The sequence below is a fragment of the Dechloromonas sp. ZY10 genome, from assembly GCF_041378895.1.
Classification (GTDB): Bacteria; Pseudomonadota; Gammaproteobacteria; order Burkholderiales; family Rhodocyclaceae; genus Azonexus; species Azonexus aquae.
Window position 1 is genome coordinate 842,336 of record NZ_CP144212.1, and the last position, 57,671, is coordinate 900,006.

Below are 57,671 nucleotides of genomic sequence, written 5' to 3' on the forward strand. Positions count from 1 at the left end.
GTTCCTCAACGATGTCCATCGGCGCGGCGAGCGAACCGGCACGCAGCAGCAGCGCGGTGTCGTTGGCTTCGCTGGTGGTCATGCGGCCAGAAATCTGGACCCGGCCGCCACCGATTTCGGTACGGATCACCGGCGCGGTGACGACTTCGCCCTTACCCTTCTCGATCAGCAGGATGGCCATCCGCTTGCCGACGTTTTCACGGGTGATGTCCTTGAAAATGCGGGCGCCGGCGGAGTCCAGCGTCAAATGCACGGCCGGCTCGTGGGTCTGGCTGTCGAAGCCGGGTTGCGCGTCGGTCAGGCGGTCGCCGGTCAGCACCACCTGCTTCTTGACCAGCAGCGGCTGGCCGCCGCGTTCGTTATAGACCTCGGTGCCGAACGGCGCGTTGCCGGCCAGCGCGGCGTCGAGGCCGCCGGGTGCATCGTCGACCATGCGGATTTCAAGCGTTGCGGTACGGCCGAGGATGTCCTTGGCCTTGGCCGTGTCCTGTACGCCCGGCAGTTGAACGACGATGCGGTCGGCGCCTTGCTGCTGGATCACCGGCTCGGCAACGCCGAGTTCGTTGATCCGGTTGTGCAGGGTGGTGATGTTCTGCTTGAGCGCGAATTCGCCGATTTTTTTCTGTGCTTCCGGCTTCAGCGTCCCAACCAGTTTGAGGTCGCTGCCTTCGCCCTGCTCGCCCAGTTGCAGGTCGGGTTGCGCATCGGCAATGGCGTTCCTGGCTTTGTCGCGGGTTTCCGCATCGCGGAAGCGGACAACCAGGCGCTCGCCTTCGCGCGACAGGCCGGCGTGGCGGATGTTCTTGTCGCGCAGCGCGGTGCGCAGGTCGCCGGCGGTGGCGTCGAGGCGCTTGGTCAGCGCACCTTTCATGTCCACTTGCAGCAGGAAGTGTACCCCCCCGCGCAGGTCGAGGCCGAGATACATCGGTAGCGCGTGCAGACCGGTCAGCCATTGCGGCGAGGCCGACAGCAGGTTCAGCGCAACGACGTACTGCGGGTCCGTCGTGTCTGGATTGAAGGTCTTTTCCAGCAAGTCTTTGGCCTTCAACTGGGTGTCGGTGTCCTTGAAGCGGGCCTTGACGCCGACGCCGTCGAGAACGATGCCGTCGTGGCCGATGCCGGCGCCCTTGAGCGTTTCTTCAACGCGGGCGCGCGCCTTGTCGTCGACCTTGATCGTGGCCTTGGCGCTCGAAACCTGCACGGCCGGCGATTCGCCAAAGAAATTGGGCAGGGTGTAGATGAAGCCCAGCACCAGCGCAATGGCAACGGTGAGGTACTTCCACAGGGGGTAGCGATTCATGGTGGCTCTAAAGCGACAAAGGCGGCCGGGGCCGCCTTCTGGGGAAGAAATTACAGGCTCTTCAGCGTGCCCTTGGGCAGGACCAGGCCAACGGCCGGTTTTTGTACGACCACTTCGGTGCCTTCGGCGATCTCGACGGTGACGTAGGATTCACCGACCTTGACGATCTTGCCGACCAGGCCGCCCTGGGTCACGATTTCGTCACCCTTGGCCAGGGCTTCGAGCAAAGCCTTGTGTTCCTTGGCTTTTTTCATTTGCGGACGAATCATCAGGAACCACAGCACGACGAACATCAGGATCATCGGCAGCATCTGCATCAGGCCGCCGGTCGGGTCGGCAGCAGCGCCTGCGGTCTGGGCGTGGGCGAGACTAATCATTGTTATGACTCCAGGGGATGTAAAAGCAAACGCAGGATTCTATCACTCGCTTTTCGCCTTGGTGTCGGCCAAGCGGATTGTCCGACCTGTCCAGCGTTCAGCGCTTGTGGCCGGTATAGCCCAGGGCTTGTGAAACGGCGTCGGCGGTACGGCGGACCTGTGCCGCCCAGTCGGGGTCGTGCCGGTCGGCCGGGGCCGATACCGAGAGGGCGGCGACGATGTGGCCTTCGTCGTCGTGGATCGGCGCGGCGACGCACTTGAGGCCGAGTTCGGCTTCCTCGTCGTCGTAGGCGATGCCGTGCCGGCGGACTTTGTCGAGTTCCTTTTCCAGCGCTTCGAGCGAGGTCAGCGAATGCGGCGTCTTGCCGGGCAGGCCGGTGCGTTTGGCGTAGTCGCGCACTTTCTGCGGGCCTTCGGCAGCGAGGAACAGCTTGCCCAGCGAGGTCAGGTGCAGCGGTGCGCGGCCGCCGACCAGATAGACGACGCGAACCAGCGAGCGGCCCGACGAGGTCCGCTCCAGATAAACGATATCGTCGTCGTGGCGGGTGCCGAGGTTGATCGCTTCGCCGATCACTTCATGCAGTTGCTGCATGTAGGGCAGGGCGACTTCACGCAGGTTGATCCGCGATTTGACGATGTTGCCCAGTTCGAGCAGACGAATGCCCAGGCGATAAGCGCCAGAATCCTGGCGCTCGACAAAGCGCGCCTGAGTCATCGCCGCGAGGATGCGGTGCGCAGTCGAGGGGTGCAGTTCGGTGTCGGTCGCCAGTTGCTTCAGCGTTGCCGGCTCGGGCGAAGTGGCGAGCGCATCGAGCAGCGACATCATGCGCTCGATGACCTGGATGGAGCCGGGGGCCTTGGCCTGCTCGCTGTTCCCGGCAGGCGATTGGCGTTCTGTTTGCGACAACTGGATTCCTTTATTGGTGCGCTTTGGGTAGGATTGCCCGTTTATATTCTTGTGCGGCGCAATATTAACATGCGAGTGGCCCTCTATGTGACCTGCCTCGTGGACCTGATGCGGCCCGAAGTCGGCTTTGCTGCGCTGCAGTTGCTGGAGCGCGTCGGCTGCACGGTGGTGGTCCCGGACGGCCAGACCTGCTGCGGCCAGCCGGCAGCAAGTGCTGGCCAGCGGGCGATCGCGGTCGCGTTGGCGAAGAAGGCCGTCGCCGAGCTGGAAGGCTACGAGCGCGTGGTGGTGCCGTCCGGCTCCTGTGCCGAACACATCTGCAACGGCTATCCGCAACTGCTTGCCGACGAGCCGGCCTGGGCAATGCGGGCGCAGGCGGTGGCCGGGGCAACCCGCGAGTTGAGCCAGTTTCTGGCTGAACATGCGCCCGATTTTTCGCCCGCAGGCGATTTTTCCGGCAGCGTCACTTACCACGACTCGTGCAAGGGGCTGCGCGGTCTCGGGATCAAGCAGCAGCCGCGCGAACTGCTCGCCCGCCTGCCCGGATTGAAGCTGGAAGAGATGCCTGAATGCGAAGAGTGCTGCGGGTTCGGCGGCGCCTTTTCGGTCAAGTACGGTGAAGTGTCGACGCGCATCGTCGACCGCAAGTGCGAATCGATTGCCAGCGTCGGTGCTGACGTAGTGGCTGGCGGCGATCTCGGCTGCCTGCTCAATATCGAGGGGCGCTTGCGGCGGCGTGGCGACGAAACCACCCGGGTGTTGCACTTTGCCGAGATTCTGGCGGGCGAGGTAGCCAAGTGAGCGCCCGCCAACCTGGCGCTGCGAAGCATTCGCAGGCGATGTTTTTCCAGCAGCGCGCCGGCGACAAGGTGCGCAACCCGGTGCTGCAACAGGCCTTGCAAAAGGCACGGCCGCTGTTCGTCGGCAAGCGCGCCAAGGGCGTCGCGGCGCTGGCTGAGGATGGCCTCGACGGCGAGCGCCTGCGCGATGCCTGCGCCGAGATCCGCAACCGCGCACTCGCTGACCTCGACGTCTGGCTGAGCCTGTTCGAGGAGCGGGCGCTGGCTAGCGGCGCCGAGGTGCTGTGGGCGCGTGACGGCGAAGAGGCGGCGGCGCTGGTGGTGGCGCTGGCCCGGCAGCACGGCGTGCGCAAGGTGGTCAAGTCGAAGTCGATGCTGTCCGAGGAAATGCACCTCAACGCGGCGCTTGCAGCCGCCGGCATCCAGCCGGTGGAGACCGACCTCGGCGAATACATCGTGCAACTGGCCGGGGAAACCCCGTCGCACATCATCGCGCCGGCGGTGCACAAAACGCTCGGTGAAGTCGAGGCGCTTTTTGCCGAAAATCACGGTCGACCGCAAAAAACGCGCAATTCCGCCGACATCCCGGAGATGACGCGCGAGGCGCGCGGCGTGCTGCGCGAACATTTTCTCAGTGCCGAGATGGGGGTCAGCGGTGCCAATTTCCTGATCGCCGAAAGCGGCACTGCCGCGCTGGTGACCAACGAAGGCAATGGCCGGATGGTGACCACGCTGCCGCCCTTGCATGTGGTGGTCACCGGGATCGAGAAGGTGATCCCGACGCTGGAGGATTTCGCCACCCTCATGCGGATGTTGCCGCGCTCGGCAACTGGCCAGAGCATCTCCAACTACGTCTCGCTGCTGACCGGCACCCGCCGCAGCGGCGAACACGACGGGCCGCAAAAGACGGTCTTCATCCTGGTCGACAACGGCCGCGCCGACCTGCTCGGCTCCGACTACCAGGACATGCTGCGCTGCATTCGCTGCGGCGCCTGCATGAACCATTGCCCGGTATATTTTTCGCTCGGCGGCCACGCCTACGGCTGGGTCTACCCGGGGCCGATGGGCTCGGTGCTGACGCCGCTGTACACCGGTATCGAAAACGCCGTCGACCTGCCGCAGGCAACGACTGGCTGCAACCAGTGCGGTAGCGTCTGCCCGGTGCGCATTCCGCTGCCCAAGCTGATGCACCGGTTGCGCGAAACCCAGGTCGAGCGCGGTTTGCGCCCGCTCGGCGAACGCCTCACCTTCAAAGCCTGGGGCTGGCTGGCGCGGCAGCCGCGCTTGTATCGACTGTTTTCCCGGATCGCCGCGCGTTATCTTGGCTGGCTGGCCGACCCGGCTCCAGACGGGAGTCGCGGCGGCCGCCGCATCCGCATTTTCGGCCTGGCGCCGGGGTGGACCGTGGGTCGCGACCTGCCGGTACCGCCGGGCCCGACTTTTCACGAACGCTACGCAGCAAGAAAGAGAGTTTGAGCATGGATTTCGCTCCCGAAGGCCCGATGGCCATTCCGATGTGGGTCAACGGCCGCGCCTACCTGAGCGTCGGCGACCGCTTCTTCAATGTGGTCAATCCGGTCAGTGGCGAGGCCGTGCGCCGGGTGCCGCTGTGCGGCGCCGCCGAGGCCGCCGAGGCGGTGACCGCCGCGCAGGCCGCGCAGCCGCAATGGGCGGCGATGGGCATGCCGGCCCGCCGGGTCTGCATTCAGGCGCTGGCCGACGGCCTGGAGCGTTATCGCGGGCATTTCGCCAAGCTCCTGCAGCAGGACCTGGGTCTGGCCGATGAAGCGGCAACCGCCGAAGTCGACGCCGCCGTTGCCGCCTTGCGCAGCGACCTGGTCGGCCAGGCCGGCTTCGTCAGCGGCGTGTTCGGGTTGGTGGTCGGCGCGGAGCGCCCCTTGTCGCGCTTTGCCGCAGCGATTGCGCCCTTGCTGCTGGCCGGCGGCACGCTGACCGTCAAGCCCAGCCCGCAGGCGCCGTCGGCCGTTTTTGCCCTGTGCGAACTGAGCTCGCGTTGTGACTGGCCGGGCGGCGTGCTGAATCTGGTCCAGGGCGACAAGGACGCGATTGACGGCCTCTGCCGGGCCGGCATTGAACGCCTGTTGTTCACCGGCGAAGCCGGGCTTGGCGCCCAGGTCGTGGCGCTCGCCGACGCGGCCGGAATCGCCTGCGACCTGCTCGGCTGAGGGCCGCCGACGATGTGGCGGATTGTTGATCTTGATGCCGCCGGCTTGCGTGCCGAGTTGCGCGCACCGGGCTTTGCTCACCAGTGGGTGTCCCACGCTGCAACGTCTGCTGACGAAGTGGTCGCTCGCTTGCAGGGAGTGCAGATCGCGGTCACCAACAAGGTGCCGCTGAGCGCCGCCACGGTCGACGCGCTGCCCGAGCTGAAAATGATCGCCATTGCCGCGACCGGCGCCAACCACATCGACCTCGCCGCCTGCCGGGCGCGCGGCATCGTCGTCAGCAATATCCGTGGCTACGCCGAGCACACCGTGCCCGAGCACGTGCTGTCGCTGATTCTCGCCTTGCTGCGCAATCTCGCCGCCTGGCGGCAGACGCTGCAGGCCGGCGCCTGGTCGCAGGCCAGCCAGTTCTGTCTGTTCGACCACCCGATCCGCGACCTGCACGGTTCGACCCTGGCCTTGGTCGGCAATGGCAGCCTGGGGCAGGGCGTGGCGCGGCTGGCCAGCGCTTTCGGCATGCGCGTGTTGCAGGTCGAGCGCAAGGGCGTGGCGACGCCGCGTCCTGGTTACGTGTCGTTTGATCAGGCCTTGGCCGAGGCCGACGTGCTCAGCCTGCATTGCCCGCTGACGCCGGAAACCCGCCACCTGATCGGTGAGGCCGAGTTGCGTGCGATGCGCTCCGATGCCTTGCTGATCAACACCGCGCGCGGCGGCATCGTTGATGAGTTAGCGCTCGCTCGCGCGCTACGCGAGGGCTGGATTGGCGGTGCCGGTTTTGATGTGCTGAGCAGCGAACCGCCGCCGGCGGCTCATCCCTTGCTGGCGCCCGACCTGCTGGCGCTGCCCAACTTCATCCTGACGCCGCACGTTGCCTGGTCGAGCCGTCCGGCGATGCAGGCGCTCGCCGATCAACTGATCGACAATATCGAAGCCTTTGTTGCCGGAACGCCGAGGAATTGCCTGTGAACGCCCGTGAGAAGCGCCCCGTGAATCCGCCGACGACCGAGGATGCCCGGCTGCTTGCTGCCGCCGGCACGGCGCGCAGCGAAATCCGGCAGCGGATCCGTGCCGGGGTCCAGGCTGCCGGTGCCGCCCAGCGCGGCGATTTTGCCAGTCGCCGCGCTGCCGCCGAAGCCTATCTGGCGGCCCGACCGCTCGGCCCGCAGCCGCAGTTTTCGGCCGCTGCCGAGGCTCTGATCGAGCGTTTTGTCGCCAAGGCCGAAAGCCTGGCCAGCAGCGTCGCCCGCATCGCCCAGCGGGCGTCGGCGCCGCAGGCGGTAGCGGCCTGGCTGCAGGTGCAGGGCCTGCCTTTGCAGGCGGTGATCAGCGGCGAACTGGCCGACCTCGACTGGGCCGGCGCCGGCCTGAGCGTGGCCGCGCGGGCGGCGGAAGACGCCGATCCGGTCGGAATTACCGGTGCTTTCTGCGCCGTGGCCGAAACCGGCACCCTGCTGCTGACTTCGTCGCCGCAAACTCCGGCCAGCGTCAGCCTGCTGCCGGAAACCCATATTGCGCTGCTGCCGGTGTCGCGTTTGCTGGCGACCATGGAGCAGGCCTTTGCCCGCGTTCGTGCCAGCGGCGACGGCAGCCTGCCGCGCGCGCTCAATTTCATTTCCGGGCCATCGCGTACCGGCGACATCGAGCAGACCATCGTGCTCGGTGCGCACGGCCCGTGCCGCGTCCACATCATCCTGTTGGGAGACTCCTGATGAGTATCGAATTTGCCGTGCGCGGCGACCACATCCAGCTTGACCAGTTGCTCAAGGCCACCGGCCTCTGCGAATCGGGCGGCGCCGCGCATACCGCCATTGCCGAGGGCATGGTCAGTGTCGATGGCACGGTCGACACCCGCAAACGGGCAAAATTGCGCCCCGGCCAGGTGATCCGCTTTGCCGGCGAGGAAGTGCGGCTGATCAGCGAAACCGCCTGAAGCAGGCCGAGCGATGAGCGCTGCCGATCCGGTACAGACGCTGCTGGCCCTGATCAACGGCGGCCAGCCGGCGCAGGCGATTCCCGAACTGCAGGCGCGGCTGCGCGAACAGCCCGGGCACCCGGCGCTGCTGACCCTGCTCGCCGAGGCTTACCGGGTGGCCGGTCGGCCGGTCGAGGCGATTCCTGCTTATCAACAGGCCGGTGCGGCCGGCGGCGGCAGCCGCAATTGGCTGGCGGCCGGCATCCTGCTTGCCGACGCCCGCCAGAGCGACGAGGCGCTCGCCTGCCTGGCGCGGGCACGGCAGGAAAGCCCAGACAGCGACGAAATTCTCGATGCGCTGATCACCACGCACTTCAACATCGGGCGCTTTGCACCGGCGATCGAACTGGCCCGGCGGCAACTCGGCCTGAGCCGCAACCCGGCCTACCTCAAACATGCGGCGCTACTCTTGCAGAGCAACGAGTTGTACGAGGAATCGGCGGCTGCCTTCCGCAAGATTCTCGCGCTGGCTGGCGACGATCCGGCGCTGATCGGCGCCGCGCTGGTGCCGGCGCGATTTACCTGCGACTGGACGTGGACCGAGGAATTGCAGCGCAAGATGCTGGCCTGTTACGCCGCCGGCGATTACGCCGCGCCGGCCGAGTACCCGCTGACCCACGTCACCTGGTGTGCCGACGAGCGGATCAACCACGAGGTGACGCGCGCCTACCGCGAGCGCATCGTCGGCGCGATCCATCCCTTGCCGCGTCCGGCCGGGCCGCGTCCGCCCGGGCGCCTGCGCATCGGCTACCTCTCCTGCGATTTTCGCAACCACGCGACGCTGCACCTGATGATCGGCGTCTTCGAGCAGCACGACCGCGAGCGTTTCGAGGTCTTTGCCTACGACTACACCACGCCCGATGCGTCCGAATACCGTCAGCGCTTCCTCGGCGCCGTCGAGCACCACGTCGACCTGCGCAGCTTGAGCGACTGCGAGGCCGCCGAGCGCATCGCCGCCGACCGCCTCGATCTGCTGTTTGACCTCAAGGGCTACACTGGCGGTGCCCGCGCCGGCATCCTCGCCTATCGCCCGGCGCCGCTGCAGGTCGCCTACCTCGGCTACCCCGGCAGCTGCGCCAGCCCTGATCTCGACTTCATCGTCAGCGACCGTTGGGTGACGCCGGACAGCAGCCTGGCCCACTACAGCGAACGCTTCTGCCGGCTGCCGCACAGTTACCAGTGCAACGACGGCCAGCGCGCCATCGCGCCGCTGCAGGGCGGGCGCAGCGAGCACGGCCTGCAGCCGACGGCGGTGGTGTACGCCAGCTTCAACCAGTCGTACAAGATCGACCGCGCCACCTTTGCCTTGTGGCTGCGGGTGCTGCAACAGGTCCCGGACAGCGTCCTCTGGCTGCTCGGCCAGTGCGCTGCGGCGCAGAACGAACTGGGGCGCCAGGCTGCTGCCGCCGGGGTCGCTGCCGAGCGCCTGATCTTTGCACCCTTCGCCTTGCCGCAGGCGCATCTGGCGCGGCTGCAACTGGCCGATGTGATTCTCGATACCTTGATCTGCAACGGCCACACCACCACCTCGGATGCGCTGTGGGCCGGCGTGCCGGTGGTCACGGCGCTGGGGCGCCACTTCTCGTCGCGGGTCAGCGCCAGCCTGCTGCACGCCATCGGCCTGCCCGAGCTGGTCGGCGCCGATAGCGAAGCGATGCTGGCGATTGCGGTCCGGCTCGGGCTCGATGCCGACTACCGGCAACAAATCCGTGCCCGGCTGGCCGAGCAGCGGCAGCAGGCGCCACTGTTCGACGCCGCCCGCTTCACTCGGCATTTCGAGCAGGGCATTCTGGCCATGCTCGCCGCGACCCCGGAGCAGCGTTGTCTCGATATTCCTGAGCAGTTGTCGGTGCTGCCGGCGATGCTCTTGAGCCCAGCGCCGGCACCGTTGCGCGAGCCGGTGCCGGCCTGCCCGCTATGCGGCGGCAGCGGCGAAGCGCTCGGCGAATACGACTGCCGGGCGCACCCCTTGTGGCACGACGAGTTGCCGCCGACGCTGGCCTGGCAGCGTTGCCGCGCCTGTGCCCATGTGTTTACCGCGCAGGTCTGGTCGGCGGCCGGGCTGGCCGCGCTCTTCCGCCACGCCAATCCGGCCCAGCTGGCGTCGCTGGCGGCGCAGCACGACAGCCTGCGGGCGCAGTGGGCGCCGGTGGTCGAGCGTGCCACCCGTTGCCTCGGCGGCTATCCCGCAGTCCTCGGCGGCAGCCTTGCCCCTTGCTGGGTCGATGTCGGCTGCGGCGATGGCGCCTTGCTGATGACCGCCGCCGATTTCGGCTATCGCGTGCATGGCCTCGACGCCCGCAGCGAAACCGCGCGGCGGGTCAGCGAACTCGGCTATCCGGTCGAGGCCGGCGACTTTCTCGCCTGGACGCCGCCGGCTGCGGCCGGCGAACTGCGCGTGCTGTCGCTGATGGACGTCCTCGAACACCTGCCCGACCCGCGTGCCGCGCTACGCCACGCGCATACCCTGTTGGCCGCCGATGGCCTGCTGGTACTCAGCCTGCCCGATGCCGGCGCGTCGAGCTGGCAACTGCTCGACCGCAGCGGCCAGAACCCGTACTGGATCGAGATCGAGCACTACCACAACTTCAGCCGCGCCAGCCTGACCCGGCTGCTGCAAGAATGCGGTTTCACCGTCGTCGACTTCGCCATCCCGCACCGCTACCGCGCGCAAATGGAGATCTACGCCCGCCGCTTGGGCTGAGGTGGGGTGGTGGTTTTTGCCCCGGGGCGCGGTCGACCGTGATTTTCGCAAAAAATGACCCTGGCCCCTTTGTCCCGCCTGGGGCGCAGCCAACTGTTTGCGGTGCCCGCGTTCAAAGCGTTCAAGAAGGCGATGCGGGCAACTAAGGCTTAGCGCACTGATCGCTGGCTAACAGCTCCGGGCGGCATGTGGGCCGGCGTGGTTTGGTGTTTTTTGGGGCGGTGATCAGATAGCCGTTTTTGCTCGAAACCACGGTCGACCGTGGCTTTGGGAAAAAGCCGAGCCAGACCTCTTTGTCTGCCGCAACGTGCGCCCAATCATCTCTCACTCATTCAGGCGCTGAAAGAGTGGCAGAAGAAAAACCTGAATTGTTTAAAAATATTTTTTATAGCCAACCGGGACTTGATGCCCTGTATTGATATTAAAGGCAATTAATGTTTAAAAGAATTAGATAAGGCATCTCGATCAGACTTGGTGTCTTCTTTTGATAACTGAGCATCAAAATCAATCGATTGCAAAACATCTTGGAGTTCCTGACTAAATATCACTTTTTCTCTCTCAGAGTTTTCTATGAAATCAAGTGATTTTAGAATTTTTATAATCTGATTGGCAGCTGATGCACGACGTGAGAAAGTATTTCTCCACTCGTCCATACTTTTCTCCTCATCTGCTTCTGCCTTTGCTTTGTCGGACAACGGTGCAGCAAAGTGTTTAAGCACAAGATCATCTTCGCTATACTGCTTGCCAATACTTAACTTTAAGCAATACGAGAAAAAAATTGTGTCGTATGATGAATATATTATCTTTAGAATGGTGCGGCTCGGCGATGGGATTGCATCTGACTCTATTGCCGTGGGAATAGGTTGAACTTCTTTTTCCTTTAGCAGGATGCTCAAAAACCCTGACTAACCGATGCTGATGAGATAATTGGCGGGTTGTCAGGACGAGATTGAAGCAGATGAGGACGGCGGATACGACACAGCATGCGATGTTTAGCTATCGGAGTCTGGAGGAGCGGATCCCGGCAGGGCATCCGTTGCGCAAACTGCGCGTGCTAGTCGATGGCATTCTCGCTTCGATGAATGGCACGTTTGCCAAGTTGTACTCGCACACGGGACGCCCGGGCATTCCGGCGGAACGACTGCTGCGTGCGAGCTTGATTCAGGTGTTGTTCTCCATCCGCTCGGAACGGCAACTGGTCCAGCACATTGAGTACAACCTGTTGTACCGGTGGTTTGTTGGCCTGTCGATGGATGAAGGCATCTGGGCGGCGACCACCTTTACCGAGAACCGGGATCGGCTCTTTACCGAGGACATCATGCGTGAGTTCTTTGGCAAGGTCGTTGCCCTGGCACAGTGGAAGCGACTGACCTCGCATGAGCATTTCACCGTGGATGGGACGCTGATTGAAGCCTGGGCCTCGATGAAGAGCTTTGTGTCCAAGGATGGTTCGGGGAAGCCACCCGAAGGTGGTGGCAAGAACCCGACGGTGGACTTCAAGGGCGAGAAGCGTAGCAATGAGACGCACGCCTCCACCACCGATGATCAGGCTCGACTCTTCAAGAAGAGTGCGGGCGACAAATCTCGCCTGTGCTACATGGGGCACGCCCTGATGGAGAACCGTAACGGTCTGGTGGTGGATGTTGAAGCGACCCAAGCGACCGGCAAGGCAGAACGCGAAGCAGCGCTGAGGATGACGGCCCGGACGATGAAGGCGGGCAGTACGCTGGGGGCGGACAAAGGCTACGACACCGCCGACTTCGTGCAATCACTGCGCGAGATGAAGGTGACCCCGCATGTGGCGGCAAAGCAATCTGGCTCGGCGATTGATGGCCGCACAACCCGGCATGCGGGCTATGCGGTCAGCCTGAAGAAGCGGAAGTTGGTGGAAGAGATTTTTGGGTGGAGCAAGACCATCGGAGGTCTGCGCAAAACCCGTTTGATTGGCTTGGCGAAAGTGAAGGCTCAAACCGTCTTCACTTTCGCTTGTTACAACCTGACCCGGATGGCAACGCTGTTCGGCTGGCGATTGTCTGCGACATAGGGCGAAGTCTGCCTGCTGATCGCCGAAAGGCGGGCAGCAAACCCCAAAGAGGCAAAGAAACCGCCTGAAACCCGGTTTCGACGTGCCACAAAGGGAATGTCGGAGAAGTTTGAACATCGTCAGCAACGAATAGCCGAAGGCATCGCGGCGTTTTTGAGCATCCTGTTAGATTTGCGATTTGAAAAGCAAGGTTTAGCATCTCGGCATGCATTGATGACAGAGTTGTTTTGGATTCGCCAACATGCAAATCCAATGCATCCAGCTTTTTGGCGATTTCGCTCATGCGATTAAGTTCGTCAGAAAACTTTAGTTTTGACAAATCAATATCTTTTACCACATCTCGAAGAGAAACTATTTGAGTGGCAATTTCAGTGCTGCTACGATTTTGGGACTCTGCCTGAATAAAACTATAAAAGATGGCTACGACAGCCAAGATAATCCCGACAATCGTTCCAGCAAATGAAATATGGTCCGTTATGTTCTTATCAGCACTGAATCGGTACGTCCAATCAAAAACAAGGTACTCGATCAGCATGATGATCGCGATGCTAAAAAAACATTCTCGTTTAGACACTTAGGCTCTCCCACTCCCCCCGTCCAAGGAGAACAAAAGGGGGGGCAAAAGGGGGCGGGTTCAATTTCCCGGAAGCGGCCAATCCCTAAAACCCAGATCAAAAAAGACCCAGCCCCCGTTGGCCTATATTCCTCTAGGTGGGGGTAGGACAAAGGTCTTATTTTAGCTTCTTGGCATGACTGTTTTTTTGATCTTTCCCACGGTCGACCGTATCCGCAAGCAAAAAACTGTCGCTTGTGCCATTTTTACGACAGGGGGAAGGGCAGGCTGCCCTTGGGGTCTGTCGGCATAGCCATGGTGGTCATGTTTATTGCCAATCTTCAGGAGCCTACTGTCCTGACCTCAGCCGAGTGGGCCATTTTTTGCCATTCCCACGGTCGACCGTGAAAATCGGCAAAAATCCTCGTTCTGCCGATGTTTTGGCGCGGCAAAGACAGGGACAGGGCTACCGGAGTCTTCCGCGTTTAAACGTTGAGATGCGGCACTTGGGTGGTCGAGATCGCGACGACCGGGGCGGTGGCCAGCGCGGCGACCTGGGTGTAGCTGAGGGCGGCGATCTGGGCGGTGCTGAAGTGGGCGATCTGGGCGGTGGTGATCGCGCCGATCTGGCGGGTGTTGAGAACGCCGAGGTCGATGCTGTCGAGCTGGTCGAGCTGGTCGGTGCGTAGCGCGGCGACGCCGCTGGTGCTGAGGCCGGCCAGTTGGGTCGAACTCAGTAGCGCGACCTGCAGGCTGCTCAGGGCGTCGATCTGGGTGCCGCTGAGGGCGCCGATCTGGGCGCTGCTCAGGGCGTTGAGGTGGGCGCTGCTGAGTTGCTGCAGCTGGGTGGTGGTCAATGCCGCGATCTGGACGGTCTTTAGCGCAGCAATTTCGCCGGTGCTGAATTCTCCGAGTTGATTGCTGGCCAGGGCGGCAATCGCGGCCGTGCTCAGGGCGCTGACTTGCGTGGTGGTCAGCGCGGCGATTTGCGGTGTGCCGAGGCCGGCGACCTGGGTGCTTTTGAGGGCGGCGATTTGCGTGCTGCTCAGGGCGGCGATTCCGACCGTGCCGAACTGGCCGATCTGGGTCGTGGCCAAGGCAGCGATGGCGAGCGTATTCAGGCTGCTCAGCTGGGCGGTACTCAGCGCGGCCAGCTGCGGATCGCTCAAACCAGTGGCCTGGATGCTGCTCAGCGCGGCGATCTGGCTTGGGCTCAGGGTGTTGAGTTGTGCGGTGCTCAGGCTTTGCAACTGCGGCGTGCCCAATGCGGCGATCTGGCTGGTTTTCAGGATGGCGATTTCGCTGGTGCTGATCACTGCGATTTGGGGCGTACTCAGCGCGGCAATGGCGGCGGTGCTGAGATAGGGAAGCTGGCTGGTGGTCAGCGCGTCGAACTGGGTGGTGGCGATACCGGCGATCTGGGCGCTACTCAGTGCCCCGATTTGCGTTGCCTTCAGCGCCGCGATGCCGACCGTGCCGAACTGTGCCAGCTGCGTGGTGCTCAGCGCGGCGATGGCGGCTGTGCTGAGGCTGCCTAGCTGGAGCGTGGACAGGGCTGCCAGTTGGGCATTGCTCAGGTTGCTGACTTGGGCGCTGCTGAGCGCTGCAACTTGCAGGCAGGTCAGTGCATTGAGTTGGGCAGTGGCGAGATTCTGCAACTGGCTGCTGCTCAATACGGCGATCTGGGTGGTTTTCAGGGTGGCGATTTCGCCAGTGCTGAAGAGGTTGAGCTGGGCGGTCGATAGCGCGCTGATCGCAGCGGTGCTCAGCGATGGGGTCTGGGCACTGGTTAGCGCATCCAGCTGGGTATTGTCGAGATTGGCGACCTGGCTGCTGCTCAGCGCGGCGATCTGGGCTGCGGTCAGCGCGGCTATCCCGACCGTTCCGAACAGGCCGATCTGGGCGGTGGTCAGTGCCGCGATGCTGCTGGTGCCCAGTGCGGCAATCTGCAGGGTACTCAGCGTGGTCAGTTGGGAGGTGGTCAGGTTGCTGCTCTGGGTGCTGCTCAAGACCGCGATCTGTGCGGTGCTCAAGGCGGCGATCTGCGACGTCGCCAGGCTTTGCAGCTGGGCGGTGGTCAGCACCGCGATCTGGGTGGTGCGCAAGGCGGCGAACTCGCTGGTGCCGAGCAGGGCCAGTTGGGTGGTGCTGAGCACCGGAACAGCACTGGTGTTGAGCGAGGCGACCTGGGTGGTGTTCAGCGCGTCGAACTGGGTCGTGCTCAGATTGCTGATCTGGGTGCTGGTCAGGACCGTCACCTGCGTCGTCTTCAAGGCGGCGATCCCGCTGCTGCTGAACTGCGCCAGCTGGGTTGTGCTCAGCGCGGCGACGGCAGTCGGGGTCAGGCTGCTGATCTGGGTGGTACTCAGGGCGGCGAGTTGGGGATCGAGCAATCCGGTGACCTGGCCGGGACTGAGGGTGGCGACCTGCAGCGTGCTCAGGGCGTTGAGCTGGGCCGTGCTCAGGTTCTGCAACTGGGTGGTGGTGAGAACGGCGACCTGCTTGGTTTTCAGTGCGGCGATGCCGATGCTGCCGAATTGGCTCAGTTGCGCGGTGCTGAAGGCGGCAATGCTGGTGGTTCCCAGGTTACTGATCTGAGTGGTGCTCAGTGCCGCCAGCTGGGCGTCGGCCAGGCCGGTGGCCTGGGTGCTGCTGAGCGCTGCGATCTGGGTGCCGGTCAGGGCGGCCAGTTGGGTAGTACTCAGGTTTTGCAGCAGGGTGGTCGTCAAAGCGCCAATCTGGGTCGCCTTGAGGACCGGAATTTCGCTGGTGCCGAGCAGCGACAGTTGGGTCGTGTTCAGGTTGGCGATGACCGTGGTGGTGAGCGCCGGTACCTGGCTGCTGGTCAGCGCGTCAAACTGGGCAGTGGCCAGCGCGGCGACCTGGGTGCTGCTCAAGCTGGCGACCTGAGCGCTGCTCAGTGCCGCGAATTCAGCCGTGGCGAACTGGTTCAGCTGGGCGCCGCTGAGTGCCGCGATGGCCGCCAGCGATAGCGAAGGCACCTGGATTGAAGTCAGTGCGTCAAGCTGGGTAGGGTCCAGGGCGACGACCTGGGGGCTGGTGAGTGCGGCGACTTGGCTGGTTTTGAGGACGGCGATGCCGGTGGTGCCGAACTGGGCGAGCTGGGTGGTCGAGAAAGCAGCGATGGCGCTGGCGCTGAGGCTGGTCAGCTGGGTGGTGGACAGGGCGGCGAGTTGGGCATCGAGCAGGCTGGAGGCCTGCAGGGAGGACAGGGCGGCGACCTGGAGGGTGGTCAGGGTATTGAGTTGGGCGGTACTGAGGTTTTGCAGCAGGGTGGCGGAAAGGGCCGCGACCTGGGTGGTTTTGAGGGCGGCGATTTCGGGCGTGGTGAGCAGGCCCAGCTGGGTGGTGGACAGGGCGGCAATGGCCGCCGTGCTCAGCGAAGGCAGCTGGGTCGAAGTCAGCGCATCGAACTGGGCCGTGGCGAGATTGCCGACCTGGGCCGAAGAGAGCACCGCGATCTGGGTAGTTTTGAGTGCGGCAATGGTGGTGGTGGCGAACTGGCCGAGTTGAGTGGTGCTCAGTGCCGCGATGGCGGCCGGGCTGAGGCTGGTGACCTGAGCGGTAGTGAGGGCCGCGATTTGTGGGTCGGTGAAGCTGGTGACCTGGGTGGTGGAGAGAACGGCGACCTGGGTAGTGGATAAGGTGTTGAGTTGGGCGGTGCTGAGGTTCTGCAACTGGCTGGCGGAGAGGACGACGACCTGCGAAGTCTTGAGGGCGGCGATCTCCGGAGTGGTGAACAGTGCCAGCTGGGTGGTACTGAGCGCGGCCACGGCGGCGGTGACCAGGGAAGGAATCTGGCTGGTCGAGAGCGCGTCGATCTGCGGCGTCCCGAGGGCGGCGACCTGGGCGCTGGTGAGGGCGGCGACCTGGGAGGTTTTGAAGGCGGCGATGCCGACGGTGCCGAATTGGGCCAGCTGAGCCACGGAGAAGGCGCCAATGGCGCCCGCGCTGAGATTGCTCAACTGGGCGGTGGTCAGGGCGGCCAATTGGGGATCGGCGAGGCCGGTGGCCTGGGTGGTGGTCAGCGCAGCGATCTGGCTGGTGGTCAGCGCATTGAGTTGTGCGGTTGCGAGATTCTGCAGCTGGGTGGTGCTGAGTGCTGCGATCTGGCTGGTTTTGAGTGCGGCAACGGTGGTGCTGGTGAACTGGGCGAATTGGGCAGTAGCCAGAGCGCCGATGGCGATGGCGGAGATGGCGCCGGCCTGGGCGGTGGAGAGGGCAGCGAGTTGCGGGTCGAGCAGGCTGGTGACCTGGCCGGAAGAGAGTGCGGCGACCTGGGTGGTGGAAAGCGCGGCGAGTTGTGCGGTGCTGAGGTTCTGGAGCTGGCTGGCGGTGAGCGCGGCGACCTGGGTGGCCTTGAGCGAGGCGATTTCGCTGGTGCTGAAGAGGGCCAGTTGGGTGGTGGAGAGGGCGGCGATGGCGGCGGTGGAGAGGGCGGCGACCTGGGAGGTGGTCAGGGCGTCGATCTGGGCGCTGCTCAGGCCGGTGACTTGCAGGGTGTTCAGGGCCGCGATCTGCAAGGTGGTCAGCGCGGCGACTTCGCCGGTAGTGAACAGGTTGAGTTGGGCTGCGCTCAAGACACCCAGTGCCGGCAGCGACAGCCCCTGGACCTGGGCAGTGTTCAGAGTGTCGAGTTGGGTGGTGCTGAAACTTGCGACTTCGCTGCTGCTCAGCGCCGAAACCTGGGCGTAGCTGAGCGCGGCGATTTGCGCGGTCGACAGTCCCGACAGGGCAGAAGTGTTGAAGGCCGCAACCTGGGTAGTCTTGAGGGCGCTGATTTCGCCGGTGCTGAGTTGTCCCAGTTGGGCCGAGCTGAGCGCAGCGATCACCGCCGTACTCAGCCAGGGCACCTGGGACGAGGTCAGAGCGTCGAGTTGGGCGGAAGCGAGAGCGGTGACCTGGGGGCTGGTGAGCGCGGCGACCTGGTTGGTTTTGAGGGCGGCGATGCCGGTGGTGCCGAACTGGGCGAGCTGGGTGGTCGAGAAAGCAGCGATGGCGCTGGCGCTGAGGCTGGTCAGCTGGGTGGTGGACAGGGCGGCGAGTTGGGCATCGAGCAGGCTGGAGGCCTGCAGGGAGGACAGGGCGGCGACCTGGAGGGTGGTCAGGGTATTGAGTTGGGCGGTACTGAGGTTTTGCAGCAGGGTGGCGGAAAGGGCCGCGACCTGGGTGGTTTTGAGGGCGGCGATTTCGGGCGTGGTGAGCAGGCCCAGCTGGGTGGTGGACAGGGCGGCAATGGCCGCCGTGCTCAGCGAAGGCAGCTGGGTCGAAGTCAGCGCATCGAACTGGGCCGTGGCGAGATTGCCGACCTGGGCCGAAGAGAGCACCGCGATCTGGGTAGTTTTGAGTGCGGCAATGGTGGTGGTGGCGAACTGGCCGAGTTGAGTGGTGCTCAGTGCCGCGATGGCGGCCGGGCTGAGGCTGGTGACCTGAGCGGTAGTGAGGGCCGCGATTTGTGGGTCGGTGAAGCTGGTGACCTGGGTGGTGGAGAGAACGGCGACCTGGGTAGTGGATAAGGTGTTGAGTTGGGCGGTGCTGAGGTTCTGCAACTGGCTGGCGGAGAGGACGACGACCTGCGAAGTCTTGAGGGCGGCGATCTCCGGAGTGGTGAACAGTGCCAGCTGGGTGGTACTGAGCGCGGCCACGGCGGCGGTGACCAGGGAAGGAATCTGGCTGGTCGAGAGCGCGTCGATCTGCGGCGTCCCGAGGGCGGCGACCTGGGCGCTGGTGAGGGCGGCGACCTGGGAGGTTTTGAAGGCGGCGATGCCGACGGTGCCGAATTGGGCCAGCTGAGCCACGGAGAAGGCGCCAATGGCGCCCGCGCTGAGATTGCTCAACTGGGCGGTGGTCAGGGCGGCCAATTGGGGATCGGCGAGGCCGGTGGCCTGGGTGGTGGTCAGCGCAGCGATCTGGCTGGTGGTCAGCGCATTGAGTTGTGCGGTTGCGAGATTCTGCAGCTGGGTGGTGCTGAGTGCTGCGATCTGGCTGGTTTTGAGTGCGGCAACGGTGGTGCTGGTGAACTGGGCGAATTGGGCAGTAGCCAGAGCGCCGATGGCGATGGCGGAGATGGCGCCGGCCTGGGCGGTGGAGAGGGCAGCGAGTTGCGGGTCGAGCAGGCTGGTGACCTGGCCGGAAGAGAGTGCGGCGACCTGGGTGGTGGAGAGCGCGGCGAGTTGTGCGGTGCTGAGGTTCTGCAGCTGGCTGGCGGTGAGCGCGGCGATCTGGGTGGCCTTGAGCGAAGCGATTTCGCTGGTGCTGAAGAGGGCCAGTTGGGTGGTGGAGAGGGCGGCGATGGCGGCGGTGGAGAGGGCGGCGACCTGGGAGGTGGTCAGGGCGTCGATCTGGGTACTGCTCAGGCCGGTGACTTGGGTGGTGCTGAGGATCCCGATCTGGCTGGCTTTGAGCGCGGCAACTTCGGCCGTCGAAAATTCGTTGAGCTGCGCGAGCGACAGGGCGGCCAGGGCTTCTGCGCTGAGCGAAACCACTTCCTGGGTGGTCAGAGCATTGACCTGTGTCGTCGAGAGTGCGGCTATTTGAGCAGAAGACAGTGCCTGCACGTCTTCCGTACTCAAGGACGCGATCTGGAGCGTGGTCAGCGCACCGATCTGCGTGGTCGTCATCCGCAATATGACCGAACTCATGAACTCTCCGCCTAGCCGGTGCCGGGCACCGGGAAACCTCTGCCGGCGGCCAAGGCTTGCCGCCTTTTTGCCGGAATTTGCCGCTTCGCCCGGGAATGGGCGAATACCCTTGGTACTTATCCTGATAACCAGGGATTAAGCGATTTTTATGCCAGGGGGCAGCGGAGCGGGAGGGGTTGTGTCAGCTTTGGCTGTGCCAACTGGCGGGGGCCCGCCAGTTGGTAACCCAATTCGGGAAATCGGCAGCCGGCATCGGGCGGGCGATGCCGTAGCCCTGGCCTTTGTCGCAGCCAAGCTTGAGCAGTTCGATGCCGTGATCGACGGTTTCGACCCCTTCGGCGATCACATCGCGGTTGAAGGCACGAGCCAGGCCGATCACCCCTTTGACGATGGCCAGGTCGTTGCTGTCGTCGAGCATGTTGCGGATGAAGGACTGGTCGATTTTGAGCGTGTCGGCTGGGAGCAGCTTGAGGTAGAGCAGCGAGGAATAGCCGGTGCCGAAATCGTCGAGCGAGAAGTGCACTCCCATCCGACGGCAGGCGGCGATCACTTCGCTGACGTGTTGGGTGTCTTCGAGTGCAGCCGATTCGAGGATTTCGAGTTCAAGGCATTCCGGTGGAACATCCGGATGTAGCGCCAGTTGCCCTGCCAGCATGGTGGCAAAATCGGCCTGCTGCAGGTGGCGTGGCGAGACATTGACGCTGATCCGCAGCGTCAGTCCTTGTTGCCGCCAGGCTTCCATCTGCCGCAGGGCGGTGCCGATCACCCATTCGCCGAGCGGAATTGCCAGCGCGTGTTGTTCGATCAAGGGCAGGAACTCACCCGGTGAAACCAGGCCGCGTTCTGGATGTCGCCAGCGGATCAAGGCTTCCGCACCAATCGGTCGGCCGCGCCGCATGTCCACCTTGGGTTGATAAAACAATTCGAACTCACCCCGGTTAAGGGCTTCGCCCAGGCGTTCAAGCTGGCTGATCTCCTTGCGGATGGTCAGGTCTTTCAATGGGTCGAACATGAAATAGCGATTGCCGCCAGTCTGCTTGGCAATGTACATCGCCTGATCGGCATGGCGCAGCAATTGGTCCGGGTCGGCTCCGTCGTCGGGGTAAAGGGTGACGCCAATGCTGGCGGTGATGTCGCGGACAATTTCGTCGTTGCCGAGGGTGTAGCTCTGGCCGGCAGCCAGGATCACCCGCTGCAGGATTTCGATGCCTTGTTCGAGCGACTCCAGTTCGTTGAGCAGAATCACGAATTCGTCGCCGCCCAGCCGGGCTACGGTGTCGGTCTGGCGCAATTCGTCGTTGAGCCGGTGGGTGAATGCCACCAGCAGTTGGTCGCCAGTAGCATGTCCAAAACGATCATTGACCTGCTTGAAACCATCCAGGTCGAGCATGCAGATGGCCAGTTGCCGGCCGTTGCGCTGGGCCTGGGCAATGGCCATGTGCAGGCGGTCGCTGAGCAGGGTGCGGTTCGGCAGGCCGGTCAGCGGGTCATAATGGGCCAGATGTTCAAGCCGCTGCTCGTGTTCCTTTTGCAGCGTGATGTCGGCAAAGATTCCGACGTAGTTGGCGATTGCGCCGCGCGCATCGCGGACTGTGGAGATGGTTAGCAGCTCGGCATAAACCTCGCCGCTTTTCTTGCGGTTCCAGATTTCGCCCTGCCAGTAGCCGTGCTCGCGCAGGGCCATCCACATTTCCTGATAAAAGTCCTGGTTGTGCAGGCGTGAGGCCTTGAGCATGCCGGGACGCTGGCCGATAACTTCAGCACGGCTGTAGCCGGTGATTTCGCAGAAGGCATCGTTGACTTCAAGGATGTTGGTCTCGGCATCGGTGAGCAGGATGCCTTCCCGGGCGTGCGAAAAGACGCTGGCGGCCAGACGCAATCGTTCGGCAGCAGCGTGCCGTTCGGAAGCATCGAAACAGGCGCCGAGGAAACCGATGAATTCGCCCTGAATGCCGTGGAAGGGGCGGCCCATGTCGATGATCCAGCGGTACTCGCCACTGTGGTGGCGAAGGCGGTATTCCATTTCAAATGGCGTGCGTGCCTCAAAATTCCTGATGTAGGTTTCGACGCAACGCTCGAGGTCTTCGGGGTGCACGCCTTCGGCCCAGCCGTCGCCGAGTTCCTCGCTGAGTGGGCGGCCGGTGAATTCAAGCCAGGTCCGGTTGAAGTAATCGCACTTGGCATCGAGGCCCGAGCGCCAGATCAGGGCAGGAAAGCTTTCAAGCACCGACAGGTAAAAGTCGCTGGAACGGGCCAACCGTTCCTGGCTGGCGGCCAGCTCTGCGGTCCGTTCGGCAACTCGTTGCTCCAGTTCGTCGTGGGCGCGGATTACCTGCTGGCTGGCTTCCTCCCAGCGATTGGTGACCACCAGTGCGATCAGCAGGCCGATGCCGCCGGTCACGATCAGAATGGCGGCGACCAGCGCCGTGCTGCGGCGGGTGGCGGCTGAGTATTCGCTGAGGGCGCTATCCAGTTCGCGCTGGACAACCAGAGTCCAGCCGTTGTTCAGATGCAGGCCGAAGCCCAGCCAGCGGCGCTGGCTGCGGTCGGCAAATTCGAGAAACCGGACCTTGTCGTCTTCTCCATCGGCAAATGTGGCGAGTAGCGGGTGCTGGAATGGCGATCTTTGCACTTCCGGAATCACCTCGTTGGGCCAGGTGTGGGCGAGCAGGCGATTTTGCCGGTCGACCAGCAAAGCCTGGTCGAAGGGGGCGATACGTTCGGGACTGAGCAGGGTGGACAGGTTTTCCAGCGAAACGACTGCCCCCAGGTGGGCATAAATCTGCTGCTGGGCATCGAGCAGCGGGAGATCGATTACTACCGAGAGGCGGCCGTCGACGGTCAGCAGGCCGTTTGAAACCGTTGCCTGGCGGGTGCGTGTGGCTTCCTGAAAGTAGGCGCGGTCGGCCAGATTGTGCTTGTGCAGGCTGCGTTGCACTGCATAGGGCTGGGCCAGGTAGATTTCCCCGTCGGGCAGGGCGAGAAAGGCGATGCTCAGCGCCGGCATTTGTGCCAGCAGCGATTGCAGCATATGCCTCTTGTTGGTTTCAACATGTTCGGGAATGCCGTTGATCGCCGGGTTGATCTGACGACTGTCGGTCAGTTGGCGGAAGCTTTCCTGTCTGGCTGCATATTCGAGCAGGCCGCGCACTTCGCTCAGGCGTTCCTCGACAGCGTCGCCGATGCCATGCACCAGTGACTGGTGCTCTACCGACCAGCGCTCGATGGCGAGTTGGCGATTAGAGCTTTCGAGAAATACTGCCACCGTCAGCAATGCGACAATCGCGGGCAGGATGAAAGCGAGCAGGATTTGCCGCTTTTGCTTCATGGACACTCCGGTTGTGCCAGGGTGTCGGTTAAGGACCCTGACTAAAGATATATAACTTTAGGAGTGTCGATTTTAGCATTTAACACATCTTGACCACGATGTCGTGTAGCGTATTTGCACAATTCGCCATCCGGTCGGCTGCATTCGACAAGTGACGGTAAATCTCGCGGCGCTTGAACATGTGAATATAATCATCGCCCTGAAACAGTTCGGCGATGGCCCGGCGGTAGGCTTTTTCAACCCGGCGCTCGGCCTTGCGTGCGGCGTCCGCATCGCTGGCTGCGCCGGCCGGGTTGCTTGAGAGCTTGGCATAGCCCAAGGCCAGTGCATCGACGCCCAGCTTGATGTGAAGGGCCATGTCGAGGCAGTGCTTGTCGGGAGCCAGGGCCAGGACATCCATTTCGCTGACGGTGGTCTTGCAGTAATTGACGACTTCATCGAGGTCGATGATTGCCCGGTAGAGGTCTTCACGGTCGATCGGCGTCGAAAATGCCTCGTTCAGGGTATGCAGGTTGCGAACCTTGATCTGGTCGGCCTCGTGTTCGTCGCGGCGGATCAGCTGGCCGGTTTCCGGGTTGCCGGTTTCCATGAATTCGACGAGCAGGGTCGCGCTGTGGGCTACCTGTTGGCATTGTTCGGTCAGTAGTCCGAAAAAGTCCGGCATTTTAGGAAAGACGCGTTCAAAAATTCGGCGCAACAGTGGGGGCGGGGGGGCGGCGGGCTGGTTCATGGCGAGCTTCCCAGGAAAAGGTTGAGCAGTGCGTAGGCCTGGATGGCAACCAGAGCGGCGCCGGGAATGGTGATCAGCCAGGTGACTCCGATGTCCTTGGCTTTGCTCCAGCGTACTGCCCGGGCTCGTTCCGAGGCGCCGATACCCATGATCGAGGTGGTTACGACATGGGTGGTGGAGACCGGGGCGCCGCTCAACGAGGCGGCGAGGATTACGCTGGCCGAGGTCAGTTGCGAGCCCAGGGCGTGCAGGGGGCGGACCCGGTAGATGGCAAAGCCGAGTGTGCGGACGATACGCCAGCCGCCGGAGAGAACGCCCAGCGTCATGGCGCAGGCGCAGGCAAGCATGACCCAGAAGGGAACCTCGAAGCGGGGGATGAAGCCGCCCAGCAGCAGCACCAGGGTCAGGATGCCCATGCTTTTTTGCGCATCGTTGGCGCCGTGGGAGAAAGCCAGTCCGGCCGCAGTGAAAAACTGGGCGCCGCGCAGCCGGGCATTGGCCGCCGGGCGGGCGGTGCGGAGGATCACGGTCAACAGCCGGTGGAGCAAAAAACCGACCCAGAAACCGATCAGCGGCGACAGCAGCAAGGCGGCCAGAATTTTGACGATGCCGGTCAGCTGGCCTGCGGCCAGTGCCGCAAAGCCCCAGGCGACATGGTCGCCACCGGTGGCAACGCAGACGGTGCCAGCCAACCCGCCCACCAGCGCATGCGAGGATGAGGCGGGTATCCCGAAGTACCAGGTGCCGAGGTTCCAGACGATTGCGCCGAGCAGGCCGCAGAGGAGCACGGCCAGCGAGAGCTTGGCGGGCAGGTCGTCGAGGGTGACGAATTTGCCGATGGTGTTGGCGACTGCTGTGCCTCCGAGCAGGGGGCCGAGAAATTCGCAGACACCAACCAGCAAAACCGCCTGGACCGGAGTCATTGCGCGCGAGGCGATGACTGTGGCGACGATGTTGGCTGCGTCGTGAAAACCATTGGTGTAGTCGAACAGCAGGACGACGACGATCGTCGCCACAGTCAGCAGCAGAAGGCTATCCATGGGCCATCCTTTCTCCCTCCGGTGTGCCGCAGGGTGGCGGCGCAGATGGTCTGTTCTTGGCCGTATCGTGCGCTTGCCGCAGGGGGCGGTCAAGCCTGTGCCGGCGGGCAGTAAAAAACCCGGCGCGCCGGAGGCGGGCCGGGTTCAGGGGTAACTCGAAGTTCAGCGCGGCAGCAGGAAGCTGGCTTTCTCACGCAGGGCGATTTCGGGGTTGTCGGCGGCGACAATATTGAAGTGGATGGTGTTGGCGCCACTCTTGCCGGCATCGGGTTGCACGCGCACGGCCGTATTGAACCCTTGCAGGCTGGCGGCGGCGACTTCGAATTCGCTGTTGCCGGCGATTTCGGCCCCTTCGAGGCCGTCGACCGTGATCTTGTAGCGGTGCGGGCGCTCCTCGGTATTCATGATCTGCAGCAGATAGACGTTTTCGATCCGCCCGTCGTCAGCTTCGCGGGCGAGCACCGAGCGGTCGCGGATAACGTCGACCTTGAGCGGAATGCGGTGCACCAGGAACCAGGTGCACAGGCCGCAGATGACGACCAGGATGGCGGTATACAGCAGGATCCGCGGGCGAACGATGTGGGCCATGATCTCCTTGCGGCTGAGGTGCTGCGCCAGCGCATTTTCGGTCGAATAGCGGATCAGGCCGCGCGGCAGCCCCACTTTGTCCATGACCTGGTCGCAAACGTCGATACAGGCGGCGCAACCGATGCACTCATACTGCAGGCCGTTGCGGATGTCGATCCCGGTCGGGCAGACGTGTACGCACTGGCCGCAGTCCACGCAGTCGCCAAGGCCGGCGGCTTTGGGATCAACGCCTTTCTTGCGGGCACCGCGTTGCTCGCCGCGCTCCGGGTCGTAGGTGATGATCAGCGTGTCCGGGTCGAACATCACGCTCTGGAAGCGGGCGTAGGGGCACATGTACTTGCACACCTGCTCGCGCAGGAAGCCGGCCATCAGGATCATGAAGCCGCCGTAGAAGAAGATCCAGAAGGCTTCCCAGGGGCCGAGGCTGTTGGTCAGCACGTTGTTGATCAGTTCCTTGACCGGGGTGAAGTAGCCGACCAGGGTGAAGCCGCTCCACAGGCCGAGTGCCGTCCACAGCAGGTACTTGGTACCGCGCAGAGCGAACTTGCGGCCGCTTGGCGGTGCCTTATCGAGCTTCATGCGGGCGTTGCGGTCGCCTTCGACGAGATTTTCGATCCACATGTACATCTCGGTGTACACCGTTTGCGGACAGGCGTAGCCGCAGAACAGGCGCCCGGCGACAGCGGTGACCAGGAATAGCGCGTAAGCCGAAATGATCAGCAGGGCAGCCAGATAGATCACGTCCTGTGGCCAGAAGACCAAGCCAAAAATGTAGAACTTGCGCTCGACCAGATGGAAGAGGATTGCCTGGCGGCCGTTCCATTCAAGCCACAGGCCGCCGTAAAAGAGGACCTGGGTGAACATCACCAGCGCGATCCGCCAGTTGTCGAAGAAGCCACGCACGCTCTTGGCGTGGATTTTCTTGCGTTTCTCGTAAAACGAGACTTTGGCCGGTGCGGCCTCTTGCGGTTGGTCTGCTTGATTCATCGGGGTTTTCGCTAGCCGGGTAAAGTCGGTTTATAACAAGATGCGTGCCTGTTTTGCCTAGTTCGTATGATCTATTAAAAAACAGGTGCTTGTCTGCATTGTTGCAGTTTGTTCTCGGGGAAGATCAGTGGTTTGTGTCAAAATTGGCGGCCACTGTTGGTTATTTTGTCAGGTTTGTCACCATGGCCCGTTTGCTGAGCGAACTGATTTCTTTCCTTGAAGCACTGCCTGAACCGCGCATTGTGATGGATGCTGATTATCGCATTGTTGCGGCCAATGCCGCATACATGCGCGAATTCGGCGCCGCCGGCGGACTGGTCGGGCGCCGCTGTTACGAGGTCTCTCACCATTTCAGCGTGCCTTGCGATCAGGCCGGCGAGTCTTGCCCCCTGAAACAGAGCCTGGAGTCCGGTACGCCGCAGCGGGTGCTGCATTTGCACCATACGCCGCGTGGCGAAGAACACGTCGCGGTCGATACCACGCCGATCCGCAATGAAGCGGGTGAAATCACCTACTTTGTCGAAACCATGTCGGTGGTTCGTCACAGCAGCAGTCGCCCGGCGGCCCAGGGGCTGGTGGGGCGCGCGCCGGCTTTTATCCGGATGCTGGAAAAGGTGATGCGGGTGGCGCACTCGGGGGCTGCGGTGTTGCTGCTGGGGGAAACCGGGACCGGCAAGGAATTGGTGGCGCACGCGATCCACGAGGCGAGCAGTCGCGAAAAGGGGCCATTCGTTCCGGTCGACTGTGCTGGCATGACCGAAACCCTCTTTGAAAGCGAGTTGTTCGGTTACGAAAAGGGCGCATTTACCGGGGCCGCCCATCGCAAGCTGGGCCTGGTTGAAGCGGCGGCCGGAGGAACCTTGTTTCTAGACGAGATCGGGGAGTTGCCTTTGTCACAGCAGGTCAAGTTGCTGCGCCTGCTGGAAACCGGGACTTACCGCCGGGTCGGCGGGCTGGATTGCCTGTCCGCTGATTTTCGCTTGGTGTGCGCAACGCATCAGGATTTGCGGGCGATGGTTGCTGAGGGGCGCTTTCGACGCGACCTGTACTTCCGGATCAACAGTTTTCCGATTCATACGCCGGCGCTGCATGAGCGCAAGGAGGATATTCCGCTGCTTGCTTCGTCGCTGCTCGAACGGGTTGATCGGCGTCCCGGTCGGCGGCTTAGCCCGGCGGCGTTGAACTGGCTGCAGGGGCGCCGTTTCGACGGCAATATTCGCGAGTTGCGCAACCTGATTGAGCGGGCATCTCTGCTGGCCGACGGCGATACGGTCGACCTCGTGCATGTCCAGGAAATGGCCGAGGATCTGCCGCTCGATCTTTCTGCGTCGGCTGGCGATGCGGCTGGCGAGTTCCGGGTCAGCGGTGTCCAGCCGCTGGCGGAACTGGAACTGGCCTACTTGCGCTGGGCCCGTCGCCAGCAGCCGGACGATACCGGTGAGCTGGCGCGGGCGTTGGGCGTCAGTCCGCGGACCTTGTACCGTAAACTGCGGGCGGCCGGCGCTTGAAGTCGGGCTGTATCGGGCTTAGACGGTGAAACTGTCGGGCATTTGCACGGCGACGACTTCGCCGCGCGCCGTGGCGATCCCATTGGCGTAGACGGTGGCGGTGACGACAACCTTGCGGCCCTTGATTTCCTTGACCTGGCCGCGAATCTCCAGTTCGACGCCTTGCGGAGTGGGCTTCAGGTAGTCGACATGCAGCGAGCCGGTCACAAAGCGGAAGGCCGGTTCGCTGTCCATTGCCCGGTTTTCTGCGCGATACATTGCGGCGGCAGCGGTGCCGGTGCTGTGACAGTCGATTAGCGAGGCCAGCAGTCCCCCGTAGACAAAGCCGGGGATGGCCGTGTGCTCGGGGTGTGGCAGATAGCGGGTGACGCTTTCCTCACCTTCCCAATGGGTCTTGATCTGGTGGCCGGCCTGGTTGAGGCGGCCACAGCCGTAGCAGTGGGCCACGTTGTCGGGGTAGCTGTCCTGGAAAGCTTGCATGAGTGTCTCCTTATGGTTGTTGGCAGCGGCATCTTAAGCGGCCGGTGGGGCAGCTGACCATTGCCGTCTACGCCGATGATCATGCAAATTCCGCCGCCTTGGCCTTGCGGCTGCCGGCGGCGGACATTCCTCAGGCGCTGACCGACAGCTGGCTGGCCTGGCTGCTGCTATTGTCGTTGGGGGCGCCATGGCTGTAGGCGTGGATCAACTGCATGATTTTCTGCATGACGGCTGCTTCGCTGCCAGAGGTCGAGGTTGCAGTGCTGTCCCCGGTTGCCTTGGCGTTGCCTTGGGTCAGGGTTTCCCCGTAGGCCATCGCCTCGTCATGGTTGACCTTGCCGTCGCCGTTGCTGTCGGCCTGATCGAAGTTGTCCACAATGCTGGAGATCAGGCTGCTGCGCTGGCTGTCGCTGTTGCCGATTTCCTCTAGCTGGCTGCTTAACTGATCTTTGCTGAAGCCGCCATCCTGGCCGCCGCCGGGAGGTGGTGGCGGTCGCTGTCCCGATACGCCCTGGCCGGCCATTGCCTGCTGCATCCGCATCTGGCCGAACTGGCTGTCGAGCTCGTCCCGCAGTTTGCTCAGTGCGGATGAAAACTCGTTTTCGCTGACCTTGCCGTCGCTGTCGCCGTCGAGTGCGGCAAAGACGTCGTCGATGCCCGAACTGCTGGTATCGCTGCTGCTGTTGCCGATCTTGCTGAAAGCATTGGCCAGGTCGGTCTTTTCCAGATAGCCCTGCTGTTTAGTGTCAAGGCGGGCAAACATCCGGCTCGCCATGCTGTTTTGGTGACCAATTCCATTGATCATGATGGACTCCTTGCTTGGTTAGGTGGGGTTGGTGCCCCGGGCTGTTTGAGCAAGTTATCGGCCTGAATCGAATCGAATTGGCGGTGTTTTCAGTTAAGAAAAGTAAAGTTTTGTCAGCTGTTGGACCTGGTGTACAAGGCTGCTTGCAGAAAACTGCGATTTTTGGACGTTGACCGTGAAAGTTGTCTGCGTCCCGGCAGGATTTGCCGTCGGGTGGCGTAAAGAAGTGTAAAGGGGCGTAAGGCTTGCCCGGGTTTGGCTATCATCGGCAGCGATGGTGCCGGAGAAAGGGCTTTGATGGATGTATTGCTGATCGACGACGATGCTGCGCTGACCGGCCTGTTGGCCGACTATTTGCGGCTGGATGGATTTGCCGTGGGGGTGGCGAATGATCCGGCGACGGGGGTGCAGGCTGCGCTTTCGGGGCGCTACGCGATTGCGGTGCTGGACGTGATGATGCCGGGGCTCTCCGGGGTCGAGGTGCTGCGCCAGATTCGTGCGGCCGGGGATCTGCCGGTGCTGATGCTGACCGCTCGTGGCGATGATCTTGACCGGATTCTTGGGCTGGAGCTGGGGGCTGACGATTATGTGGCCAAGCCATGTCAGCCGCGAGAACTGGCTGCCCGTTTGCGTGCGATCCTGCGTCGGACGGGGCGCTCGGCAGAGGCGGCGGATGGCGCTCTGGTCATTGGTGCGCTGTGCATCCGGCCGGCGCAGCGGGTGGTCGAGTGGCAGGGCGAGCGGGTGGCCTTGACCAGTAGCGAGTTCAGCTTGTTATTGAGCCTGGCACGGCAGCCTGGTATTCCGGTAAGCAAGGAGGTTCTGGCGCAGGAGGGGTTGGGCCGTCCGCTGGCGCGTTTCGATCGTAGTGTCGATGTGCACCTGTCGAGTATCCGACAAAAGCTGGGGGTGCTGCCGGACGGCCGCTCCTGCATTCAAACGGTTTATCGCCGTGGTTATCAATTGATCCGGGAGTAAAGGTGGGGCGCTTGTTCTGGCGGTTTTTCCTGATCGTCTGGCTGGCGCAACTGGCCGCCGTCCTCGGAACCGGGGTTGTTTTCTGGCTGGAGCACCGCAGCCATCTTCATCCGCCGCCTGTGGGGCCCGGCGGGCCTCGCGTCGAATGGCCGGGCCCGCCGCCGGGGCCACCGCCGGAGCGGCGGCCGGGGCGTTCGCCCGGAGACTTTCATGTGCCGCTGGTGCCCGCGCTACTCGGTTTTGTTGCCAGTCTGGTGTGTGCCGGCGGTTTGGCCTGGTCGGTGGCCCGTCCTTTGCGGGCGATACGGAAAACCGTCGCCGAGGTTGCCTCCGGCAATCTCGACGCGCGCGTGGGTGCAGCGATGCGCGGGAGAAATGACGAATTGGCCGAGCTTGGGCGTGATCTTGACTGTATGGCCGGACGGCTGCAGGGGCTGGTACTCGGGCAGCGGCGATTGTTGCACGATGTCTCGCATGAAATGCGCTCGCCCTTGGCCCGATTGCAGGCAGCAATCGGCCTGGCCAGGCAGCAGCCGGAGCGGGCGGCGGAGTTGCTGGAGCGGATTGAGCGTGAGGGGGAGCGGCTCGATGTTCTGGTTGGCGAAGTGCTGGCGTTGGCACGGGCTGAGGCCGGTGCAGCCAGGGCGGAGACATTCAATCTTGGCGAACTGCTCCGGCAATTGGTCGATGATGCCAGTTTTGAGGGATGCGCGCGCCAGGTCGAGGTCAGCTTGCGTTGCCCGGAAGGGTTGTGGGTCAAAGCTTCGCCCGAGTTGTTGCAGGCGGCCATCGATAATGTGGTGCGCAACGGGTTGCGCTTTTCGCCGGTTGGCGGTTGCCTGGCTTTGTCTTGCGAACGGCAGGGGGGACGGTTGAGCTTGCAGATTGCCGATCAGGGGCCAGGGGTTTCCGAGGATTTGTTGCCGCACATTTTTTCGCCCTTTGTTCGTGCCGATACGGGTGCCATGGATGGCTATGGCCTTGGTTTGGCGATTGCCCGGCGCGCGGTTGAGGCGGCGGGCGGCGAAGTGTTCGCTGCCAACCGGGAGGAGGGCGGGCTGTGTGTCACCCTGTTCCTCCCTGAGGCCATGCCGCCTCAGCCGGAAAGTGCCGGGTTGAGCGTGTAGGTTCCGTGCAGGCGGGCTTCCGCCAGGATGTGGCCGGTCATTGCATTGCGCACTTCCGGGCCGCCAAATCTGCCCGATACCGGCAGTTTTTCGATATCCAGCGCGTAGACCGTGAAAATGTAGCGATGGACGATTTCGTCGTTCCACGGGGGGCAGGGGCCGTCGTAACCGTAGTAGTCGCCGCGCATGTCGTTGTCGCCGGCAAACCAGTCGGTGTAGTTGTTGATTCCCTGGCGAGCGCCGTGCCCGGCCTGTGGTCCAGGTTTGCCGCGTGGGGTTACGGTGCTGCTGAACTCTCCCTCGGCGATGTTATTGATGCTGGCCGGAAGGTCGATCAGGACCCAGTGAAAGAAATCCACGCGCGGCAGCGTTGCCGGTACCGTCCGGCCTTCCTGGTTAACGTCGTCGCCCTGGCTGGGTACATCGGGGTCGTGGCAGAGAACGACAAATGAGCGAGTGCCGGCCGGCGCATCGTGCCAACTGAGTTGCGGATTGCGGTTTTTGCCCAGACAGACGTGACGGGTCGGATCGGGCAGGCAGAAAGCATGGTCGCCGGCAATGCGGGCGCCGTCGGCGAAACTGCTGCTGGTGACGTGCATGATGGTGTCTCCTCCTGTTTGTTGGTTCTGTGTCAGGTGCTGGCGCGGCGCCGGAAATCCCTGGGGCGGAAGCCGAGTAGCCACAGTGTAGCGAAATAGCTGGCTGCGCCAAGGGGGGCAAGCCAGGCGAGGTGGATGGCCCGCTGCCACAGGTGGCCCTGCAGCCAGTCGGCTTCGCGGCCCATGCCCAGCCACAGGGTGGTTGCCATGGCTGCCAGGGCGAGCATCAGCTTGAGCATGAAGCGGTCCCAGCCTGGTTGCGGCACATAGATTCCGCTTTGCCGCAAGCCGCGGTAAAGAAGGGTTGCGTTCAGGCAGGCGGCCAGGCCAATCGAAAGCGCCAGCCCGGCGTGAGCGATCCAGCCGACCAACGCCAGGTTCATGGCCTGGGTTGCAGCCAGCGAAATCAATGCGATCCGGACCGGGGTGCGGACGTTTTGCTGGGCATAGAAACCCGGGGCGAGGACTTTAACCAGAATCAGGCCGGTCAGTCCGACGCTATATGCAACCAGGGCCTCGCGAGTGCGCAGCACATCGTCGGCGGAAAAGGCGCCGTGCTGGAACAGGGTCGCCAGCAACGGTACGCCAAGAATGGCCAGGGCGACCGAGGCCGGTGCCGCCAGCAGCAGGGTCAGGCGCAAGCCCCAGTCGAGCAGTTTCGCATATTCGCTGCGATCACCGCTGGCGTGGCAGCGCGATAGCGAGGGCAGCAGGATGGTGCCGAGGGCAGCCCCGAGCAGGCCGGCGGGGAACTCCATCAGGCGGTCGGCGTAATACAGCCAGGAGACACTGCCGCTACTTAAAAAAGAGGCAAAAACGGTGTTGATGATCAAGCTGATCTGGGAAACAGAGACTCCGACCAGAGCCGGGCCCATCAGGCCGGCTATGCGTCGGACTCCGGGATCGGCCCAGGCTGCGCGCCAGTCGAGGCGGGGCCGTGGCAGGAGGGCGATCTGCTTCAGGGCCGGAATTTGCAGTCCCAGTTGCAGGGCGCCGCCGATGAAGACCGCCCAGCCCAGAGCCAGGATGGGTGGGTCGAAGTAAGGGGCGGCAAACAGCGCCATGCCAATGAACGCAAGATTGAGCAGAACTGGCGTAAAGGCGGGAACGGCGAAGCGGCTCCAGGTGTTGAGAATGCCTCCGGCCAGCGCGACCAGGGACATGAAGAAAATATAGGGAAAGGTGATTCGGGTCAGGCTGACGGTCAGTTCGAATTTGCTGGCATCGGCGCTGAAGCCAGGAGCGGATAGCCAGACCAGCAGCGGGGCCGTGGCCATCCCGATCACCGTCAGGATGCATAACGCGAAAACCAGCAGGGTGGCGACGTGATCGACCAGGTGGCGGGTTTCTTCGTCGCCGCGCTGGTTCTTGTACTCGCCCAAGATTGGCACGAAAGCCTGTGAAAATGCGCCCTCGGCAAACATCCGGCGGAGCAGGTTGGGGAGCTTGAACGCGACAAAAAAAGCATCCGTTGCAGGGCCTGCGCCAAAGGCTCGGGCGATCACGAAGTCGCGAACGAAGCCGAGAATACGGGAGAGCAGGGTCATGCCGCTGACTGTAACCAGGGTGCGCAAGAGATTCATACTGGTGAGGAGGCTTGCCTGCCGGAAGAAACAAAAGCTATAATTCTAATCTCTGTTGGGTGCCGGTGCTCCGGTCCTTTCGGTGTTGCCGTTGTAGCTCAGTTGGTAGAGCAACTGATTCGTAATCAGTAGGTCGTGTGTTCGATTCACATCAACGGCACCAAAAACTCTGCAGCCCGCTTGTCAATGGGCTTGCTTGGGGGCTTCATATCCTCCACGCCTTTCAGTTTGCCCGCATAGCGCGTCCCTAGCTCAGTTGGTTAGAGCGCCACGTTGACATCGTGGAGGTCAGCGGTTCGATTCCGTTGGGACGCACCATTTTCCCTCTGCCGGCAGTGCGTTGGTCTTCTCTTGGCAACTGCGCTGGTCTTGTAGTTGTGAGCTTTTGTCAAATTTGGCAATTGCATTATTCTGATTCATTTGGAATAATGCCGGCATGCTTGATCTTCTCGTGTATTTCATTTTGCCCTTGGGCCTGTTGCTGGCAGCGCTGTTTGCGTTGGCCGGGCATTGGCCGTCGCGTGGAAAACCGCATTCCTGATGCAGTCAGGGGCCTGCCAGAGGCAGGGCTTCGTCATTCCCGTTGTACAGGTGTCTTTCAAGAGTCTGGGCCAGGGTCTTGAGAATGATCGGTTTGGCAATGTGGTCGTTCATGCCTGCTGCCAAGCAGCGATCAACATCGTCGCTCATCGCATTGGCCGTGACGGCAATGATCGGAATCTCGATTCCCCGGTGACGCAGTTCCTGTGTGGCTTGGTAGCCATCCATCACCGGCATGTGGCAGTCCATCAGAATCAGGTCGTAGCCTTCGGTGCAGGCCAGGTCCACAGCTTCGCGGCCGTTGTGGGCAATCGTGATCCGGGTATAGCCCAGCTTGCCCAGCATACTGCCGAGAACAGCCCGGTTGACCTGATTGTCTTCGGCCAGCAGTAGTCGTACGTTGTGGCGATGTTCTTCGGCCAGCGAGTGCTGGGTGATCAGTGCCTGTTCGGGTCGATGGGGGGCGCGCAGGCTTTGACGCAGGCATTCAGCAAGGGTGCTGCGCTTGACGGGTTTCGGCAGGTAGGCAGCAAAACCGATGTCGGCGGCTCGTGGCCCGTCCCCGCGGCGGCCGTGCGAGGTCATCAGGATCAGCGCCGTGTCGCGAAGTGCGGGGCGCTCACGAATCCAGGCACCAAGGGTTTCGCCGTCAATGCCGGGAAGCAGGCGGTCGATCAGGACGGCGTCGATTGGGGTTGTCCCGGCCTGCTCTTGCTCCAGAAGACTTAGGGCCTGCTCCGCGTTGTCGCAGGTGAGTGCGCTGATTTGCCATTGTTGCAGCAAGCCGGAGAGCAGGCGACGGTTGTGGGGGCGGTGATCGACGATCAGCACCTTGTGGCCGGCCAGTGGTGGCGGGGGCTGTGTTGAGGTGGCGTTCCCCCCGGTTGGTTGTAGTGGGAGGCGGCAACTGAACCAGAAGGTGCTCCCACCTTCGGGTCTGGGGGTCAGGCCGATTTCTCCACCCATCATCTGTGCCAGTTGGGCTGATATGGCCAGTCCGAGCCCGGTTCCGCCGTACTGGCGAGTGGTCGAGTTGTCGGCTTGTTCAAAGGGGTGAAAGATCGATTCGCGCCGTTCGGGCGGGATACCGATACCGGTGTCGCTGACAGAGAAACGCAGGCAGGCTTCGCTTGCAGTCTGTTCGAGCAGATCGATGCTGAGCGTGATCTCGCCGCGTTCGGTGAATTTGATCGCGTTTCCGACCAGGTTGATCAGGATTTGGCGCAGGCGGCCTGGATCGCCGCAGAATTCTCCTGGGGTGTCGGGAGAGAAGGACCAGTCGAAGTTCAGGTGTTTTTCAGCGGCGCGGATGCTGTACAGGTCGGCAAAGTCCTCTAGCAGCGAAAAGAGATTGAAGTCGATGCTTTCCAGGGTTAGCTTGCGGGCCTCGATTTTGGAGAAATCCAGCACATCGTTGACGATCGAGAGCAATGCTTCTGCGCTGGCGTGGATGATTTCTGCGTACTGCCGCTGCTCTCTTTGCAGACCGGTTTCCAGAAGCATCGCGCTCATCCCGATGACGCCATTCATCGGTGTGCGGATTTCATGTGACATCATCGCCAGGAAATCGCTTTTGGCTCGATTGGCCTGCTCGGCTTTTTCGCGTGCAGCAGTCAGTTCGCGTTCGTGAACGATGCGTTCGGTAATGTCGTGAAAGCTGTAAACCCGGCCGATGACTTGTTCCTTGGCCAGTTGTGGGCGCGAGCGCCGTTCGAAATAGTTGCCATTGCTGAGTTCGAGAATTTCGAGTTTTTCATCGTCGACCGTGTCGGTCTTGCCGCTCAGGCTTTTTTCACGGCAACTTGGGCTCAACTGGCCGTCCAGCCAGTCGAGTATGGCTTGGTCTCCCTGGAGCAGGATCGCATCGGGAAGCCCCCACATCTGGGTGCAGCGACGATTCATATTGACGACGTTGCCTGCTGTGTCGAGTACCAGAATTCCGTCGCCGCTGGCTTCCAATGTGGCCTGCAGTTGTGCGGTCAGTTGGGTGGCGCGTTCCTCGGCCAGTCTGGCTTCCCGCGCATCCCGCATGCGCAGGACAATCCAGTCGCCGTCGGGGCTACGTTCACGACGGGCGCTCTTGATGACTGGGAGTAGGCTGCCGTCGGCGCACAGATATTGTCCTTCGACGTTGTCGAACTCACCGCTGCCGCCGTGGCGTACTTCCTCCCAGTAAAAAATGTCGCCCAGGCTCGACTCTAGCTCCGTCACCTCCATCTCGAGCAGGCGCTCTTCCGGGTAACCCAGCAGGTCGCAGGCGCGCCGGTTGGCAGCAACGATCCGTTGGTCAGCCGCCGAGACGGCAAGCAGGATTTCGCTGCTGTGGGCCAGCAGCAACTGCTCGCCATGAGATGGGAGGGGGATGGGCATGGGCTTGATTATGCCCCGTTGACGTTGGCGTCGAAATAGTAACTGACCCGTTTGCGCGGACTCAGGTAGTCATAGATTGCCGCCGGCAGTTGCGCGGGGCGGATGGCCTTACTGATGTTGATGTCGGGTTCGTCGTTAAGGTCGAGGATGATTGCTTCCGCCTTGGGGATGCCGCTTTCGTAGAGGATGATGCTGGGTCGCAACGGCCGTGCCGAATTGACGCGGATGACCAGGCCGATGGCGTCGTTTGATAACTGTACGACGCTGCCAGGGGGGTAGACCCCCATGAAGCGAATGAAAGCCTGCAGGAAGCGCGGGTCAAAGCGGGTCCGTTGCTGGGCAAACATGAGCGACAGGGCTTCATGCGGGGTCATGGCCTGTGCCAGATTGACCGGGTTGCAGAGATTGTCGTAGATGTTGACTAGGGCTACCAGGCGGGCAAGCGGGTCAATCGCTTCGCCTTTGAGGCGTTGCGGATAGCCGCTGCCATCAAAGTATTCGTGATGCTGGAACACGATTTTCTGTACTGCGGTGGGCAGGCCTGCCTTGCGACTGATGTCGAGGCCGTACTGGCAATGCTGTTCGCGAAAATCGCGTTCGGGTTTGGAGAGTTGTCCTGGGTTATTGAGAATCTTGCTCGGAATCTCGTTGAGGCCAATATCGTGGAATAGCGAACCTACGCCGACGACCTTGACCAGTTCGGGTGGGAGCTTCAATTCCCGGGCCAGGGTCATGGCCAGGACTGAAACGTTCAGCGAGTGAAGGTAAACGTCTTCGTTGCCGGGCTTTTCAGCCATGACCTGAATGGCGAGTTCGGGTGCTGCAAGCAGTGTATCGACGATCTCGCCGATCAGTCGGTTGGCCTCGCCGATGGTGTTTTCCGGTTGCGCGAAGATGTTCTTGCTGATGTTGCGAACAATGCTGGCGGCGTTGGTGAAGGCTTGTTCGACCCGGGCTATGTCGGCGTGATGCTGGTTCAGTCGTTCGATACGCTGTCGCTTTTCGCGCATTTGTGGCGTTTCGAGGTCGCCTTCGGTACAGGAAGTGAATGGCTGCTCGGTCTGATTTGGGGGGGTATCCGTACTCCCGGCGGGCAGGGGTTTGGCATCACTGCGGGCAGGATCCCAGCGAACCGCTTTCAGGCCTAGTTGCCGGATGATACGTAATTGCTCGGCATCGCGAATCTTAAAATTATTAAAGCTGAATGGGTGATTCATCCAGCCGACGTCGAGATAGACATAGACGCCAATCTGAAGCTGGTCGACCTGAATGGTGTGATCGCTGGGAGGCATTGCTACGCGAAGGGCGAATGGATTAGTCCAAAGGTCAGATATTAGCGCGAAAGCATTGGCCCGGCGCAGTCTTCGCATCGAGTTGTCGGGGGGCTGCGTGTCTTTCTGGGTCGCAGGGAGGTGGGTAAGATGTTGTCTCCAATAATACGGTGCCGTCGCTAAGGGCGAACTTGGCGGTGCCTCTAGGCATTCTTTCTCGGAGATGGCAGATATGCAGATCAAGGATAAGGTGTTTCTGGTTACCGGCGCAGGCTCGGGGCTTGGGGCGGCGACTGCTCGCATGTTGGTGGAGGCGGGGGCCAGGGTAGTGCTAGCTGACCTTAATCGCGAAGCTGGCGATAAGCTTGCGGGCGAACTGGGCGGGGAGGCCTGTTTTGTCGAAACCGATGTGGCGAGTGAGACTTCTGCAGTCAATGCAGTGCAGACTGCTGTTGCGCGCTTTGGTGCGCTGCATGGTCTGGTGAGTTGTGCCGGTATCGCGCCGGCTGAAAAGGTTGTCGGCAAGGAAGGGCCTCACCGTCTGGAAAGCTTCGCTACAGTGATCAATATCAACCTGGTCGGGACTTTCAACATGCTGCGCCTGGCAGCTGCCGAAATGCAGAAAAATATACCCGACGCAAGTGGTGAGCGAGGCTTGATTATTAATACCGCATCGATTGCCGCGTTCGAGGGGCAGCTTGGCCAGGCTGCCAAGATGGTGCCTTTTCCGGTGCGCATGGGTAAGCCGGCGGAATATGCTTCGCTGGTCAGGCATATTGCCGAAAATGCCTATATTAATGGTGAAGTGATTCGTCTTGACGGTGCCATCCGGATGGGAAGCAAATAATCTATACTGCTGCCTCCGTCCTTCCCAAAGGCGCTTCGGCGCCTTTTTTATTGCATGTCCGAAGCTTCGTGCTATCACTGTGGTCAGCCGATTCCGGCTGATGTCGATCTTCTTGTTGCCATCGGTGGTGAATCGCGGGCGATGTGCTGTCATGGTTGTCAGGCGGTAGCCCGTTCGATTGTCGATCATGGCCTCGAAGACTATTACCGTAGCCGGGATTCCTTGCCTGAATCGCAGCGCGAGGCCAAGCCGGCGATTCTGGACCAGTTGGCTCTGTTTGATCATGCCGAATTTCAGAAAAGCTTTGTCCGTGAGTTGGGGGCCAGCGAGCGTGAGGCTTCCCTGCTGCTGGAGGGGATTACGTGTGCGGCATGCATCTGGTTGAATGAGCAGCACGTCGGACGCTTGCCAGGGGTGACCGCGCTTAATATCAATTACGCGACCCGTCGTGCTCGGGTGCGTTGGGATGAGTCGAAGATTCGGCTGTCGGATATCCTCGCGGCAATTGCCCAGATCGGTTACCGCGCGTATCCCTACGATGCTGCCAAAAACGAGGAAATCGCGCGCAGCGAGCGGCGTGATGCCCTGTGGCGCCTTTGGGTGGCTGGTTTTGGCATGATGCAGGTGATGATGTACGCCTATCCGGTCTATATCGCCGACGGCGACATGACTCCGGATATCGAAAGCCTCATGCGTTGGGCTAGTCTGGTGCTGACTCTGCCGGTGATTTTTTATTCTTCTGCGCCGTTCTTCCGTAATGCCTGGCGCGACTTGCGGCTGCGCCGAGTTGGTATGGATGTACCGGTCGCGCTCGGTGTTGGTGCTGCATTTATCGCCAGTTGCTGGGCAACATGGGTGGCAGCGGGCGAAGTGTATTTCGATTCGGTAACGATGTTTGTCTTTTTCCTGCTGGGGGGGCGTTTTCTCGAAATGAGCGCTCGCCAGAAGGCGGTCGGGGTGACCGAGGAGTTGGCCAGATTGCAGCCGGCATTTGCCCAGAAAATGCCGAATTTCCCGGTCGACCGTGGGTGCGAACAAAAATTGGTTGCTGACTTGGAGGCCGGGGATTTTGTCTTGGTCAAGCCAGGAGAAATCATCCCTGTCGACGGTCGGGTGGTTGAAGGTCGAAGCGCGGCAAACGAGTCACTGCTCACCGGAGAAAGCCGGCCGGTTGAGAAGTTGCCTGGCGATGTAGTAACCGGGGGAGCAATCAATACCGATAGTCCGCTGGTGGTACAGGTGCTGCAGGTGGGGCAAGGAACACGTCTGTCGGCGATCATTCAGCTGATGGAGCGAGCGGCCGCCGAGAAGCCGCGGATTGTCGAGTTGGCCGACCGGGTAGCTAGCCGCTTCGTCGCCGCCTTGCTGGTGGTGGCTGTGCTTGCAGCGCTGGGCTGGTACTGGGTCGATCCGGAGCGGGCCTTGTGGATCATGGTTTCGGTGCTGGTGGTGACCTGCCCCTGCGCGTTGTCCTTGGCTACTCCGATTGCTTTGACGGTGGGGGCTGGTGCATTGGCCAGAGATGGTTTGCTGGTGACCCGCGGGCACGCAATTGAAACTCTGGCGAGGGCAACTCACTTCGTCTTCGATAAAACCGGTACGTTGACGACTGGAAACATGCGTTTGCTTGATCTTCTGCCGCTGGCTGGGTGCTCGCGTGAGCGAGTGCTGGCGCTGGCAGCTACGCTGGAGCAGGCCTCTGAGCATCCCCTGGCGGAGGCGCTGCGCGAGGCGTCGGATGTTCGGCTGGCGGTCGGGGAGTTGCTCAATGTTCCCGGGCGTGGCGTCGAGGGGGTGGTCGACGGCCGTCGTTATCGCTTGGGGCGGCCTGATTACGCATTGGATTTGGCTGGGGTGCCAATCGCAGAACTGCCCGCCGATTGGCTGGGTAGTGCCGACACGGTGGTCGCGCTGGCCGATCAAGAGGCTTGTCTGGGCTTGTTCAGAATTGGCGATGGCTTGCGACCTGAAGCGCGGCAACTGATTGGTAGTTTGCGCAAGGCTGGGCGCCATGTCGTGCTATTGAGTGGCGATGCGCAGGCGGTTGTTGAGCGAGTGGCGGCTGAACTAGATGTGAGCGAGGCGCATGCAGGGATGTCGCCGCAGCAGAAGCACGAATATGTTCACCGTCTGCAGGAGGTTGGTGCGGTTGTGGCAATGATTGGCGATGGCATCAATGATGCTCCGGTGTTGGCGCAGGCTCAGGTTTCGGTTGCCATGGGCGGGGGGGCGCAGTTGGCCAGAACCCAGTCTGATTTCGTTCTGCTTTCAGAAAATCTGGAGCACCTGCGTCATGGTTTGCTGCGAGCCATGAAAACTTTGAGGGTGATCCGTCAGAATCTGTGGTGGTCGTTTGCGTATAATTTTATTGCCCTGCCTTTGGCGATCATGGGCTATGTGACGCCTTGGCTTGCGGGTATAGGCATGTCCGCGAGTTCCTTGTTGGTGGTACTTAACTCATTGCGGATTCAGCGCTTGGAGAATGACTGATGGAAAGTGTTTATTTGTTGATACCGGTTTCGGTCGTCCTGGTCTTCGGAATTGCGCTTGCTTTTTGGTGGTCGGTGCGGAGCGGTCAGTTTGACGATCTCGAGGGGCCCGGCTTCAAAGTATTGATGGACGAGCCTCAGTTGCCTCCTGCGCCAGAGGGCGCAGGCAAGGATAAGAGCCAATCAGAAAATGTTTGACCTGCGTCAACGCTGAATTTATGCGGCTCCGGCAAGATTGAAAAAGGTGAGGCCGAAAGGATTCACATCGTTTCTCTGTTGGGGTTGGGGTGCGTTGCGGCGCACCCTTTTTTTGTCCACCGTACCCTGTGCTGCCTTTTGTCCGTGCAGCGTCTTCCGCGACCAGATTTGCTTTGCTGATATCCCTTGGCTGGGGCATTTTTCGCATTTGCGAAGTGTGCTTATCGGCAATCCGGACTAGATATTCGGTCGGTTGATCTAGGTCAAAACGCCCCGAGTAATCTAGAATACCATCCGCTTTCAAGTGCCCCCTTGGCATCAGGGAGGCGGGCATCCGTTTTTTCATTAACGAGAGGTGGGTTCATGTCTGGAACGCAAACCACATATAACGATAAGGTCGTACGGCAATTTGCCGTCATGACCGTCATCTGGGGCATCGTCGGCATGCTTGTCGGTGTCATCATTGCTGCGCAACTGGTGTGGCCGGAACTGAATATCGGTCCCTGGCTGCACTTCGGCCGTCTGCGTCCGCTGCATACCAATGCAGTGATTTTCGCTTTTGGTGGCTGTGCGCTCTTCGCTACTTCCTACTGGGTTGTGCAGCGTACGTGCCATACCCGCCTGTGGGGTGGTCCGCTGATTCCGTTTACTTTCTGGGGTTGGCAACTGATCATTGTCCTGGCCGCAGTAACCTTGCCGTTGGGTATCACCAGTGGTAAGGAATACGCTGAACTGGAGTGGCCGATCGATATCCTGATTACTCTGGTCTGGGTGTCTTACGCTGTTGTGTTCTTTGGAACCGTCGCGGTTCGCAAGGTTTCGCATATTTATGTTGCCAACTGGTTCTTTGGGGCCTTCATCATCGCTGTTGCGCTGCTGCATCTCGGTAACAGCGCTGCGCTGCCGGTGACCTTGACCAAGTCCTATTCTGCCTATGCAGGTGTGCAGGATGCGATGATTCAGTGGTGGTATGGCCACAATGCGGTCGGTTTCTTCCTGACCGCAGGCTTCCTCGGCATGATGTACTACTTCGTTCCGAAGCAGGCCGGTCGTCCGGTTTACTCCTATCGCCTGTCCGTGGTGCACTTCTGGGCGTTGATCTTCACCTACATGTGGGCTGGTCCGCACCACTTGCATTACACCGCCCTGCCTGACTGGACCCAGTCCGTCGGTATGCTCTTCTCCCTGATCCTGCTTGCTCCGTCTTGGGGTGGGATGATCAACGGCATCATGACCTTGTCTGGCGCCTGGCATAAGCTGCGCGACGATCCTGTTCTGAAATTCCTGATCACCTCCCTGTCCTTCTACGGTATGTCCACGTTTGAAGGCCCGATGATGTCAATCAAGACGGTTAATGCGCTGTCCCACTATACCGACTGGACTGTCGGTCACGTGCACTCCGGTGCTCTCGGCTGGGTTGCCATGGTTTCGATCGGTTCGATCTACTACCTGTTGCCCCGCTTGTTTGGCAAAACCGAGATGTACAGCACCAAGCTGGTTACGACTCACTTCTGGATCGCAACCATCGGTACGGTTCTCTACATTGCTTCCATGTGGATTGCCGGTGTGATGCAGGGCCTGATGTGGCGTGCAGTTAACGCTGACGGCACCCTGGCTTACAGCTTTGTCGAATCGGTCAAGGGCTCTTACCCGTTCTGGGCTATTCGTGTCCTGGGTGGTGCTCTGTTCCTGTCTGGTATGGTGATCATGGCTTACAACATGTTCAAGACCATGGCGGGTGGCAAGACGGAAGACATGCCGGTCATCGCTCCGGCTGGTCATCACGCTTGATTAGAGGTAAAGAACAATGATTAAGCACGAACAAATCGAAAAAAGCGTACCGCTCCTGATCATTCTCACCTTGTTGGTTGTTGTCTGGGGTGGTTTGCTCGAGATCGTTCCTCTTTTCTTCCAGAAGTCCACCACCACTCCGGTCGAGGGCGTAAAGCCTTATGATGCGGTTCGCCTTGCGGGACGCGACATCTATCTGCGCGAAGGTTGCTACAACTGCCATTCGCAGATGATTCGTCCGTTCCGCGCCGAAACTGAACGTTATGGTCACTATTCCGTAGCTGGTGAATATGTCTATGACCATCCGTTCCAGTGGGGCTCTAAGCGTACCGGTCCGGATTTGCATCGCGTTGGCGGTCGTTACTCTGATGAATGGCAGCGTGCCCACCTGATCAATCCGCGCGATGTGGTTCCTGAGTCCAACATGCCGGCTTTCCCGTGGCTAGCTACGACCAAGGCTAAAGATACCGTCGGTGTCGACATCGAGAAGAAGATGGACGTCATGCGCACTTACGCTAATGTGCGTGGTCTGCCGACTTATTCTGATGAAGAGATCAAGGGTGCTAAGGCAGCTATTGGCGACAAGACCGAACTGGATGTTTTGATTGCCTACCTGCAGGGCTTGGGTACTGCACTTAAGAACACCAAGTAAATGGCCATGGACATCAACGATCTGCGTTCGCTGGTAACCGTTGCGGGCTTGCTTTGTTTTCTCGCAATTGTTGCTTGGGCTTACGGCAAAGCCAGCAAGAAGGGGTTTGACGAGGCGGCAAATTTGCCGTTCGCGGATCAAGATGAGCGGGAGGGGGACTCCCCCTCCTCTAAGCGCTGAAAAAAGGAAAGCAAATGAGCGATTTCGTTAGCGATTTTTGGAACCTGTACGTGATCGTGATCGTATTGGCGAGTATTCTTGCCTGTGCGGTTCTTCTGATTGTGCAGGGTAAGGCAACCTTTACTCCTGGCAAGACCATGGGGCACGTTTGGGATGAAAACCTCGAGGAGTACAACAACCCAATGCCCAAGTGGTGGAGTTGGATGTTCGTCATCACTGTTGTGTTCGCCCTGGTTTACTTGGTTTTGTTCCCTGGTCTGGGTAACTTCAAAGGGGTCTTGAACTGGACTTCGGCTGGGCAACACAAGGCTGAAGTTGAGAAGATGGACGCTGCCGTCAAGCCGCTGTTCGACAAGTATCTTGCAATGGATCTAAAGGCAGTTGCTGCTGACAAGCAGGCTATGGAAATGGGTAAGCGTTTGTACATGACTTACTGCATGCAGTGTCACGGTGCAGATGCGCGTGGTGCGAAAGGCTTCCCGAACCTGACCGATGCAGATTGGCTCTATGGTGGCGAACCTGAGCAGGTCAAGGAAACGATTGCCAACGGTCGGATGGGGGTGATGCCACCGCATGCGCATCTGGGAGCGGATACAATCAAGGATTTGGCGAATTTTGTTCGTTCTTTGTCCGGGCTTCCGAATGACTCTGTTCGCACCTCCAAGGGTAAAGAGGCGTTTGCTTCTGCCGGCTGTTCCGGTTGCCATGGTCCCGAGGGTACCGGTATGCAGGCATTGGGGGCTCCGAACCTGACTGATAAAGTCTGGCTTTATGCGTCTTCGGAAGCAACGATCACCGAAACCATCACCAACGGCCGTCAGAACAAGATGCCGGCATGGAAGGATTTCCTGGGTGATGCAAAGGTTCATCTTCTGTCCGCATATGTCTTGAGTTTGGGGCAGGCGGCAAAATAAGCTAGTCCAAGGTCCATGGGGGGCGAAGAGAGTTCTCTTTGCCCCTTTATGACTGGATAAGCTGATTTTGCATCGCATACCAAAGCAATTGAAAAGGGGTTTTGTTATGCGATTCGGTTATTTTCCCTTTTGCTGCGTGGCGTTAAATGGTGCGTGATTCATTGATTGTTCCTTGGTATAAACAGCGTTGGCCTTGGTTGCTGATAGCGGGGCCTGCGTTGGTTGTAGTCGCCGGTGCGATAACGGTTTGGCTTGCTGTTGTCAGTAACGATGGTTTGGTTGTTGACGATTATTACAAGCAAGGATTGGCTGTTAACCAGCGGTTGCATCGTGACCAGCAGGCCAGCGATCTTGGTATGGCTGCTGATTTGATGCGGTCAGGTGCGAATGTTCGTCTTTTGTTGACGGCGGGTTTGGAAACACAAATGCCTTCCGAGGTTGCGATTAAAATCTCGCATCCTACACGCGCCGGGCAAGACCAGATTCTGAGGGTGACGCAGGAGGCTCCAGGGTTTTATTCAGGGAAGTTGACGGATGAAATTGCAGGGCGTTGGCTGGTCACCATTGAGGATCCGGCAGCTAAATGGCGATTGCATGGCGAGTGGCATGCGGACTCAGATGAGCCGCTGCATCTATCACCAATAAAATGATTTTTTTTGTTACTGGGAGGTGACGTAATGGCATGGGAACTCTTATTCGGTAGCGATATTGGCCTGATGAGCCTGGCAGTGATTGTCGGGGTTGTGGTCATCGGTGTCGTGATGGGCAAGATGTATTCGAGCAAGATTGAGGAAGACTCGGGGCAGGCCAAGTAGTTGCCCCAGAAATAGAAAGGGCCCTGGGTACCACAAAGTACCCAGGGCCCTTTCTATTTCTGGGGATGAGGTTACTTTGCTTTATCGATACAATACAACCTGCAACAATGTGGCGGCTTGCTGCCAAGGGCGGCAAACACTAGGGGGGACTCATGTTTCTGATAGTAGGTTATGTAATCATTCTTGCGGCATCGTTGGGTACCTACGCAATCCACGGAAGCCTTCTGGCACTTTGGGTTCCTACTGAATATGTGGCGATTGTTGGTCTAACGATTGGTGGCTTTGTTGCGGGCAATGACATCAAGGTTATCAAGGCGACGGTGGGTGCATTGCCGGGGGTTCTGAAAGGCTCTAAATTCAATAAAGCTTTTTATATCGATGCGCTGGCAATGCTGTTCGAGATATTGTCAAAGGTTCGCAAAGAGGGGCTGATGTCGATTGAGGGGGATGTTGAAAATCCCGATGGGAGTCCGATTTTCAGCAAATATCCTGCAATTCAAAGTGATCATCACATCATGGAGTTCGTGACTGACTATTTGCGGATGATGGTCGGTGGCAATTTGAATACAGTCGAAATTGAAAGCCTGATGGATGTCGAATTGGAAACTCATCACCATGAAGCAGCAGAACCGGCGCATGTTGTTAGCAAAGTGGGAGATGCTACTCCCGCATTTGGTATCGTTGTTGCGGTGATGGGCGTTGTTAACGTGATGGGGTCTGTAGGGCAGCCACCGGCAGTACTTGGAAAGATGATCGGGGGGGCTCTTGTTGGTACATTCTTGGGCATTTTGATCTCTTATGGATTCGTGGCTCCGATCGCCAGTCTTCTTGATCAGAAGGCGCATGAAGGGTCGAAGATATACCAATGCATAAAAATGGTGTTGCTTGCCTCTATGTCCGGATACGCGCCACAAGTCGCTGTTGAGTTTGGCAGAAAGACTCTGGATTCGCATGTTCGTCCAACTTTTAGGGAGTTGGAGGAAGAACTCAAGGCGCGAAAAGGCAAGTAGCGAATTTAAAGGCTGATAAGAATGAGTGATGATTCGACCCGCCCGATAGTCATCAAGCGCAAGAAGGTTGTTGCGGGTGGCGCTCATGGTGGTGCATGGAAAATTGCATATGCTGATTTTGTAACGGCAATGATGGCATTTTTCCTGTTGATGTGGCTTTTAGGCTCTACGGCCAAAGGGGATTTGCAGGGTATTGCTGATTTTTTTCAAAATCCATTGCTAATCGCCAATCGAGGTGGAAGTGGGTCTGGTGATGCAACTAGCATCATTCAAGGGGGGGGGAGGGATCTTTCTCGGCAGAGTGGTCAGGTTAAAAGAGGGGAGGTTGAGGGGAAAAAAACCATCAACCCGAGCAAGGAAAGAGAAATTCAGGCCGAATTCAGACGGAAAGAGCAGGAGCGACTTGAGGCTTTAAAGGGGGAGATTGAAAAATTAATCGAACAAACTCCGCAACTCGCTCAGTTTAAAAAGCAATTGCTTCTCGATATTACTGCCGAAGGATTGCGCATTCAGATTGTGGATGAGCAAAATCGGCCGATGTTTGATTTAAGCAGTTCTGATCTAAAGCCTTATGCTAGGGATTTGCTACGGAAAATTGGAAAATTGCTGAACGGCGTCAGCAATCGCGTCAGCTTGGCTGGTCACACGGATGCAGCCCAGTTTTCTGCAGGGGCCCTGGGGTATACGAACTGGGAACTCTCCGCTAATCGTGCAAATGCATCAAGGCGGGAATTAATTGCGGGGGGTATGGATGAAGCCAAGGTGTTGCGTGTGGTTGGGCTGGCTTCTACCGTATTGTTCGATAAAAATGATCCTTTGAACCCCGTTAACCGAAGGATAAGTATTGTTGTCCTGAATCAAAAAACAGAGCAGTCTATTCTCGCCGAGAGTGGCCCCGAGTCGGAATATTCTGGCGAAGAGATTCTCGAGGAAAGTGCAGCGGCTAGATAGCCTATATATTGGGAGCAGGGGGCAAAATGGGGCGCATAGCCGCTATTCTGATTGCAGGTGTATTTTATTTAGGGCTTTTGGAGTTTGATGTTTCCTATGCTTCATTAATTGGCGGGGTTTGTTTTTGGGCGGCGGTATTGATGGGGGTTTGGGGCGGGGCGATCCCTAAGGTCCAAGCTAAAGATTCCTCTGGAACGATTTCCTGTGCTGAACTTGCGGAGTTACATACTGTTTTGCAGCAAGGAACAACCGCAATTAATCAGACGTCAAAGGTAATTGCTGAGCAGCTGCGGATGATTTCAGATGAAAATCTTCGCGTGCGAAATATTTTTTCCGAAGCCATTGAGGGATTGGTTAGTAGTTTTGAGTATTTGGCGATGCTAGCCTCTCGTCAAAATGAAATCGGTTTGCGTATAACGGCGAGGGATTCAGAGGAAGTATCTGTCCGTCAATTTGAAAGCTTTGCGGCTAAAACTTCGAATACGTTGCGTCAATTTGTGGATAGCGTTGTAGATAATTCGCGTACAGCTATGTCCTTGGTTGAGTTGACAGATCGAATTACAGGGCAGATGCGCGAGGTGAAAGGCATGCTGGGGGAAATTGAGGGAATTTCAAAGCAAACCAACCTGTTGGCTCTAAACGCAGCGATCGAGGCGGCGCGCGCAGGAGAGGCTGGTCGAGGCTTTGCTGTCGTCGCTGATGAAGTCCGTGATCTCTCTGGGCGTACAAGTCATTTTAGTCAGCAGATCCGCGAGTCTTTGTCAAAAATGCAAGCCAGCGTAGATGAGGCTGAGGCAGCGATTAATCGCATGGCTGCTCAGGATATGACTTTTGCCCTGACCTCGAAGACAGATGTCGAGCAGGCAATGGCTGGTATCGAGGCAATGAATGAGGTCACTGGACAAGCTGTTGGTGAGCTGAACGTGATTGCGGTCGATGTGTCAGCGGCGGCGAGGAATGCAGTTCTCTCATTGCAATTCCAGGATATGGTGACTCAGTTGCTGGAGCATTCAGCGAAGCGTGTTGAGGTGTTGGAGTCAATATTGCACGATGAAGGGCAACTTGTTGCCTTGATGGGAAGTGATGGAAAGCTTGGTGATACACTGAACGCTCTGGAGCGCATTCAAAATCATATCGGGCAGCAGGCGGCTAAGCTTGATCTCTTGCATCAGCGCGTTGCACATAATCCAGTTGCACAGCAGGGGTTTGCGACCGGTGATGTTGAGTTGTTTTGATATTTTAAAGTAGAGGTTATTTATGGCGAAGACTGTTTTGGCAGTGGATGATTCTGCTTCGATTCGGCAAATGGTTTCATTTACATTGAAAAGTGCTGGTTATGATGTGATTGAGGCCGTTGATGGCATGGATGGTTTAGAAAAGGCAAAAACAAAATTGATTAATTTGGTTTTGACTGATCAAAATATGCCACGGATGGACGGTTTGACACTGATTAAAAACTTGCGCGCCCAGCCGCAGTTTTCAAAAACTCCAATATTGATGTTAACTACCGAGTCATCGGATGCGATGAAGGCTCAAGGCCGGGCTGCAGGCGCTACTGGCTGGTTGGTCAAGCCATTCGATCCGCAAAAGCTTATTGAGGTGGTTAAAAAGGTGATCGGGTAGTATTTTCGAGTAAACGCGGCGCAACCGTTCGTATGTTTCGCCACTGCTAAGGTAAACGTCTGAGGTGGTTATGGCCATTGATATGACACAGTTTTACCAAGTGTTCTTTGACGAGTCGGCTGAACATTTGGCGAATATGGAAGCACTGCTGCTCGAATTGGATATATCCGATCCTGATCCTGAGCAGCTGAATGCTATTTTTCGTGCTGCTCATTCAATTAAGGGTAGTGCTGGAACTTTTGGATTTTCTGATCTGGCAGATACAACTCATATTCTGGAGAATTTGCTCGATAGAATCCGAAAGCAGGAGCTGAGCCTCCGCGAAGAGATGGTGGATGCCTTCCTTGAAACCGGTGATTTGCTTAAGGCGATGCTTGAGGCTCACCAGGGGCATGGTGAGGTTGGCCCTGCTTCTGTTGTCGATATCTGTGAGAGACTCAAAGCCTTATCAGCAGAGCAAAAAAATCTTGATGGGATAAATTCTGGTTCAGAAAATATATTACCAGAAAAGGTCAGTGGCACCGAAGATGCTGATGAGGAACTTAAGTTGCGTTGTTACGATGTGCAGTTTGTTCCAAATTCTGCATCATTGCTCAACGGAGGGGTCGCCTCGTTAATTTCCGAGTTGACTGCTATCGGTAATATAGAGATTGTTAGTCAGCCCCATGAAGCTGGCGAAGCAGCAGGGGTTTGGCATTTAAAGCTACGTACGTCTTGTTCTGCTAAAGACTTTTCCGAGCAGATTGATTTTGTTGCAGATAGTGGAGCATGGAGGGTTACTGATGAATCCATCAAGTCAGCCGATGATGATTGTTTTGGCTTGTTCGATGACTTAGACGATTCGAATGGTTTGTCGCTGGAACAGGAAAGTTATGGGTTGTTTTCCGATGACGGAGGCACGACAGATCTAGATCTGACTGTTGTCGAAGAGGGGGATGGTGCTTATGGCTTCTTCGTGGAATCGATGCAAGTTGGCGGTTCAAAACCCTGTGAAGTTGACCAAGGTATCGGGTATGGATTTTTTGATGCAGAGGATGCCTTTGAGCCTGTGGAAGCGAATGCTCTAACCGGCAAAAATGGTGACGACGAAGCCCGTGGCTTCGGTTTTTTTGTTCCAATTCCAGAGCCAGCGGAAACAGAGAGTAATCAACGTGTTGGTTCGCAAGTGGTTGAGCGCATCAAGGTTTCGTTAGAGACAGTGGATTCGTCGGTCGATCAAAAGCCTACTGCTACAACAGCCGAACGTAAGTCTGCTCGATCGGCATTGGCGGCGGTGGCGGCGAGTGGTGACTCATCAATTAGAGTTAGTGTCGAAAAAGTTGATCAACTGATCAATTTGGTTGGTGAGTTGGTAATTACCCAGGCTATGTTGCTTCAAACTGCCTCCCAGGTTCCGCAAGGCACTCTAGAGGGATTAGTGAATGGTTTGGCTCAGTTGGAGCGGAACACTAGGGATTTGCAAGAATCTGTGATGTCGATACGGATGATGCCTATTTCTTTTGTTTTTTCGCGTTTTCCGCGTGTTGTTCGCGATTTATCGGGGAAGCTTGGAAAGCAGGTCGAACTTAAGACATCGGGCGAAACTACAGAGCTTGATAAAGGTCTTATTGAAAGGATTGCCGATCCTCTTACGCATCTGATTCGAAATAGTCTGGATCATGGAATAGAAAGTCCGGAGAGACGGGTTGTTGCTGGAAAAAGTCCTGTCGGTACGATTACTCTAAAGGCTTATCATCAAGGAGGGAATATCGTTATCGAAGTCGGTGATGATGGCGCGGGACTACACAGGGCAAAAATACTGAGCAAAGCCCGCGAGCGCGGTATGCAGGTCTCCGATCAGATGACAGATTTCGAAGTTTTTAATCTGATATTTGAGGCAGGCTTTTCTACGGCAGATGAAATTACAGATGTTTCTGGTCGTGGAGTTGGAATGGATGTGGTTCGAAGAAATATCCAGTCAATGGGGGGGCGGGTCGAAATTGATTCGATGCAAGGGGTGGGGACGCGAATTACTGTACGATTACCTCTGACTTTGGCTATTTTGGATGGTATGTCCGTGGCTGTTGGTGATCAGACTTATATTTTGCCGCTTTCTTACGTAATCGAGTCGCTCCAGCCTGCAGTCGGTGAGATCAAAACTTTGTCAAATCAAGCTCGTGTAATTCAAGTCAGGGGGGAATACCTTCCTGTGGTTGTATTGCATGAAATGTTTGGTCTCAAGTCCAAGTGGAAAAACTTAACTCAAGGCATTATGGTCGTCTTGGAGGCCGATGGGATGAAGGCCGCGCTGTTTGTTGATGCACTTGTAGGTCAGCATCAGGTAGTTATCAAAAGTTTGGAGGCTAACTATCGGCGTGTCCCGGGAATTTCAGGTGCTACGATCATGGGGGATGGTCACGTCGCTTTGATCCTTGATGTATCATCGATTGCCGAAATGGCAAAGGCCAGTGTGCACAAAGCTGCTTGAGCGGAGATTGTGAGATGGAATTGAAAAGCGTCCAGTCGGCGGGTGTCGCGTCGGATGATGAACAGGTTTCTAGTGAATATCTGACATTCACTTTGGGTAACGAGGAGTATGCGATAGATATCCTCAAAGTGCAGGAGATTCGAGGCTATGAGACTCCGACGCTTATCGCTAATGCACCGATTTTTATAAAAGGTGTTATAAATCTCAGGGGGACTATTGTCCCAATTATCGATCTTCGAATTAAATTCGGTCTCGGTGGTGTCGAATACACACCGTTCACTGTCGTTGTTATATTGAATGTGGCGGGGCGTGTTGTCGGTGTCGTTGTTGATAGCGTTTCTGATGTGATTTCTCTGGTGCCTGGGCAGATTAGGCCTGCCCCAGATTTCTCTAGTACTTTTGACACCAAATATATAGTTGGGCTGGTTTCCCTTGCTCAACGAATGCTTATTGTCACGGATATCGAGAGATTGATGACTAGTGCTGATATGGAATTAATCGAGCAGATTGGGCACTGAGTATGAGTTTTATTGTGGATGATGTTTCTCATTTTTGACGGATGGTGTCGTAATGGAAAATTCCAAGCTCACATCATCCGCGCGTGAGTTTAGTTTCTCTAACTCTGATTTCGAGCGTGTACGGAAGTTGATCTATCAACACGCAGGAATATCGTTATCACCTGTCAAGCAAGATATGGTTTATTCCCGGCTCGCTAGGCGATTGCGAGCAACTGGTGCAAAGAGTTTTGCGGAATATCTTGATGCGTTGGAGAGGGCCGGGGGCGATGAGTGGGAGCGCTTCGTTAATTCCCTTACTACTAATCTCACTTCATTCTTTCGAGAGGCGCATCATTTCCCAATTCTTGCTGATCACCTTAAAAAACAAGGAAATCGCTCCGGCCTGAAGATTTGGTGCTCAGCTGCTTCAACTGGCGAGGAACCATACTCAATCGCAATGACTGTTGTGGAAGCTCTTGGCGGGGCTGCGTCCGGAGTGACTATCGTTGCCTCTGATCTCGATACAAATGTACTTGAGGTAGCCAAAAAAGGGGTTTACTCGTTTGATCGAGTTGCTAGATTATCGCCGGACCGCTTGAAGCGGTTTTTCTTGAAGGGGACTGGAGCCCAGGACGGTTTGGTGGCTGTCCGTCCAGAGTTGCGGCAGATGGTTGATTTTAGGCGAATCAATTTGCTGGACTCTGCTTATTCAGTTCCAAATGGACTGGACGTGATTTTCTGTCGAAATGTGATGATCTATTTTGACAAGCCAACCCAGTATAAGATACTTAAAAAATTTCATCCATTGATGAATGGAGATTCGCTGTTATTTGCGGGACATTCAGAAAGTTTTTTGCATGCCGCTGATCTTTTTAAGTCCTTGGGCAAGACAGTCTATGCTCCCGTTGGCAAGGGTGTATGACAATGCCAATATTGAATGCTGGTCAGCATTTTGCAACTAATAGGTACCATGATCGGCATTTTGGGAAGGAAGCCGCAAAGATACTTCCCGGTGAGTATTTTGTTGCCAATGATGGCATGCTTTTGGTCACTGTCCTTGGTTCTTGTATTGCAGCCTGTATTCGCGATCCCGTCGTTGGTATTGGAGGGATGAACCACTTTATGCTACCGGATGATGGCGTCAAAGGTACGGTAGCAGCTTCGGCCCGCTATGGGACATATGCCATGGAGTTGCTCATTAATCATTTGCTGAAGCTTGGCGCAAAAAGAGAACGCCTAGAAGCAAAATTGTTTGGTGGTGGGGCCGTTATGGCCAGTCTGGCGAGCAGCAACGTGGGGGTGCGGAATGCTGCTTTTGCCCTTGATTTTTTGGCGACCGAGGGTATTCCAGTCATTGCGAAGGACTTGTTGGAATCATATCCAAGGAAAGTCTATTATTTCACTGATTCTGGGCGGGTACTTGTTAAAAAGCTTAATCGGGTACATAACGATACCCTTTATTCTCGTGAGGCTACTTATAAAGCTAGCCTTGCCAAAGCTCCGGTCGCTGGCGATGTTGAATTGTTTGTTTAGTGAAAGGGAGTTTGTCTGGCAATGAAAACCAAGGTTTTGGTAGTTGATGACTCTGCATTGATGCGAGGCTTGCTTGCGGAAATGATTTCGCAGGCTCCGGACATGGAGGTGGTTGGTGCTGCGCCCGATGCCCAAGTTGCCCGAGAGATGATCAAAGCACTGAATCCCGATGTGTTGACGCTTGATGTGCAGATGCCAAAGATGGATGGCTTGGAGTTTTTGGATCGTCTGATGAGGCTTCGTCCTATGCCAGTCGTCATGGTTTCCGCATACACACAAGCGGGTTCCGATACTACTTTACGAGCCCTTGAACTTGGCGCTGTTGACTTTATTGGTAAGCCAAAGGCTGACGGCTTGCGGAGTATGGAGGAATATGCAGACGAACTGATCGAGAAAATTCGGGCCGCTAAGTCCGCACGTTTGCGTCGAGCCGTGTCTAATTCAAGTGCTGCTCAAATGCGTCCTGCGCCACTGAAAAACTCGGGTTCTTTGGGTTGGAACGGAAAAATTGTTTTTCTTGGGGCATCAACAGGCGGGACAGAAGCGATCAAGGAGTTTTTGCTGGGAATGCCTCCTGATTGCCCTCCTATATTAATAGTTCAGCATATGCCAGAGGCGTTTACTGCTTCTTTTGCCAAGCGATTGGATGGACTGTGTGCGCCAGCAGTTATCGAAGCCAAAGGGGGCGAAAAAGTTGAGTCAGGTCGAGTCTTGATCGCACCCGGACACTCGCATATGCAAATTGCTCGATCGGGAGGCGGTGGGTTTGTGGTGGAGTTGTTGGCGACGCCGCCGGTTAATCGGCATCGCCCCGCTGTTGATGTGTTGTTCGATTCTGCTGCAGGATTGGCTGGCAACAAGGCAGTTGGCGTTATATTGACGGGAATGGGCAAAGACGGTGCGGCGGGGCTACTTCGTATGAGGCAGGCTGGGGCGAGAACTTTTGGTCAGGACGAGCAGAGTTGTGTAGTGTACGGGATGCCGCGGGAAGCTTTCGCAATCGGTGCGGTTGAAGAGCAGTGTGCTCTTGATGAGATGGCGAAGCGGGTCATCCAGGCTTGTGCCACACGTTGAAGGGCTGGCTAGCGTTTGTTGTACCGAAGAGATACAAGTTAAACTTACAAAGCGTTTTTTTTAGAGTTGATCATGCAAGCAAATGTATCCAAAGACACGGGTAAGGCCACGATCAAGTTGAGTGGTCGTTTTGACTTTAATACTCACAGAGAGTTTCGCGGGGCTTATGAGCCGCTAGTTGCTGACGCCGATGTGCGTTGTGTGGTAGTCGATTTTGCTTCGGTCGACTACCTTGATAGCTCGGCATTAGGAATGTTGTTGATGCTGAGGGATAAACTCAACGGTGTGGGTAAAGAGGTTGCTCTGATTGGTGTTAAAGGAAATGTGAAGCAGGTGTTGGACATTGCCAATTTCGGCAAGCTGTTTTCCATATCCTGATAGAGCTATTGCCGGGTCGGCATCAGGGGATGTCAGACGTTGATGCGCGAGGGATGCTATGTCCGAACTGCTAAAAAATATTGATGCAAGAACTAAGCTTGCTGGTACTAATAAGCTTGAAATCCTTCTGTTTTTCTTGGGGGTTGATCAGCGGACCGGGCGGCGTGAGACTTACGGCATTAATGTCTTCAAGGTGCGTGAGGTGATGCGCACACCTAAAATTACTGCGGCCCCAGAAATGCCTTCATCTGTTGAAGGGATGGTAAGTCTGAGAGGTACGCTGGTCCCAGTGATCGACCTTGCAAAATATACCGGCGTGTCGTCAGACTCTCCCCGAGAAATTATGATTGTTACCGAATATAACGGTCATACCCAAGGGTTTCTGGTTGAGGGGGTGGATACCATTTTGCGGTTGGATTGGAGCAAAATGCGCGTTCCTCCTGAGATGCTGGTGGCTCAAACAGGTGGCTTGGTTACTGCCGTTACAGAATTGGAAGACGGTCGATTAGTGATGATGATGGATGTCGAAAAGGTACTATCCGAGACGACTAATATTGATCACGAAATAATGTATCGCGGTGTCGTTACGGTTAATAACCCAGAAGCTACCGTTTTTTATTGTGATGATTCGAGTGTTGCTCGTAAACAGATCGAGCGAACCCTTGCCGCTATGGGGGTAAAGGGTGTTGCGGCCGTTAATGGTCGCCAGATGTGGGAAGAAATGGAGAAGGTAGCCAACTATGCTACTGCTGTAGGTAAACCGGTTGTCTCTTTTATCAATCTGGTGTTGACTGATATTGAAATGCCGGAGATGGATGGCTACATTCTGACCAAGAGAATTAAGTCGGATCCCCGCTTCGCCGGGGTGCCAGTTGTAATGCATTCGTCGCTCTCGGGGATGTCAAATCAGAAACTTGGCGAGTCCGTTGGTGTTGATGAATACGTTCCCAAATTTGAACCACAGCGTTTATCGGAAACCTTGGCTCGGCGCTTGGGGAAAGCGCTTGAGTCGCTCGAACAATAGACTACCCTGGGGCGGATGCTTATGAACGCATTGGAGAGCAAGAACTTGCTGGAGGGGGTTGATGCTCGCACCCGCCTTGCTGGTTCAAATAAAATGGAAATCCTGCTGTTCTCGCTGGGAACGAGGGAAATTTTCGGCATCAATGTATTTAAAGTCAGGGAAGTTGGGCGGACGCCCCACATTACCAAGACACCAAATATGCCGCGGGGAGTTGAAGGGCTGATCTCCCTACGAGGTAATGTAATACCCGTGCTTTCCCTAGCTCCCTTCCTGCAACTTGATGGGACTCCGCCTGGATTGGGTAAAACCATGATGGTTGCAGAGTACTCAAAACGAACGCTGGGGTTTCTTGTCCACGAAGTGGATCGAATCATCCGTGTGGATTGGGATCGAGTAAAAGCTCCTGAAAGTGTTTTGTCCGCGAATCAGGGATTGATTACTGCAGTAATTGAGCTCGAAGGTGGCGGCTTGGTTTCCATACTCGATGTTGAGCAAATTCTGGCAAATGCATTCGGTGAGGCAATGATCATTGATATCCAGCCGGCCCGAATTGAAGGAGATGCCAGCATTTTCTTTGTTGATGACTCAATTGTTGCCCGGAGAAAGATTTCCGAGGTTCTCGACAAGTTGGGGGTTCGTCACAAGCACGCTACGAATGGCTTGGAGGCTTGGACCAGGTTGCAAGGGATAGCCGCCCATACACAGCAGGTTGGGATCAGCATGAGAGATGAAATACGGCTAATCTTGGTTGATGCGGAAATGCCAGAAATGGATGGTTATGTTTTGACCAAAAATATTAAGGCGGATCCACGATTCGATGGTGTTCCTGTTGTAATGCATTCTTCACTTTCTTCGGAGGCAAACCGTGCCATGGGCAAATCAGTGGGAGTGGATGCTTACGTTGCAAAATTTGATGCCGAGGCACTCGCAGATACCTTGAGGCCGTTGCTTGAGCGTTGATCTGGCAATTACGGTTAAATGTAAGTTTGGAGTATTAGATGGCTGCTGATCCTAAAATGCGGTTTTTGGTGGTTGATGATTTTTCAACCATGCGGCGGATTGTTCGAAATTTGCTCAAAGAGTTGGGCTTTACCAATGTGGATGAGGCCGAGGATGGGGCCATCGCGCTGCAGAAGCTACAGTCAGGTGGATTCGAGTTCGTGGTGACAGACTGGAATATGCCGAATATGGATGGGCTGACCTTGCTGCAGACAATTAGGTCGACCCCGAATCTGAAGCACCTGCCTGTACTAATGATCACGGCAGAAGCAAAAAAGGAAAACATTATTGCCGCAGCGCAGGCTGGTGCTAGTGGCTACATTGTTAAGCCTTTTACAGCCGGGACGTTGTCAGAAAAATTGACGAAGATTTTCGAGAAAATGGGAAAAGCTTGATACTTTCCAATTTTTTGACTTTGTTCACTTATAAATATTGATACAAGGCTTTTTTCTTTGCTTCGTCGCTTGGAAATTTGGGTATCAGTAAAGGATTTCTTATGGCTGCAACCAACGACACCCCTGATTTAGAGGCCTTGTTTGATTCCATCGCTGCCACGTCGACGGTTTCCGTTGCGGCTCCCCCTCTCGCTTCCTCTCCAGTCTTGGCTGCTGCTCCGGCAGGCCGGACTGCTAGTACCGAAGTCGGCGACAATGAGGAATTGCAGGAGTTGTTCGACAGTTTGTGTGCGGCCAACACTGATGTGCCTGTTGCCAATCAGAGCGAGCTAGGAATTGCAGGGGGGCTCGAGGAGGGTGATTCTGATGCTTGGCCGAAGCAAGAGGTCGTTTTC

Annotated in this window: 50 protein-coding genes and 2 tRNA genes (2 of these 52 running past the window's edge); 36 read left to right on the top strand and 16 right to left on the bottom strand. The window is 58.4% G+C overall.

Going from position 1 to position 57,671, the window contains the following annotated elements:
* From secD to VX159_RS03850, 3 genes are all read right to left on the bottom strand, one after another.
* Positions 1-1,300, bottom strand: partial view of a protein translocase subunit SecD gene (gene secD / locus VX159_RS03840; protein ID WP_371324671.1) — the 5' portion only. Its footprint begins 581 nt before the window's first position; 1,300 of the gene's 1,881 nt are visible here — the first part of the coding sequence; the start codon lies at positions 1,298-1,300; the stop codon falls past the left edge of the window.
* A 50-nt stretch (positions 1,301-1,350) separates the two neighbouring features.
* Positions 1,351-1,677: a preprotein translocase subunit YajC gene (gene yajC / locus VX159_RS03845; protein ID WP_371324672.1), complete on the bottom strand. Its 327-nt coding sequence runs from the start codon at positions 1,675-1,677 to the stop codon at positions 1,351-1,353.
* A 97-nt stretch (positions 1,678-1,774) separates the two neighbouring features.
* Complete coding sequence (locus VX159_RS03850) at positions 1,775-2,503, bottom strand: IclR family transcriptional regulator (RefSeq protein WP_371325489.1); 729 nt, start codon at positions 2,501-2,503, stop codon at positions 1,775-1,777.
* A 168-nt stretch (positions 2,504-2,671) separates the two neighbouring features.
* Here VX159_RS03850 and VX159_RS03855 point away from each other — a divergent pair, with 168 nt between their 5' ends.
* From VX159_RS03855 to VX159_RS03885, 7 genes are read left to right on the top strand one after another with little or no spacing between them, the layout of a single operon-like run.
* Positions 2,672-3,385 carry a (Fe-S)-binding protein gene (locus tag VX159_RS03855; RefSeq protein WP_371324673.1) on the top strand — a complete coding sequence of 238 codons (714 nt, stop codon included), beginning with the start codon at positions 2,672-2,674 and terminating at the stop codon, positions 3,383-3,385.
* A gap of 38 nt (positions 3,386-3,423) precedes the next feature.
* On the top strand, positions 3,424-4,860 hold the full coding sequence (locus VX159_RS03860) for a lactate utilization protein B (RefSeq protein WP_371324674.1): 1,437 nt from the start codon (positions 3,424-3,426) through the stop codon (positions 4,858-4,860).
* Positions 4,861-4,862: 2 nt separating this feature from the next.
* Positions 4,863-5,570, top strand: coding sequence for an aldehyde dehydrogenase family protein (locus VX159_RS03865; RefSeq protein ID WP_371324675.1), 708 nt, complete (start codon positions 4,863-4,865; stop codon positions 5,568-5,570).
* A 12-nt stretch (positions 5,571-5,582) separates the two neighbouring features.
* Positions 5,583-6,536, top strand: coding sequence for a D-2-hydroxyacid dehydrogenase (locus tag VX159_RS03870; protein ID WP_371324676.1), 954 nt, complete (start codon positions 5,583-5,585; stop codon positions 6,534-6,536).
* Positions 6,537-6,556: 20 nt separating this feature from the next.
* Positions 6,557-7,279, top strand: a complete 723-nt coding sequence (locus tag VX159_RS03875) for a lactate utilization protein C (RefSeq protein ID WP_371324677.1) — start codon at positions 6,557-6,559, stop codon at positions 7,277-7,279.
* Positions 7,279-7,500, top strand: coding sequence for an RNA-binding S4 domain-containing protein (locus VX159_RS03880; protein ID WP_371324678.1), 222 nt, complete (start codon positions 7,279-7,281; stop codon positions 7,498-7,500). The genes VX159_RS03875 and VX159_RS03880 overlap by 1 nt, the downstream gene beginning before the upstream one ends.
* 13 nt (positions 7,501-7,513) lie before the next feature.
* Positions 7,514-10,246, top strand: coding sequence for a methyltransferase domain-containing protein (locus VX159_RS03885; RefSeq protein WP_371324679.1), 2,733 nt, complete (start codon positions 7,514-7,516; stop codon positions 10,244-10,246).
* Between the two features lie 431 nt (positions 10,247-10,677).
* Here VX159_RS03885 and VX159_RS03890 read toward each other — a convergent pair whose 3' ends face one another.
* Positions 10,678-11,142: a hypothetical protein gene (locus tag VX159_RS03890; RefSeq protein WP_371324680.1), complete on the bottom strand. Its 465-nt coding sequence runs from the start codon at positions 11,140-11,142 to the stop codon at positions 10,678-10,680.
* A gap of 62 nt (positions 11,143-11,204) precedes the next feature.
* Between VX159_RS03890 and VX159_RS03895 the strand changes: the two genes are divergently transcribed.
* Positions 11,205-12,290, top strand: coding sequence for an IS5 family transposase (locus VX159_RS03895; protein WP_371323871.1), 1,086 nt, complete (start codon positions 11,205-11,207; stop codon positions 12,288-12,290).
* Here VX159_RS03895 and VX159_RS03900 read toward each other — a convergent pair.
* The 6 genes from VX159_RS03900 to ccoG form a co-directional block, all read right to left on the bottom strand.
* A complete protein-coding gene (locus VX159_RS03900) occupies positions 12,223-12,825 on the bottom strand; it encodes a hypothetical protein (RefSeq protein ID WP_371324681.1) in 603 nt (200 codons plus the stop codon). The two genes, VX159_RS03895 and VX159_RS03900, sit on opposite strands and share 68 nt — an antisense overlap.
* A gap of 503 nt (positions 12,826-13,328) precedes the next feature.
* Complete coding sequence (locus tag VX159_RS03905; protein WP_371324682.1) at positions 13,329-19,505, bottom strand: beta strand repeat-containing protein; 6,177 nt, start codon at positions 19,503-19,505, stop codon at positions 13,329-13,331.
* 181 nt (positions 19,506-19,686) lie between these two features.
* The gene (locus VX159_RS03910) at positions 19,687-22,833 is read right to left on the bottom strand and encodes an EAL domain-containing protein (protein ID WP_371324683.1); all 3,147 of its coding nucleotides are present in this window, start codon (positions 22,831-22,833) and stop codon (positions 19,687-19,689) included.
* 79 nt (positions 22,834-22,912) lie between these two features.
* On the bottom strand, positions 22,913-23,563 hold the full coding sequence (locus VX159_RS03915) for a DUF47 domain-containing protein (RefSeq protein ID WP_371324684.1): 651 nt from the start codon (positions 23,561-23,563) through the stop codon (positions 22,913-22,915).
* The gene (locus VX159_RS03920; RefSeq protein WP_371324685.1) at positions 23,560-24,603 is read right to left on the bottom strand and encodes an anion permease; all 1,044 of its coding nucleotides are present in this window, start codon (positions 24,601-24,603) and stop codon (positions 23,560-23,562) included. Before VX159_RS03920 ends, VX159_RS03915 begins: the two co-directional genes overlap by 4 nt.
* A 162-nt stretch (positions 24,604-24,765) precedes the next feature.
* Entirely contained in the window at positions 24,766-26,178 is a 1,413-nt protein-coding gene (ccoG, locus tag VX159_RS03925) for a cytochrome c oxidase accessory protein CcoG (RefSeq protein WP_371324686.1), read from the bottom strand.
* Between the two features lie 182 nt (positions 26,179-26,360).
* Between ccoG and VX159_RS03930 the strand changes: the two genes are divergently transcribed.
* A complete protein-coding gene (locus VX159_RS03930) occupies positions 26,361-27,686 on the top strand; it encodes a sigma-54 interaction domain-containing protein (protein WP_371324687.1) in 1,326 nt (441 codons plus the stop codon).
* An 18-nt stretch (positions 27,687-27,704) separates the two neighbouring features.
* Here VX159_RS03930 and VX159_RS03935 read toward each other — a convergent pair whose 3' ends face one another.
* Together VX159_RS03935 and VX159_RS03940 are read right to left on the bottom strand one after the other, a co-directional pair.
* A complete protein-coding gene (locus tag VX159_RS03935) occupies positions 27,705-28,166 on the bottom strand; it encodes a PaaI family thioesterase (protein WP_371324688.1) in 462 nt (153 codons plus the stop codon).
* 130 nt (positions 28,167-28,296) lie between these two features.
* Complete coding sequence (locus VX159_RS03940; protein WP_371324689.1) at positions 28,297-28,971, bottom strand: EF-hand domain-containing protein; 675 nt, start codon at positions 28,969-28,971, stop codon at positions 28,297-28,299.
* Positions 28,972-29,265: 294 nt separating this feature from the next.
* Here VX159_RS03940 and VX159_RS03945 point away from each other — a divergent pair, with 294 nt between their 5' ends.
* The gene (locus VX159_RS03945) at positions 29,266-29,949 is read left to right on the top strand and encodes a response regulator transcription factor (protein ID WP_371324690.1); all 684 of its coding nucleotides are present in this window, start codon (positions 29,266-29,268) and stop codon (positions 29,947-29,949) included.
* 11 nt (positions 29,950-29,960) lie between these two features.
* Entirely contained in the window at positions 29,961-31,076 is a 1,116-nt protein-coding gene (locus VX159_RS03950) for an ATP-binding protein (RefSeq protein WP_371324691.1), read from the top strand.
* On the opposite strand, the gene VX159_RS03955 is transcribed toward VX159_RS03950, so the two are convergent.
* Positions 31,046-31,675, bottom strand: a complete 630-nt coding sequence (locus tag VX159_RS03955; RefSeq protein WP_371324692.1) for a YbhB/YbcL family Raf kinase inhibitor-like protein — start codon at positions 31,673-31,675, stop codon at positions 31,046-31,048. The two genes, VX159_RS03950 and VX159_RS03955, sit on opposite strands and share 31 nt — an antisense overlap.
* Before the next feature lie 32 nt (positions 31,676-31,707).
* Positions 31,708-33,258 carry a murein biosynthesis integral membrane protein MurJ gene (gene murJ, locus VX159_RS03960; protein WP_371324693.1) on the bottom strand — a complete coding sequence of 517 codons (1,551 nt, stop codon included), beginning with the start codon at positions 33,256-33,258 and terminating at the stop codon, positions 31,708-31,710.
* 87 nt (positions 33,259-33,345) lie between these two features.
* On the opposite strand from murJ, the gene VX159_RS03965 reads away from it, so the two are divergent.
* Positions 33,346-33,421 (top strand) — tRNA-Thr (locus tag VX159_RS03965).
* A 78-nt stretch (positions 33,422-33,499) separates the two neighbouring features.
* Positions 33,500-33,576: transfer RNA gene (locus VX159_RS03970), tRNA-Val, on the top strand.
* Positions 33,577-33,804: 228 nt separating this feature from the next.
* On the opposite strand, the gene VX159_RS03975 is transcribed toward VX159_RS03970, so the two are convergent.
* Positions 33,805-36,168 carry a response regulator gene (locus tag VX159_RS03975; RefSeq protein ID WP_371324694.1) on the bottom strand — a complete coding sequence of 788 codons (2,364 nt, stop codon included), beginning with the start codon at positions 36,166-36,168 and terminating at the stop codon, positions 33,805-33,807.
* A gap of 8 nt (positions 36,169-36,176) precedes the next feature.
* Positions 36,177-37,460, bottom strand: a complete 1,284-nt coding sequence (locus VX159_RS03980) for an HD-GYP domain-containing protein (RefSeq protein WP_371324695.1) — start codon at positions 37,458-37,460, stop codon at positions 36,177-36,179.
* A gap of 211 nt (positions 37,461-37,671) precedes the next feature.
* Between VX159_RS03980 and VX159_RS03985 the strand changes: the two genes are divergently transcribed.
* The 23 genes from VX159_RS03985 to cheZ all read left to right on the top strand — a co-directional run.
* Positions 37,672-38,286: an SDR family NAD(P)-dependent oxidoreductase gene (locus tag VX159_RS03985; protein WP_371324696.1), complete on the top strand. Its 615-nt coding sequence runs from the start codon at positions 37,672-37,674 to the stop codon at positions 38,284-38,286.
* Positions 38,287-38,340: 54 nt separating this feature from the next.
* Positions 38,341-40,776, top strand: coding sequence for a heavy metal translocating P-type ATPase (locus tag VX159_RS03990; RefSeq protein WP_371324697.1), 2,436 nt, complete (start codon positions 38,341-38,343; stop codon positions 40,774-40,776).
* Complete coding sequence (gene ccoS, locus VX159_RS03995; RefSeq protein WP_371324698.1) at positions 40,776-40,973, top strand: cbb3-type cytochrome oxidase assembly protein CcoS; 198 nt, start codon at positions 40,776-40,778, stop codon at positions 40,971-40,973. Before VX159_RS03990 ends, ccoS begins: the two co-directional genes overlap by 1 nt.
* A gap of 363 nt (positions 40,974-41,336) precedes the next feature.
* Positions 41,337-42,764 (top strand): cytochrome-c oxidase, cbb3-type subunit I, encoded by a 1,428-nt coding sequence (gene ccoN, locus VX159_RS04000; protein WP_371324699.1) that lies wholly within the window; start codon positions 41,337-41,339, stop codon positions 42,762-42,764.
* A gap of 19 nt (positions 42,765-42,783) precedes the next feature.
* Complete coding sequence (gene ccoO / locus VX159_RS04005; protein WP_371325490.1) at positions 42,784-43,416, top strand: cytochrome-c oxidase, cbb3-type subunit II; 633 nt, start codon at positions 42,784-42,786, stop codon at positions 43,414-43,416.
* Positions 43,417-43,422: 6 nt separating this feature from the next.
* The gene (locus VX159_RS04010; RefSeq protein ID WP_371324700.1) at positions 43,423-43,596 is read left to right on the top strand and encodes a cbb3-type cytochrome oxidase subunit 3; all 174 of its coding nucleotides are present in this window, start codon (positions 43,423-43,425) and stop codon (positions 43,594-43,596) included.
* Between the two features lie 14 nt (positions 43,597-43,610).
* Entirely contained in the window at positions 43,611-44,510 is a 900-nt protein-coding gene (ccoP, locus tag VX159_RS04015; RefSeq protein WP_371324701.1) for a cytochrome-c oxidase, cbb3-type subunit III, read from the top strand.
* 146 nt (positions 44,511-44,656) lie between these two features.
* The gene (locus tag VX159_RS04020) at positions 44,657-45,160 is read left to right on the top strand and encodes a FixH family protein (protein ID WP_371324702.1); all 504 of its coding nucleotides are present in this window, start codon (positions 44,657-44,659) and stop codon (positions 45,158-45,160) included.
* Between the two features lie 27 nt (positions 45,161-45,187).
* Positions 45,188-45,325, top strand: coding sequence for a DUF3149 domain-containing protein (locus tag VX159_RS04025; RefSeq protein WP_371324703.1), 138 nt, complete (start codon positions 45,188-45,190; stop codon positions 45,323-45,325).
* 152 nt (positions 45,326-45,477) lie between these two features.
* Positions 45,478-46,335 (top strand): flagellar motor stator protein MotA, encoded by an 858-nt coding sequence (motA, locus tag VX159_RS04030; protein WP_371324704.1) that lies wholly within the window; start codon positions 45,478-45,480, stop codon positions 46,333-46,335.
* Between the two features lie 21 nt (positions 46,336-46,356).
* Positions 46,357-47,286 (top strand): flagellar motor protein MotB, encoded by a 930-nt coding sequence (motB, locus tag VX159_RS04035; protein WP_371324705.1) that lies wholly within the window; start codon positions 46,357-46,359, stop codon positions 47,284-47,286.
* A gap of 26 nt (positions 47,287-47,312) precedes the next feature.
* Positions 47,313-48,521: a methyl-accepting chemotaxis protein gene (locus VX159_RS04040; RefSeq protein ID WP_371324706.1), complete on the top strand. Its 1,209-nt coding sequence runs from the start codon at positions 47,313-47,315 to the stop codon at positions 48,519-48,521.
* 22 nt (positions 48,522-48,543) lie between these two features.
* On the top strand, positions 48,544-48,909 hold the full coding sequence (locus VX159_RS04045) for a response regulator (RefSeq protein WP_371324707.1): 366 nt from the start codon (positions 48,544-48,546) through the stop codon (positions 48,907-48,909).
* 70 nt (positions 48,910-48,979) lie between these two features.
* A complete protein-coding gene (locus tag VX159_RS04050; protein ID WP_371324708.1) occupies positions 48,980-51,376 on the top strand; it encodes a chemotaxis protein CheW in 2,397 nt (798 codons plus the stop codon).
* A 14-nt stretch (positions 51,377-51,390) separates the two neighbouring features.
* On the top strand, positions 51,391-51,894 hold the full coding sequence (locus VX159_RS04055) for a chemotaxis protein CheW (protein WP_371324709.1): 504 nt from the start codon (positions 51,391-51,393) through the stop codon (positions 51,892-51,894).
* 52 nt (positions 51,895-51,946) lie between these two features.
* Positions 51,947-52,795, top strand: coding sequence for a CheR family methyltransferase (locus VX159_RS04060; RefSeq protein ID WP_371324710.1), 849 nt, complete (start codon positions 51,947-51,949; stop codon positions 52,793-52,795).
* Between the two features lie 2 nt (positions 52,796-52,797).
* Positions 52,798-53,406 carry a chemoreceptor glutamine deamidase CheD gene (gene cheD, locus VX159_RS04065; protein WP_371324711.1) on the top strand — a complete coding sequence of 203 codons (609 nt, stop codon included), beginning with the start codon at positions 52,798-52,800 and terminating at the stop codon, positions 53,404-53,406.
* Positions 53,407-53,427: 21 nt separating this feature from the next.
* Complete coding sequence (locus VX159_RS04070) at positions 53,428-54,480, top strand: chemotaxis response regulator protein-glutamate methylesterase (protein ID WP_371324712.1); 1,053 nt, start codon at positions 53,428-53,430, stop codon at positions 54,478-54,480.
* Positions 54,481-54,552: 72 nt separating this feature from the next.
* Positions 54,553-54,858 (top strand): STAS domain-containing protein, encoded by a 306-nt coding sequence (locus VX159_RS04075; RefSeq protein ID WP_371324713.1) that lies wholly within the window; start codon positions 54,553-54,555, stop codon positions 54,856-54,858.
* Between the two features lie 58 nt (positions 54,859-54,916).
* Positions 54,917-55,882, top strand: coding sequence for a chemotaxis protein (locus tag VX159_RS04080; RefSeq protein WP_371324714.1), 966 nt, complete (start codon positions 54,917-54,919; stop codon positions 55,880-55,882).
* 21 nt (positions 55,883-55,903) lie between these two features.
* On the top strand, positions 55,904-56,842 hold the full coding sequence (locus tag VX159_RS04085) for a chemotaxis protein (protein WP_371324715.1): 939 nt from the start codon (positions 55,904-55,906) through the stop codon (positions 56,840-56,842).
* A 38-nt stretch (positions 56,843-56,880) separates the two neighbouring features.
* Complete coding sequence (gene cheY, locus VX159_RS04090) at positions 56,881-57,276, top strand: chemotaxis response regulator CheY (RefSeq protein ID WP_371324716.1); 396 nt, start codon at positions 56,881-56,883, stop codon at positions 57,274-57,276.
* Positions 57,277-57,377: 101 nt separating this feature from the next.
* Positions 57,378-57,671, top strand: partial view of a protein phosphatase CheZ gene (cheZ, locus tag VX159_RS04095; RefSeq protein ID WP_371324717.1) — the 5' portion only. Its footprint extends 591 nt past the window's final position; the window shows 294 of its 885 coding nt (coding positions 1-294); its start codon is at positions 57,378-57,380; its stop codon lies off the right edge, out of view.

Excerpts from the sequence above, each read along its gene's own strand:
- VX159_RS03885 (WP_371324679.1), top strand. The coding sequence starts at position 7,514 with ATGAGCGCTGCCGATCCGGTACAGACGCTGCTGGCCCTGATCAACGGC.
- VX159_RS04040 (WP_371324706.1), top strand. The coding sequence starts at position 47,313 with ATGGGGCGCATAGCCGCTATTCTGATTGCAGGTGTATTTTATTTAGGG.
- VX159_RS03985 (WP_371324696.1), top strand. The coding sequence starts at position 37,672 with ATGCAGATCAAGGATAAGGTGTTTCTGGTTACCGGCGCAGGCTCGGGG.
- VX159_RS03895 (WP_371323871.1), top strand. The coding sequence starts at position 11,205 with ATGAGGACGGCGGATACGACACAGCATGCGATGTTTAGCTATCGGAGT.
- VX159_RS03915 (WP_371324684.1), bottom strand. The coding sequence starts at position 23,563 with ATGAACCAGCCCGCCGCCCCCCCGCCCCCACTGTTGCGCCGAATTTTT.
- VX159_RS04020 (WP_371324702.1), top strand. The coding sequence starts at position 44,657 with ATGGTGCGTGATTCATTGATTGTTCCTTGGTATAAACAGCGTTGGCCT.
- VX159_RS03920 (WP_371324685.1), bottom strand. The coding sequence starts at position 24,603 with ATGGATAGCCTTCTGCTGCTGACTGTGGCGACGATCGTCGTCGTCCTG.
- VX159_RS03900 (WP_371324681.1), bottom strand. The coding sequence starts at position 12,825 with ATGCTGATCGAGTACCTTGTTTTTGATTGGACGTACCGATTCAGTGCT.
- VX159_RS04085 (WP_371324715.1), top strand. The coding sequence starts at position 55,904 with ATGAACGCATTGGAGAGCAAGAACTTGCTGGAGGGGGTTGATGCTCGC.
- motA (WP_371324704.1), top strand. The coding sequence starts at position 45,478 with ATGTTTCTGATAGTAGGTTATGTAATCATTCTTGCGGCATCGTTGGGT.
- VX159_RS04060 (WP_371324710.1), top strand. The coding sequence starts at position 51,947 with ATGGAAAATTCCAAGCTCACATCATCCGCGCGTGAGTTTAGTTTCTCT.
- VX159_RS04080 (WP_371324714.1), top strand. The coding sequence starts at position 54,917 with ATGTCCGAACTGCTAAAAAATATTGATGCAAGAACTAAGCTTGCTGGT.
- ccoN (WP_371324699.1), top strand. The coding sequence starts at position 41,337 with ATGTCTGGAACGCAAACCACATATAACGATAAGGTCGTACGGCAATTT.
- VX159_RS03940 (WP_371324689.1), bottom strand. The coding sequence starts at position 28,971 with ATGATCAATGGAATTGGTCACCAAAACAGCATGGCGAGCCGGATGTTT.
- VX159_RS04055 (WP_371324709.1), top strand. The coding sequence starts at position 51,391 with ATGGAATTGAAAAGCGTCCAGTCGGCGGGTGTCGCGTCGGATGATGAA.
- VX159_RS03980 (WP_371324695.1), bottom strand. The coding sequence starts at position 37,460 with ATGCCTCCCAGCGATCACACCATTCAGGTCGACCAGCTTCAGATTGGC.
- ccoP (WP_371324701.1), top strand. The coding sequence starts at position 43,611 with ATGAGCGATTTCGTTAGCGATTTTTGGAACCTGTACGTGATCGTGATC.
- cheD (WP_371324711.1), top strand. The coding sequence starts at position 52,798 with ATGCCAATATTGAATGCTGGTCAGCATTTTGCAACTAATAGGTACCAT.
- murJ (WP_371324693.1), bottom strand. The coding sequence starts at position 33,258 with ATGAATCTCTTGCGCACCCTGGTTACAGTCAGCGGCATGACCCTGCTC.
- VX159_RS03880 (WP_371324678.1), top strand. The coding sequence starts at position 7,279 with ATGAGTATCGAATTTGCCGTGCGCGGCGACCACATCCAGCTTGACCAG.
- VX159_RS04050 (WP_371324708.1), top strand. The coding sequence starts at position 48,980 with ATGGCCATTGATATGACACAGTTTTACCAAGTGTTCTTTGACGAGTCG.
- ccoS (WP_371324698.1), top strand. The coding sequence starts at position 40,776 with ATGGAAAGTGTTTATTTGTTGATACCGGTTTCGGTCGTCCTGGTCTTC.
- VX159_RS04025 (WP_371324703.1), top strand. The coding sequence starts at position 45,188 with ATGGCATGGGAACTCTTATTCGGTAGCGATATTGGCCTGATGAGCCTG.
- VX159_RS03990 (WP_371324697.1), top strand. The coding sequence starts at position 38,341 with ATGTCCGAAGCTTCGTGCTATCACTGTGGTCAGCCGATTCCGGCTGAT.
- VX159_RS03910 (WP_371324683.1), bottom strand. The coding sequence starts at position 22,833 with ATGAAGCAAAAGCGGCAAATCCTGCTCGCTTTCATCCTGCCCGCGATT.
- VX159_RS03955 (WP_371324692.1), bottom strand. The coding sequence starts at position 31,675 with ATGCACGTCACCAGCAGCAGTTTCGCCGACGGCGCCCGCATTGCCGGC.
- VX159_RS03930 (WP_371324687.1), top strand. The coding sequence starts at position 26,361 with ATGGCCCGTTTGCTGAGCGAACTGATTTCTTTCCTTGAAGCACTGCCT.
- VX159_RS03850 (WP_371325489.1), bottom strand. The coding sequence starts at position 2,503 with ATGATGTCGCTGCTCGATGCGCTCGCCACTTCGCCCGAGCCGGCAACG.
- VX159_RS04045 (WP_371324707.1), top strand. The coding sequence starts at position 48,544 with ATGGCGAAGACTGTTTTGGCAGTGGATGATTCTGCTTCGATTCGGCAA.
- VX159_RS03935 (WP_371324688.1), bottom strand. The coding sequence starts at position 28,166 with ATGCAAGCTTTCCAGGACAGCTACCCCGACAACGTGGCCCACTGCTAC.
- VX159_RS03975 (WP_371324694.1), bottom strand. The coding sequence starts at position 36,168 with ATGCCCATCCCCCTCCCATCTCATGGCGAGCAGTTGCTGCTGGCCCAC.
- VX159_RS03905 (WP_371324682.1), bottom strand. The coding sequence starts at position 19,505 with ATGAGTTCGGTCATATTGCGGATGACGACCACGCAGATCGGTGCGCTG.
- VX159_RS04075 (WP_371324713.1), top strand. The coding sequence starts at position 54,553 with ATGCAAGCAAATGTATCCAAAGACACGGGTAAGGCCACGATCAAGTTG.
- VX159_RS03870 (WP_371324676.1), top strand. The coding sequence starts at position 5,583 with ATGTGGCGGATTGTTGATCTTGATGCCGCCGGCTTGCGTGCCGAGTTG.
- VX159_RS03865 (WP_371324675.1), top strand. The coding sequence starts at position 4,863 with ATGGATTTCGCTCCCGAAGGCCCGATGGCCATTCCGATGTGGGTCAAC.
- VX159_RS04070 (WP_371324712.1), top strand. The coding sequence starts at position 53,428 with ATGAAAACCAAGGTTTTGGTAGTTGATGACTCTGCATTGATGCGAGGC.
- motB (WP_371324705.1), top strand. The coding sequence starts at position 46,357 with ATGAGTGATGATTCGACCCGCCCGATAGTCATCAAGCGCAAGAAGGTT.
- yajC (WP_371324672.1), bottom strand. The coding sequence starts at position 1,677 with ATGATTAGTCTCGCCCACGCCCAGACCGCAGGCGCTGCTGCCGACCCG.
- cheY (WP_371324716.1), top strand. The coding sequence starts at position 56,881 with ATGGCTGCTGATCCTAAAATGCGGTTTTTGGTGGTTGATGATTTTTCA.
- VX159_RS03860 (WP_371324674.1), top strand. The coding sequence starts at position 3,424 with ATGTTTTTCCAGCAGCGCGCCGGCGACAAGGTGCGCAACCCGGTGCTG.
- ccoG (WP_371324686.1), bottom strand. The coding sequence starts at position 26,178 with ATGAATCAAGCAGACCAACCGCAAGAGGCCGCACCGGCCAAAGTCTCG.
- VX159_RS04010 (WP_371324700.1), top strand. The coding sequence starts at position 43,423 with ATGGACATCAACGATCTGCGTTCGCTGGTAACCGTTGCGGGCTTGCTT.